We start from the raw sequence: 56,594 nt of genomic DNA on the forward strand, positions 1-56,594 counted from the left end.
CGGCAGCACGACGACCATGGCCAGCGCGAAGACCGGGTTGCCGAACGGCTTCCACAGCGCCGGCAGCTTCTCCACCCCGCTCCAGACCATGAAGTCGGGCAGGTCCCCGGCGGCGTCGTTGAGCTTGAGATACATGCCCATCGCGTAGCCGCCGAGGCCGAAGAACACCCCCTGCCCGAGCGTGAGCATGCCGCCCTGGCCCCACGCGAGGCCGATGCCGAGCGCCACGATCGCGTAGCAGAGATACTTGGCCAGCAGGCCGAGACGGAACGGCTCCAGCAGCAGCGGCGCCGCCACCAGGGCGAGCACCGCCACGGCCGAGAACACCGCCGCGAACGCCGCCGGGCCCTGCCACCGCCGTACGGACACCGCGGGGGCCGTCATGTCAGCGCCCGCGACCGGACGAAGAACAACCCCTGCGGCCGGACCTGCAGGAAGCCGATGATCGCCACGAAGACCACCACCTTGGCGAGGCTGGCGTCGCTCCAGAACTCGGCGTAGGAGTTCAGCAGGCCGAGGCCGGCCGCGGCCAGCACCGCGCCGCGAAGCTGGCCCAGGCCGCCCGCGACGACCACGAGGAACGCGTCCACGATGTAGTACGTCCCGAGCGTCGGGCCGACCGGCCCGATCAGCGTGAGGGCGACCCCCGCGACCCCGGCGAGGCCGGAGCCGATGAAGAACGTCCGCTGGTCGACCCGCCCGGTGTCGATACCGCTCGTGGCCGCGAGCCTCCTGTTCTGCATCACGGCCCGCATGCGCCGCCCCTGCCCGGTCCTGTTCATGTACGCCCAGATCGCGAGCACCGACGCCGCGGCGAGCGCCATGATGAACAGCCGGTTGTACGGCAGGATCCCGATGCCGCCGCGCAGCCAGGCGGGCGAGGCGACCTGCACGTTGGGCGCTCCGAACAGGTCCCTGGCCAGTTGCTGGAGCATCAGGCTGACGCCCCAGGTGAGCAGCAGCGTGTCGAGCGGGCGGCCGTAGAAGCGCCGGATCAGCGTGCGTTCCAGGACCAGGCCCATGAGCCCGGCGACCACGAACGCGGCCGGGAGGGCGATCAGGAAGCCCACGCCCTGGAGCAGGTAGGCCGTGTAGGCCCCCGCCATGATGAACTCGCCGTGGGCCATGTTGACCACGCCCATCTGCCCGAACGTGAACGTCAGGCCGAGAGCGATGAGCAGCAGGACCGCTCCGATCGACAGCCCGATCGGCAGCTGGTTGAGCACTCCCTCCATGTCGGCTCGTCAGACCAGGCCGCCGGCCCAGGAGTACGTCTTGAGGTAGGGATCCGGCTTGATCGGTTCGCCGGAGTTCCAGACCTCCTTGATCTGGCCGTCCGGCTGGACGACCCCGATGCGCGCGGTCTTGTAGACGTGCTGGTTGTCGCCGTCGATGGTGACCTTGCCTTCGGGCCGGTCGAGGGACACGCCGCCGGCGGCCTTCTTGACGGCCTCCACGTCGGTGGTCCCGGCCTTCTTGACGGCCTCGGCCCACAGGTAGACGGCGTTGTATCCGGCCTCCATCGGGTCGGAGGTCACCTTGTCGGCGCCGTACTTCGCCTTGAACGCGGCGACGAACTTCTCGTTCGCCGGGGTGTCGGTCGTCTGGTAGTAGTTCCAGGCCACGAGCTGCCCGGCGACGTTGTCGACCCCGATGCCCCTGACCTCCTCCTCGGCCACGGACACCGACATGACCGGCATCTGGCCGGCGCTGATCCCGGTGCTCTTGAGCTGCTTGAAGAACGCGACGTTGCTGTCGCCGTTCAGGGTGTTGAAGACCGCGTCCGGCTTCGCCTCGGTGATCTTGTTGACGAGCGTGCTGTACTCGGTGTGCCCGAGCGGGGTGTACTCCTCACCGAGGATCTCCATCCCGTTGGCCGCGGCGTACGCCTTGATGATTTTGTTCGCGGTTCTCGGGAAGACGTAGTCGCTGCCCACGAGGAAGAGCTTCTTCTTGCCCTTCTCCTTCAGATAGTCGAGTCCGGGGACGATCTGCTGGTTGGTCGTCGCGCCCGTGTAGAAGATGTACGGCGAGCTTTCCAGTCCCTCGTACTGGACCGGATACCACAGCAGCGCCTTGCGTTTTTCGAAGACGGGGAGCATCGCCTTGCGGCTCGCCGACGTCCAGCCGCCGAAGACGGTGGCGACCTTGTCCTGCGCGATCAGCTTGGTGGCCTTCTCGGCGAAGGTCGGCCAGTCGGAGGCGCCGTCCTCCACGACGGGCTCCAGCTTCTTGCCCAGCACGCCGCCCGCCGCGTTGATCTCGTCGATCGCGAGCAGTTCCGCGTCCCTGACCGTGACCTCGCTGATGGCCATCGTGCCGCTGAGCGAGTGGAGAATGCCCACTTTGATGGTGTCGGAGCCGCCGGACGAGGCGCCGGTGTCATTTGTGGACGATTGTCCGGCACAGGCCGCGAGCGTCACGGCCGCCAGCGTGAACACCGCTCCGGTGCGCCATAATGAGTTACGCAAATGCCTCTCCCTTGCCGCCGCGGTCCCCGCGCCGATCCGTCTGCCGTCAAGGTGAGCGCGCGGTATTTCCCGCCGGAATCCCGGCGGTTAACAACTCATTAGCGAGGGCTCACCGCCGTCCGGATACGCATACGAAATCAGCGGGTAACGCGGGGGAAACGGCGGGTACTTATCGTCCCGCCATGCGGCTCACTCCACACGAACAGGAACGGCTCCTCATCCACGTCGCCGCGGGCGTGGCCCGCGAGCGCAAGGAGCGCGGCCTTCGCCTCAACCATCCGGAGGCGACGGCCCTCATCGCGTCCTTCCTCCTGGAAGGCGCCCGCGACGGCCGCAGCGTCGCCGACCTGATGGACGCCGGCCGCAAGGTGCTGCGGCGCGAGGACGTCATGGAGGGCGTGCCCGAGATGCTGGAATCCGTCCAGATCGAGGCCACCTTCCCCGACGGCACCAAGCTCGTCACCGTCCACAACCCGATCGCATGAGCGAGCGAAGCGAGCGAACCGGTGAGCACGGCATCCCGGGCGAGATCGTATGCGGCGACGGCGACGTGCCGCTGAACCCCGGCAGGGAGCGGATCACCCTGAGAGTCGTCAACACGGCCGACCGACCGGTGCAGGTCGGGTCGCACTATCACTTCGCCGCCGCCAATCCCGGACTTGAGTTCGACCGGAAGGCGGCCTGGGGCACCCGCCTCGACATCCCGGCGGGCACCGCGGTCAGGTTCGAGCCCGGGGTGGAGCGCGACGTCACGCTGGTCCCGATCGCCGGCCACCGCGTCGTACCGGGCCTTCGTCCCGAGTGGGCCGGGCCCCTCGACGGGAGGACCGATGTCTAGCGTCGAACGCTCCCGCTACGCCGCCCTGTACGGCCCGACCACCGGCGACCGGGTGCGCCTGGCCGACACCGACCTGTACGTCGAGGTGACCGAGGACCTGTCGATGGGGCCCGCCGGGGCGGGCGACGAGGCGGTGTTCGGCGGCGGCAAGGTCATCCGCGAGTCGATGGGGCAGGCGCGCACCACGAGGGCCGAGGGCGCGGCCGACCTCGTCATCACCGGCGCGGTGATCCTCGACCACTGGGGCGTGGTCAAGGCCGACATCGGCGTGCGCGACGGCCGGATCGCCGCCATCGGCAAGGCCGGCAACCCCGACACCATGGACGGCGTCCACCCGGACCTCGTCATCGGGCCGTCCACCGAGATCCTCGCGGCCAACGGCAAGATCGTCACGGCGGGCGCCGTCGACTCCCACGTCCACCTGATCTGCCCGCAGATCCTCGACGAGGCGCTCGCCTCGGGCGTCACCACGGTCGTCGGCGGCGGCACCGGCCCCGCCGAGGGCACGAAGGCCACCACCGTGACCGGCACCTGGTATCTCGGCCGGATGCTGGAGTCGCTGGACGCCTACCCGGTCAACGTGGCCCTGCTCGGCAAGGGCAACACGGTCAGCGAGGAGGGACTGCTCGAACAGCTCAGGGCCGGGGCGTCGGGCTTCAAGCTGCACGAGGACTGGGGCACCACCCCGGCCGCCATCGACGCGTGCCTGCGGGTCTGCGACGCCACCGGGGTGCAGGTCGCCATCCACACCGACACGCTGAACGAGGCGGGGTTCGTGGAGTCGACCCTGCGGGCCATCGGCGGCCGGGCGATCCACGCCTACCACACCGAGGGCGCCGGAGGCGGCCACGCCCCGGACATCATCACCGTGGCCTCCCACGCCAACGTGCTGCCGTCCTCCACCAACCCGACCCGGCCGCACACCGTCAACACCCACCACGAGCACCTGGACATGCTCATGGTGTGCCACCACCTCAACCCCGCCATCCCGGAGGACCTGGCGTTCGCCGAGTCGCGGATCCGGCCGACGACGATGGCGGCCGAGGACGTCCTGCACGACATGGGCGCGATCTCGATGATCGGCTCCGACTCCCAGGCCATGGGCCGGGTCGGCGAGACGATCATCCGCACCTGGCAGACGGCGCACGTGATGAAGCGGCGCCGCGGCGCGCTGCCGGGCGACGGCCCGGCCGACAACCTCCGCGCCCGCCGCTACGTCGCCAAGTACACGATCAACCCGGCCATCGCCCACGGCCTGGACGCGGAGATCGGCTCGGTGGAGGCAGGCAAGCTCGCCGACCTCGTCCTGTGGAGCCCGGCCTTCTTCGGGGTCAAGCCGGACCTCGTCGTCAAGGGCGGCGTCATCGCGTACGCGCAGATGGGCGACGCGAACGCGTCCATCCCGACGCCGCAGCCCGTGCTCCCCCGGCCGATGTTCGGCGCGGCCCCGGCCACCGCCGCCGCGACCTCGCTGCACTTCGTCGCGCCGCTCGCGCTGGAGGACGGCCTGGCCGGCCGCCTGGCCGTCGGCAGGCGGCTGGTGCCCGTGGCCGACGTACGCGCCCGGCGCAAGGACGCGATGCCGCTCAACGACGCCCTGCCGGACATCCGGGTGGACCCCGACACCTTCGCCGTCCACGTGGACGGCGAGCTGATCGAGCCCGCCCCGGCCGAGTCGCTGCCGATGGCGCAGCGCTACTTCCTCTTCTGACATGGACGGGGACGCGGCGCTGCTGCTACTGGCCGACTCCCGGCTCCCGGCCGGCGGGCACGCCCACTCGGGCGGTGTGGAGGAGGCCGTACGGCGGGGCACGGTCACCGGCACCGGCGACCTGGCGCGGTTCCTGCGCGGCAGGCTCGCCACCGCCGGCCTCGTCACCGCCGCCCTCGCCGCCGCCGGGTGCGAACTGGCCGCTTCCGAGACGGCCGCGGAAACCGCCCCCGGCGGCGTCCCCGGAACCGCCGCGGACAGCGGCGGCGCAGACCGGGAGCTCGGCGCCACCCGTGACCCGGGCGCACCGCCCGCGGATGACGCGGCGCACCGCGTTCTACTGTGGCGGCGGCTGGACGCCGAGGCCGACGCCCGGACCGCCTCGCCCGCCCAGCGGGAGGCGGCCCGCACGCAGGGGCGGCTCCTGCTGCGCACGGCCCGCCGGATGTGGCCCTCGGCAGCCCTGGACACGCTCGCGCGGGCCGTTCCGGAGGGTCCGCACCACCCCGTCGCGCTCGGCGCGGCGGCGGCCTCGGCGGGCTGCGCGCCCCGCCAGGCCGCGCTGGCCGCCGCCTACACCTCGGTCACCGGCCCGGCCACGGCAGCCGTACGGCTCCTCGGCCTCGACCCGGTCACCGTCCACCGCCTGCTCGCCGACCTCGCCCCGGCGCTCGACGACGCGGCCCGCGCCGCCTGCGCGTCGCTCGACGACGCGGTCCCGGCGGACGAGGAGCCGGACGATTGCCGGGCGGAAGAGCACCCGGGACAGCAGCCCGGGCGGCCCCCCGGACGGCAGCCGGGAGGGCACGCGGCATGGCAGGCGCGATGGCGCGCGCTGCCGGGGCACAGCGCGCCCGCGCTCGACCTCCTGGCGGAGGGACACCTGACCAACCCGATGAAGCTGTTCGTCTCCTGACATCCGCACCCCGGCCACCGCACGAGAAAGAGCAGGTACCCCGACATGGGCGCTCACCACGACGACCTCCACGACGCGGCCGAGCCACACGGGCGGGCGCTCCGCCTCGGCATCGGCGGACCGGTCGGCAGCGGCAAGACCGCCCTGGTGGCGGCCCTGTGCCGCAGCCTCGGGCCGTCGCTGCGGCTCGGGGTCGTGACCAACGACATCTACACCACCGAGGACGCCGACTTCCTGCGCCGCGCGGGGGTCATCGACCCGGAGCGGATCCTCGCCGTGCAGACCGGCTGCTGCCCGCACACCGCCATCCGCGACGACATCGCGGCCAACCTGGACGCCGTCGAGACGCTGGAGGAGCGGTTCGGGCCGCTCGACCTCGTGATCGTCGAGAGCGGCGGCGACAACCTCACCGCCACGTTCAGCCGAGGCCTGGCCGACCGGCAGATCTTCGTGCTCGACGTGTCGGGCGGCGACAAGGTGCCGCGCAAGGGCGGGCCGGGGGTGACCTCGGCCGACCTGCTCGTCGTCAACAAGACCGACCTCGCGCCGATGGTCGGGGCCGACCTGACCGTGATGTCCCGCGACGCGGCGGCCGTACGGGACGGCAAGCCGGTGCTGTTCACGTCGATCAGGGAGGACAAGGGCGCTCACACTGTGACGGAGTGGGTGACGCACATGGTCGACGCCTGGCGGCGCGAGCACGGCGAGCCGCACCACCATGCCGTTCACGGTGCCGTTCACGGCGCCGTCCAGCAGGCTCCGGCGTCCTGACCGGCATGACGGTCGTCACCGCGCGTGCGCTGATCAGGACGGAGGCCGCGGGCGGAGGCCGGACCCGGCTGGAGACGCTGCGGTCCGACCCGCCGCTCACGCTGCGGCAGACCGGCCCGCGGCGGGTCCATCTCGTCTCGACGGGCGCAGGCCCGCTGCGCGGGGACCACCTCGAACTCGGCGTGGACGTCGCCCCCGGCACCTCGCTGGAGGTCCGATCGGTGGGCGCCACGCTGGTGCTGCCGGGTCTCGCGGACACCCCCTCGATCATGGTCGTGCGGGCGCGGGTCGGCGCGGGCGCCACCCTGCACTTCTCCCCCGAGCCGACCGTCCTCGCCGCCGGATGCGCTCACCGCCTCGTCGTACGGCTCTCGCTCGCCGAGGACGCCACGGTCTTCTGGCGGGAGGAGATCGTCTTCGGGCGGCACGGCGAACGGCCGGGACGCGGCCACGCGCGGTTCGACGCGACCGTGGCCGGACGGCCCCTGCTCCGCCAGGACCTCCTGGTGGGCGAGGAGGCGGTGGACGGCGGCCCCGCCGTCTACGGGGACGCCCGGTGCGTCGGCTCGACCCTGATCGCGGGACCCGCCTGGGCTCCGCCCTCCGTGCCGGACGTCAAGCGGGAGCGGCGGGCCGTGCTGGGGGACGGCTGGGCGGCGCTGCCCCTGGCCGGCCCCGGGGTGCAGGTGTGCGCGCTCGGCGCGGACGCGGTCCAGCTCAGGGAGCGGCTGCGGCGCGGCGAGGAGGCCGCGGCCGCCGCCCCGCCACCACCCGGACCAGAGGCCGCCGCAGCACCGATGCCACCGGCCACCCCAGGTGCCGCCTCGGCGCGCGCCTCACGTGCCCGTCCATCCGGCGTCCCGTCAACCGGCGATTTCAGGGCTGAAACCGGCCGCCGCGCCCCGTAGCCTGGTGATCGTGTCGGAATCCACGCAGTATCCCGGCAGACCGAGGCGAGGCACCAGCGTGGCGGGCGTCCTGCGGGCCGCCGGCGTGTTCGTCGCGGGGTTCGCGCTGGCCGTGACCGCGCTGCTCCCGTGGGCGGGCCTCACCGCCGAGTTCGGCATCCTCGACGCGTCGCTCACGCACGCGGTGCGCGGCGTGGACGCGGGACCCGGCTGGTTCGTGCTGGGCGCCGGGATCACGGCGATGCTGCTCGGCGTGCTCGGCGCGACGCGAAGCTGGCTGTTCACCGGGCTGGCGATCCTGCCCGGCGCGGTGGCCGCCTTCGCGCTGGCCATGTTCCTCGCCGACCCGCGCGACCTCGTGGGCCGGCTCGACTTCCAGGTCTCCGGGCTGCTGCGGGTGCACCCGACGATCCAGTACGGCTGGTTCGCCGGCCTGCTGGCCTCGGTCGCGCTGGCCGTGCTGGCCGCCGCCGCGCTGCTGCGCCGCCGGTGACGGCCGTCAGTCGTAGAAGCCGAGACGCCGCAGCTGCTTGGGGTCGCGCTGCCACTCCTTGGCGACCTTGACCCGCAGGTCGAGGTAGACGCGGGTGCCGAGCAGCGCCTCGATCTGCTGCCGGGCGCGGGTGCCCACGTCCTTGAGCCTCGTGCCACCCGGGCCGATCACGATCGCCTTCTGCGAGGGGCGCTCGACGAACATGTGCGCGTACACGTCGAGGAGGTCGTCGCGCCCCTCCCGGGGGTGCATCTCCTCCACGACCACCGCGATCGAGTGGGGCAGCTCGTCGCGCACGCCCTCCAGCGCGGCCTCCCGGATCAGCTCGGCGACCAGCACCTGCTCCGGCTCGTCGGTCAGCTCCCCGCCGGCGTACAGCGGGGGCGACTCCGGCAGCCGCTTGACGAGCACGTCGGCGAGGACGTCGAGCTGCTCGCCGCCCTGCGCCGACACCGGGACGATCTCCGCGAACTCGGCCAGCGCGGACACCGCGAGAAGCTGGTGCGCGACCTGCTCGCGGGTGGCGAGGTCGCACTTGGTGACGACCGCCACGACCGGGGTCTTCTTGACCGCGGCGAGCTTGTCGACGATGAACCGGTCGCCCTTGCCGATCGGCTCGTTGGCCGGGACGCAGAACCCGATGACGTCGACCTCGGTGAGCGTGGACAGCACCAGGCTGTCGAGCCGCTCCCCCAGGAGCGTGCGGGGACGGTGGAATCCGGGTGTGTCCACGATCACCAGCTGGGCGTCCGGCCGGTGGACGATGCCGCGGATGGCCCGCCGCGTGGTCTGCGGCTTGGACGAGGTGATCGCCACCTTGGTGCCGACCAGGGCGTTCATCAGCGTGGACTTGCCGACGTTGGGCCTGCCGACGAAGCAGGCGAAGCCCGCACGGAAACCGCTCGATTCGGCGTCCACGTCAGATGTACCGGCCCTTCAGCGAACCGTCGGGGGCGGCCAGGAACAGCGTGCCGTTGCCCATGTCCTCGACGACGGCCAGGTCCTGCTCCGCCGGGTCGTCGGCCTCGGTGACGATCGCCGCCGCCTCCAGGGCCTTCGCCCCGCTGGACACGGCCATGGCCACGGCCGCCTGGAGGGCCGAGAGCCGGAGCGAGGGCAGCGCCACGGTGGTCGCGGCGTACGTCCGGCCGGTCTCGTCGCGCACCGCGGCGCCCTCGGGGGTGCCGCCGCGCGCCCGCGCCGACCGGGCCAGCGTGATGATCTTGTTGTCCTCGGGGTCCAGCGTCTGTGTCACGCGTCAAGCGTACCGACCTCGCGGACGAGCAGCCGTGTCAGTTCGGCCGTACGGGCCGGGTCGGGCGGGGTCAGGCCCGCGTGCACGAGCGCGATCAGCGTGTGGCCGGAGCGGGCGACGACCACGTGCATCCGGTAGGGGTAACCGCCCACCTTCCCGGACAGGGCCCGGCCCGCCGCGTCTGGTCCGCCGATGCCGGGCAGCGGCGTCCGCGCGGCCGTCAGGCGGTCGTACGGCGTTCCGCCGTCGGCCGTCGCGCAGTGGGAGAGGGCGTCACGGAGCGCGTCGAGATGCCCGGCCGCCTCGCCGCCGTCGTAGACGGCGACGCCGACCCCGGCGAGCTCGCCCGCGTGCGCGCCCTCATAGGTGGCGGCGGTCGTGCCGCTGAGCCCTTCGTGCGGGGGCCTGCCGGAGGCCGCGTCGAACAGCAGACGGCACGCGCGGGCGCGAGGACGGAACGGCGGACGCCAGGGCGCCCGCGGGTGGCTGAAGAACTCCTCGGGAAGACCGTCCATCCTGCCGAGCATCGCCCGCGGACGGTTCGCGTCCGCCGCCTTGCCGGGCGCCCGGACGGCGGCGTACGTGACCGCGCCCGTGCCGCAGGCACCGGTGGCCAGGACCAGGCAGCCCGCGACGGCCGCGTGGACGATGCGCATACCCGCCTCCCCGCTTTGCCGGAGGTTTTCCTTCCCCGGACCGCGAGCGGGTAATCACATTGTGTAATCAATACGGGGCTCCCACCCGAACCGGGTGAGAGCCCCGCACCGATTACGGATCCCCCATGGGAGGCTCCGGTGCGCCGCGAACCCCCTCCCGGCGCGCCGGACTCCCCAACGAGGCGCCCCGAACCCCTTCTGAGCGCCTGGGACAACAATGGCCGGGCGCGCTTGCAGCTCGGTTGAAAGACGCTTGCAGTCCGGACGGCGACGGGTCACTCGTGGTCGGCGCCGGCGGCCACGACCTCGTCGCCTGTCGCCGGCTCCTCCCGGCGCACGACGACCGTGCTGATCCGGTTGCGGCGTCCCGCCAGGTTCTCGGCCGTCAGGCGCAGGCCGCCGACCACCGCCTCCGAGCCCGCGATCGGCACCCGGCCCAGGGCGTGCGCCAGCAGGCCGCCGACCGTGTCGACGTCCTCGACCTCGATCTCGGTGTCGAACAGCTCGCCGAGCTCGTCGACCGGGAGCCGCGCGGTCACCCGCACCGCCCCGTCGTCCAGCCACTCGACCCGCGGGGCCTCCTGGTCGTACTCGTCGGCGATCTCCCCGACGATCTCCTCGATGACGTCCTCGATGGTGACGAGGCCGGCGGTGCCGCCGTACTCGTCGATGACGATGGCGAGGTGGATCTGCCGCGCCTGCATCTCGCGCAGCAGTTCGTCGATGGGCTTGCTCTCCGGCACGTACGTCGCGGGGCGCATGAGTTCGTCCACGCGCACGCCGCCGTCGCCGGTGTCCTGGATGCGGCGGACGATGTCCTTGAGGTAGGCGATGCCCACCACGTCGTCCTCGTTCTCCCCCACCACCGGGATGCGGGAGAACCCGCTGCGCAGGGCCAGCGAGAGCGCCTGGTTCAGCGTCTTGCCGCGCTCGATGAAGACCATGTCGGTGCGCGGCACCATGACCTCGCGCACCAGCGTGTCGCCGAGCTCGAAGACCGAGTGGATCATCTCGCGCTCGTCGGGCTCGATGACCCTGCGCTGCTCGGCCAGGTCGACGAGGTCGCGCAGCTCGGCCTCCGAGGTGAACGGGCCCTCGCGGAAGCCCTTGCCCGGGGTGAGCGCGTTGCCCAGCAGGATCAGCAGCTCGGGCAGCGGGCCGAAGATCCGGGTCAGGCCGTACACGATGGGCGCGCTCGCCAGCGCCACCGGCTCGGCGTGCTGGCGGCCGAGCGTACGCGGCATGACCCCGACGATGACGTAGCTCACCAGGATCATCACCACGGCCGCCAGGGCGTACGCCTGCCCGCGATCGCCGAGCCAGTCGATGAACAGCAGCGTCGTGATCACCGTGGCGACGAGCTCACAGCTCAGGCGCAGCAGGAGCACCAGGTTGAGGTAGCGCGGCGGGTCGGCGACGATCGCCTGCAGCCGCACCGCACCGCGCCGCATCTCCTTGACGAACTCCTCCGCGCGCACCCTTGAGATGCGGGTCAGCGCCGTCTCCGCGCTCGCCAGCAGGCCGCCGGCCACGATCAGGAAGACGGCGGACAGCAGCCAGCCGTTGCTCACGGCTTACGCCGCACCTCCCGCCAGGCGCCGAGCAGTTCGTCCTGCAGCCCGAACATCTCGGCGTGCTCCTCGGGCTCGGCGTGGTCGTAGCCGAGCAGGTGCAGGATGCCGTGCGTGCACAGCAGCTCCAGCTCGTCCTGCGCGCTGTGCCCCGCCTCGGCGGCCTGCTTGGCCGCCACCTGGGGGCACAGCACCACGTCGCCGAGCAGCGCCGGGTCGGGGGACGCGTCCTCGTCCCGGCCGCCCACGTTGGGCCGCAGCTCGTCCATGGGGAAGGCCAGCACGTCGGTCGGGCCGGGCTCCCCCATCCACTGCTCGTGCAACTCGGCCATCGCCGCCTCGTCGATCACCAGGATCGACAGCTCGGCCAGCGGGTTGATCCCCATCCGGCCAAGGACGTGCCCGGCCAGCTCGACCAGCGCCGACTCGTCGACCTCGACGCCGGACTCGTTGGCCACCTCGATGCTCACGGGGTCTCCTCACCCGTCATGGTCGTGCTCACCGCCGGTTGTTCCGCGGTCGCTTGTTGATCGCGCGCGGCTCCGACGCCATCGCGGCGTCGTAACGGCCGTAGGCGTCGACGATGTCGCTCACCAGCTTGTGCCGTACGACGTCGGCGCTGGTCAGCCTGCTGAAATGGATGTCCTCGATGCCCTCGAGGATCTGCTGGACGACCTTCAGGCCGCTCTCCTGGCCGCCGGGCAGGTCGATCTGGGTCACGTCGCCGGTGACCACGATCTTCGAGTTGAACCCGAGCCGGGTCAGGAACATCTTCATCTGCTCGGGCGAGGTGTTCTGCGCCTCGTCCAGGATGATGAAGGCATCGTTGAGCGTCCGGCCGCGCATGTAGGCGAGCGGCGCGACCTCGATCGTCCCGGCCGACATCAGTCGGGGGATCGAGTCGGGGTCGAGCATGTCGTGCAGCGCGTCGTACAGCGGCCGCAGGTACGGGTCGATCTTCTCGTAGAGCGTGCCGGGCAGGAAGCCGAGCCGCTCCCCCGCCTCGACGGCGGGGCGGGTGAGGATGATCCGGTTGACCCGCTTGTTCTGCAGGGCCTTGACGGCCTTCGCCATCGCCAGGTACGTCTTGCCGGTGCCGGCGGGGCCGATGCCGAAGACGACGGTGTGCCTGTCGATCGCGTCGACGTACCGCTTCTGGTTGACCGTCTTCGGGCGGATGGTGCGGCCCCGTGCGGACAGGATGTCCAGGGACAGGACCTCGGCCGGACGGTCGGTGGCCTGCCGCAGCATGTGGATGCTGCGCTCGACCGCGTCGGGGGACAACTCGGCACCCGACCCGACCAACTCCACCAGCTCCTCGAAGAGGCGCACGACGACGCCGCTCTCCTCGGGACTGCCGGTGATCGTGATCTCGTTGCCCCGCACGTGGATGTCGGCGCTGAAGGCGCCCTCGATGACCCGCAGCAGCTCGTCACCCGACCCGAGGAGGCTGACCATCGGCTGCCCCTCGGGGATGACTACCTTGGCCTGGGTCTTGTGGATGTGCTGTGACTCGGACATGGGCGGCCCTTGCGGCCCTGATCGCCTCCCTAGTTCCTTCTCATGCTAGCCGCTCAGCCGGGGGGCCAGGTGAGGCCTCGGCCGCCGAGGACGTGCGCGTGGACGTGGAAGACCGTCTGCCCGGCCCCCTGCCCGGTGTTGAACACGATCCGGTAACCGGTCTCGGCCACGCCCTCCTGTACGGCCACCGCGTGGCAGGCCTTGAGCAGGTCGTCGGCGAGGCCGTCGTCGGCCGCCGCCAGCGCGGCGGCGTTCTCGTGGTGGGCCTTGGGCACGACGAGGACGTGGGTGGGGGCCTGCGGGTTGATGTCGCGGAAGGCCAGCGCCCGCCCGGCCTCCAGGACGATGTCCGCCGGGACCTCCTTGGCCACGATCTTGCAGAAGAGGCAGTCGCTCACGCGCGAAAGCCTAGCCGTTGACGGTAGTTGATGACCGCAATGATCCCCCGGGCTAGTGTGAGTGTGCGAGACTGCACCAGAAAACCCCCCTAGTGTCGGGCGAGGACACCGCTGGGCCATGCCCCCTCATGATTCGGAAGAACGTAAACCCCCCGGGGATGACGAGCGTCCTATCGATGTGACCACCGAGACCCTCGTGGCCGACAGGTCGTTGGGGACGGTGCCCGTCGGGTGGGATGCCGACATGGCCGTGACGGCGCTCTACAGCGCTCACTATCGGTCACTGGTGCGTCTCGCCGTGCTGCTGGTGCGTGACGTGGCCAGCGCGGAAGAGGTCGTTCAGGATGCGTTCGTCGCCCTTCACGGCGCCTGGCGCAGACTGAGAGACACCGACAAGGCACTGGCCTACCTTCGTCAATCGGTCGTGAACCGATCGCGTTCCGTCCTGCGGCACCGCGCGGTCGTCGAGAAGTACGCGCCCAAGGGGCTGCCGGACGCGCCGAGCGCGGAGAACGGCGCGATCGGCGAACTGGAGCGCTCGGCCGTCATCGAGGCGCTCCGGGGCTTACCGACCCGCCAGCGCGAGGCGCTGGTGCTGCGATACTACGGCGACCTGTCGGAGGCCGAGATCGCACATGCGATGGGGATCAGCAAGGGCGCGGTGAAGAGTCACACGGCCCGCGGCATGGCCGCACTACGGATGGCACTGGAGCAGTTCTCATGACCTTCCCGCCCGACGACGAGTACGGCGAGTTGCTCCGCCGTGCCCTGCGCGCGGAGGCGGACTCGGTCGTGCCGTCTCCCGAAGGACTCGAGATCATCCGCGGGCGGATCGGCCGGCGCGGTCTGCGCGGCCTGCGGAACATGCTGTGGTGGCGCGTCGGAGCGGCCGCCGCGGGGGCCGTGCTCGTGGCGGGCGCGGTCGTGATGGTCGTCCCCGGCCTGCGCGACCAGGTGGCGCAGTCCACGGGCATCGCCCCCGCCGGCGACGAGCGCGAGGACAAGACGGACACCTCGTCGGTGAGCCGGCCGCCCAACCTGGCGCCCTCACGTCCGGTCGTGATCGTGCCCGTCACCCCGAGCCCGTCCCGCGGACGGCCCGCCCCGTCGCCCACGCACAGGGTGGGCGCGACCACCAGGCCGTCGCCGTCGCCGTCCGATCCCTGCGTCACGCCCACCCCCCAGTCCGGGGTGATCGAGCCCGACGCGGCCCTCCCGCCGACGTGCTCGCCGACGTCGGTGACGCAGCCGCCCACGGTGACGCCCTCGGCCTCGCGCCGTCCCTCGACGGCTCCGCCCACGACGTCCGCGCCCACGGTCACCCCGAGCACGACGCCCACGGAGACGGCCACACTCGACTCGGCGACCGAGACGCCCACTCCTTGACCCGGCCCGCCCGTCATCCCCGGGTATGACGAGGCGCTCGCCCGATCACCGGGGGTCGCACCGGGAGATCGTCACGCGGCCGGAGGGCGTCGCGCCTCCTCGTTGAAATCCTGATCACGCAACTGACAGAGATCAGGATCGAAAGAGGCGAGACATGCCCGAAGTGTGGCGGAAGCGAGTGGGCGCGCTCGGGGCGGCCGTGGCCCTCACCCTGGTGGCCGCGGTCCCGGCGTCCGCGGCGCCGGCGGTTGTGACGACGATGCCGGGGGTTTCGACGGCACCGGGAATTTCGACAGCACCGGGAATTTCGAGGGTCACCGGGATCCGGCTCTCCCTGCCCGCCCCGTCGGGGCCGCTGCCGGTCGGCACGGTCTCCGTACGCCTGGTGGACCGGTCGCGTCCCGACCCCTGGGTGACGGGACGGCCCTACCGGGAGCTGATGGTGAGCGTGTGGTATCCCGCCGCCCGCGCACAGGGGCGCCCGGTGTCCCCTCACCTGCCGCCGCTGGTCGCCGCCGACCTCGACGCCACGTCGGCGCCCGCCCTCCTCGGCGTACGGCCCGGCCAGGTGGACTGGGCGGCGACCCGCACGCACGCCCGCACGGACGCGCCCGCACGGCCGAGGGCCGGCGGCTACCCGGTGGTGCTCTACTCCCCCGGCTACATGGTGCCGCGCTCGCTGGGCACGCTCGCGGCGGAGGACCTGGCCTCGCGGGGCTACGTGGTCGTCACGGTCGACCACACCTACGAAGCGTCCGCCGTCGAGTTCCCCGGCGGGCGGCTGGAGCGTGCCAGGGTGCGGGCGGACAGCACGGCCGACGCGATGAAGGCCCTCGACGTCAGGGTGGCGGACCTGCGGTTCGTCCTCGACGTGGTCACCGCCCGGCACACCGGGCCGCCCTCCTGGCTGCCTTCCTGGCTGGCCGGGGCGCTGGACACCACTCGCATGGCGGCCATGGGCTTCTCGATGGGCGGCGCGGCGACGGCGCGGCTGATGTACGCCGACCACCGGGTCAAGGCGGGTGTGAACCTCGACGGCTCGCTCTTCGGCGAGGTGACCGAGCGCGGCCTCGACGGCCCGTTCCTCCAACTGGCCGCGGACAGGGACGACGACCCTTCCTGGGAGACGTTCAGGAAGCAGCGCCGGGGCTGGAAGCGCGACCTGCGGCTCGCGGGAGCGGAGCACTACTCCTTCACCGACCTGCAGGCGCTGGTCCCGCGGATCTCGAGCAGCCTGGGCACGCCGTCCGAGATCGTCGGCACCGTCGACCCGGTCCGCTCGATCGCGGCCCAGCGCGCCTACGTGGCCGCGTTCCTCGACCTGCACCTGAAGGGCCGCAAGACCCGCCTGTTCGACCGGCCGAGTCCGGCGTTCCCCGAGGTCGGCTTCCTCGCCTGACCCTCACCAGCGGCCGCAGCGGGACAGCAGGACGGCCGCCGCGGCCACGCCCGCCGTCGAGGTGCGCAGCACCGTCGGCCCCAGCAGGGCCGGTACGGCTCCCGCCGCCCGCAACGTGGCGATCTCCTCCTCGGTGACGCCGCCCTCCGGGCCGACGACCATCACGATGTCGCCCGGCTCCTCCGGCAGGGGCAGGCGGCTCAGCGGCTCGGCGGCCTCCTCGTGCAGCACGACCGCGAGCGCCGCCGTGGAGACGAGCGAGCCGACCGCCGCGGTCGTGGCCTGCTCGGTCACCTCGGGCAGGTGGAAGCGCCGGGCCTGCTTGGCCGCCTCGCGGGCCGTGCCGCGCCAGCGGGCGAGGGCCTTGGCGGCCCGGTCGCCCTTCCACTGGGTGACGCAGCGGGCGGCGGCCCAGGGGACGATCACGTCGACCCCGGCCTCGGTCATCATCTCGACCGCGAGCTCGCCCCTGTCGCCCTTGGGCAGGCCCTGGACGACCACCAGCCTCGGCCGGGGCGGCGGCACCTCGAACCGGCGCAGCACCTCGGCGGTCAGCGAGTCCTTCCCGGCCGCCGTGACCGTGCACTCGGCCACCCGCCCCGCGCCGTCGGTCAGGTCGATCCGCTCCCCCGGGCGCAGGCGGCGTACGGCGGCGGCGTGCCGCCCCTCCGGCCCGTCGAGCACGATCGTGTCCGTCGCCTGGCCGGCCGCGTCCGACAGGAACACGGGAACTGTCATGCGATCAGCTCAGCGGCCGTTGAAGGCGTCCCGCAGGCGGGAGAAGAAGCCCTGCTGACCCGGGGAGAACTTGCCGGGCGGCCGCTCCTCTCCGCGCAGTTTCGACAGCTCGCGCAGCAGTTCCTCCTGCTGCGGGTCGAGCTTGGTCGGCGTCTCGACGTTCACGTGGATCAGCAGGTCGCCCCTGCCGGTCTCGTTGAGCCGCTGGACGCCCTTGCCGTACAGGGGAATGACCTGGCCGGCCTGGGTGCCGGGCCGTACGTCGATCTCCTCCGCGCCGTCGAGGGTCTCGATCGTGATCGAGGTGCCGAGCGCGGCGGCGGTCATCGGGATGTGGACCGTGCAGTGCAGGTCGTCACCGCGCCGTTCGAAGATCTGGTGCGGCCGCTCGACGATCTCCAGGAACAGGTCGCCGGGAGGCCCGCCGCCGGGGCCGACCTCGCCCTCGCCTGCGAGCTGGATGTGCGTGCCGTCCTCGACGCCGGCCGGGATCCTGACCTTGATCGTGCGCCGGGTCCTGACCCGTCCCTCGCCCGAGCACTCCATGCAGGGGTGCCGGATGACGCTGCCGTACCCGCCGCACTGGGGGCAGGGACGGGAGGTCATGACCTGGCCGAGGAACGAACGGGTCACCTGCGAGACCTCGCCGCGCCCGTGGCACATGTCGCAGGTGTCGGGGTGCGTGCCGGCCGCCGCCCCGGAGCCCTGGCAGACCTCGCAGACCACGGCCGTGTCGACCACGATCTCGCGGGTCGTGCCGAAGGCCGACTCCGCCAGGTCGAGCTCGACCCGGATGGTGGCGTTGCGGCCCCGGCGGGCGCGGGAGCGGGGCCCCCGCGCGGCGCCCGCCGAGCCGAAGAAGGCGTCCATGATGTCGCTGAACGGGAAGCCCGCGCCGAAACCCCCGGCCCCGGCTCCCGCGCCGCCGCCGAACGGGTCGGCGCCCATGTCGTACATGCGGCGCTTGCCGGCGTCGGACAGCACCTCGTACGCCTGGTTGATCTCCTTGAACCGCTCCTGGGTCTCCGGATCGGGGTTGACGTCCGGGTGCAGTTCACGGGCGAGACGGCGGTACGCCTTCTTGATCTCTTCCTGGCTGGCGTCGCGCCGTACGCCAAGGGTCGCGTAGTAGTCGTTGGACACTTATGACCCCGCCAGGATCTGGCCGACGTAACGCGCCACCGCGCGCACCGCACCCATCGTCACCGGATAGTCCATTCGTGTCGGGCCCAGCACTCCGAGCCGGGCCAGTTCTCTGTCACCCGAACCGTATCCGGCGGCCACGATAGAGGTGCCGCGCAGCCCGCTGTAGGGGTTCTCGGATCCGATCCGGACGGTCAGTTCGGACAGCCCGCCGGTCTCCCCCAGCAGGCGGATGAGGACGACCTGTTCCTCCAGCGCCTCCAGCACGTCCCGCAGGCCGATGCTGAGGTCGGCGGCGGCGAGGTTGGCCGTGCCGCCGAAGACGATCTTCTCCTCGTGCCGCTCGACGAGCGTCTCGAGGAGCACGGACAGGATCGTGGCCGCCACCGGCCTGTCCTCGGGAGGCAGGCGGTCGGGGACGTCGGCCACGGTCTCCGGCACCCGGGACAGGCCACAGCCGTCCAGGCACGCGTTGAGCACGGCGCGCAGGTTCGCGATCCTGTCGTCGGCGATGGCCTCGGGCAGGTCGACCACCCGCTGCTCGACCCGCCCGGTGTTCGTGATCAGCACCAGCATGACCCGGCGCTCCGCGATCGGGACGATCTCCACGTGGCGCACCGACGACCTGGTGAGCGAGGGGTACTGGACCACCGCGACCTGCCGGGTGAGCTGCGCGAGCAACCGGACCGTGCGCATGACGATCTCGTCGAGGTCCACGGCCCCGGCGAGGAAGGTCTCGATGGCCCTGCGCTCCGCGCCGGACAGCGGCTTGATCTGCGACAGCCGGTCGACGAACAGGCGATATCCCTTGTCCGTCGGCACCCTGCCGGCACTGGTGTGCGGCTGGGTGATGTATCCCTGCTCCTCCAGCGCCGCCATGTCGTTGCGGATCGTCGCCGGGGAGACGCCGAGGTTGTGCCTGTCCGCCAGGGCCTTCGACCCCACCGGCTCGTTGGTGGACACGTAGTCCTCGACGATGGCGCGCAGGACGGCGAGCTTGCGGTCGTCGAGCAATGTGTCACCTCCCTGTGCCTGGAAACACCGACTCTGGCACTCTGTGTTCCCGAGTGCCAAGTGTACGGCTACCACCCCACGTGGTGCGATAACGCGGAGGGCACCAGGACAAGCGAGCTCCAAATCGGCCGCAAGTCACATGGTCGACTCTTCACCCTATGCACGAGATTCAGACCCCCGATGTGACCATGCGGGTGCCCCGCCCCATGCCGCAGGCCGACGTGACCTTGCGGATGCCGCACCCCTTCCCCCCGCCGTACGCCGGTCCCCGGCCGATCCGGCCCCGGCTGCTGTGGATCTTCCTCTCCTGGGTGCTCTTCGTCGTCCTGCTGGTGGCGGGCGTCGGCGGGTTCGCCGGCGGCCTGTTCTCCACGATCGGCGACGCCGCGCCCACGACGACCTTCTCCGGCGGGCAGTCGGTGAACGTCGCGCTCGACCCCGCGGACAAGCCGGCGATCTACGCGGCCGTCGACCAGCCCACGGACGTCCGCTGTCAGCTCGGCGACGGCGCCGACCCGCGGGTGCGGCTGACCCGGCCTGCCGTCTCCCAGACCGTCACGCTCAACGGCACGACCTGGGAGCTGCTGTTCGAGGCCGGCGTGCCGAAGGCGGGCGCCTACCAGCTCGCGTGCGAGGGCGACGGAGTCCGGTTCGGCGTCGGCAAGCAGCTCGCCGGCGGGGCCGGCATGCTGGTGGGCGGCGCGATCGCACTGCTGGCTCTGCCCACCGTCGGCTTCCTGGCCGCGCTGATCGTGACCATCGTCGTGCTCGCGCGCCGCTCCGCCGCCCGCCGTCGCATGGCGTGATTTGCTAGCGTTCCCCGCATGTACGGGCGGGACGTGCTTTCCGGAGACTGGCGGCGGCCACGGCGGGGGCAGATCCCCGAGATCCCGGCCGAGCCCGACCTCGTGGTCGAGGACGCCGAGGGCCGATTCTGCGGCGCCGTGGTGGCCTGCGACAAGGAGGCCGTGACGCTGGAGGACCGGTTCGGCCGCCGGCGGGTGTTCCCGCTGACGCCCGCCGGCTTCCTCCTCGAAGGCAAACCTGTGACGCTGGTGCGCCCCCAGGCCGGTCCGAAGGGGCCGCTGCGGAGCGCCTCGGGGTCGATCGCGGTCGAGGGCCTGCGCGCACAGGTCGCCAGGGAGAGCCGCATCTACGTCGAGGGCGTCCACGACGCCTCGCTGGTGGAGAAGATCTGGGGGCACGACCTGCGGGTCGAGGGGGTCGTCGTCGAATACCTGGAGGGCGTGGACGACCTCCCGGCCATCGTCGAGGAGTTCGGCCCCGAGCCGGGCAGGCGGCTCGGCGTGCTCGTGGACCACCTGGTGCCCGGCTCGAAGGAGAGCCGCATCGCCGCCCGGGTGTCCGGGGACGACGTGCTCATCGTCGGGCATCCGTTCGTGGACATCTGGCAGGCGGTCAAGCCCCGGGCGCTCGGCATCCCCGCCTGGCCGGACGTGCCGCGCGGCGTGCCCTGGAAGGAGGGCGTGATCGACGCCCTCGGCTGGCGGATGGACCCTCAGGAGGCGTGGCGGCACATCCTGGGCCGGGTCACGACCTACGCCGACCTGGAGCCCGAACTGCTCGGCCGTGTGGAAGAACTGATCGACTTTGTCACGGCTCAGGATTAGGGGGTCAGGTCCCGCACCACGGCGTCGGCGAGTAGCCTGCCGCGCAGCGTGAGCACGGCCCGGCCCGCCTTGAACGCCTCCACCTCCAGCAGCCCCTCCGCCAGCGCCCGCGCGCACGCCGTACGCGTCTGGGGGGCGAGGTCGGCGAGCGGGAAGCCCGAGGCGAGGCGCAGCTCCAGCATGACCCGCTCGACGGCCCTGTCCTCCGCCGACAGCTCCTCCCGGGCGTGCGCGGGCGAGGTGCAGGCCGCCAGGCGGGCGGCGTACGCCGCGGGATGTTTGACGTTCCACCAGCGGGTGCCGCCGACGTGGCTGTGCGCCCCCGGCCCGGCCCCCCACCAGTCGCCGCCGGTCCAGTACAGCAGGTTGTGGCGGCAGCGGGCCTCGTCGCCCGCCGCCCAGTTGGAGATCTCGTACCAGCTCAGGCCGGCGGCCGTCAGCATCTCCTCGGCGATCAGGTAACGGTCGGCCGCCACGTCGTCGTCCGGCATCGGCAGCTCGCCGCGCCGGATCCGGGCGGCGAGCCGGGTGCCGTCCTCGACGATCAGGGAGTACGCCGAGACGTGGTCGGGCCCGGCGGCCAGCGCGGCCTCCAGGGAGGCCCGCCAGTCGTCGTCGCTCTCCCCCGGCGTGCCGTAGATCAGGTCGAGGTTGACGTGCTCGAACCCGGCCGCGCGGGCCTCCCGTACGGCCTCGGCGGGCCGGCCGGGGGTGTGCCGCCGGTCGAGCACGGCAAGGACGTGCTCGCCCGCGCTCTGCATGCCGAAGCTCACCCGGGTGAACCCGCCCGCCCGCAGTTCCTTCAGGTAGGTCTCGTCCACCGATTCCGGGTTGGCCTCGGTCGTCACCTCGGCGTCCGGCCGCAGGCCGAACTCCTCGCCGATGGCGCCGAGGATCCGTGCGAGGTCGGCGGCGGGCAACAGGGTCGGCGTGCCGCCGCCGAAGAAGACGGTCTCCACGGGCGGCGCGGCGTCCCCCAGCACGCGCCGGGCCAGCCGTATCTCCTCCACCACGGTGGCGGCGTAGTCGCGCTGCGCGGCGCCGGGGCCCAGCTCGGCCGCGGTGTAGGTGTTGAAGTCGCAGTAGCCGCAGCGCGTCGCGCAGAACGGCACGTGGACGTAGAAGCCGAACGGACGGGAGCCGAGCCCGTCGAGGGCCCCGGACGGCAGCTCGCCGCTCGCGGGGACGGGATCGCCGTCGGGAAGCACAGAAGGCACGCTCTCCAGTCTGCCGCCACTCACGCCCTGCCATTGACGCCCTGATCACAGCGGTCTACGATCGCGGCAATTTACAGGAAACTTTCCTATAAAAAGCGCTCGGGAGGCCGGCGTGCTCATGAGAAGGACCCTCGCCGTGGCGGCCGCCGCCACCCTGGCGGCCGGACTGGTGCCGTCGGCGGCCCAGGCCACCACCGGCGGCGACCGCTACAAGCGGGTCGCCTACTTCATCCAGTGGGGGATCTACGGACGGAACTTCCATGTGAAGGACGTGGACGCCAGCGGCGCCGCCGCCAAACTGACCCACCTCAACTACGCCTTCGGGTTCGTCGGCCCCGAGGGCACCTGCTACTCCGCCGACCCCTGGGCCGACTGGCAGCGCCCCGTGCCCGCCGAGCAGAGCGTCGACGGCGTCGCCGACACCGACGACCAGCCACTCAAGGGCAACCTCGGCCAGCTCAAGAAGCTCAAGGCCCGCCACCCCGGCCTCAAGGTCCTGATCTCCCTCGGCGGCTGGACCGGCTCCAAATACTTCTCCGACGCCGTCCTCACCCCCGAATCCCGCGCCAAGCTCGCCGCCTCCTGCGTCGACCTGTGGCTCAAGGGCGACCTGCCCGGCCTGCCCCCCGGCGCCGCCGCCGGCGTGTTCGACGGCATCGACCTCGACTGGGAATGGCCCGGCTCCGCCGGCAACGACGGCAACGTCATCCGCCCCGAGGACAAGCAGAACTTCACCCTGTTCCTCGCCGAACTGCGCCGCCAGATGAAGGCCCACGACCGGCGCGACGAGCTCACCGCCTTCCTCCCCGCCGCCGCCGCGAAGATCGACGCCGGCTTCGAGGTGCGCAAGGTCTTCGACCAGCTCGACTTCGCCACCGTCCAGGGCTACGACCTGCACGGCCCCTGGGAGAACCGCACCGGCCACCAGGCCAACCTGCTCACCGACCGGCGCGACCCCAACGACGTGAAGTTCAGCGTCGACCAGACCGTACGCGACTACGTCGGACGCGGCGCACCCAAGCAGAAGATCGTCATCGGCGTCCCCGCCTACGGCCAGGGCTGGACCGGCGTCACCTCCGGCGGCGACGGCCGCTACGCCACGGCCACCGGCCCCGCCCCCGGCACCTGGGCCGCCGGCAGCGACGACTACAAGAACCTCGTCAACAAGCCCGGCAAGCGCTACCGCGACCTGCTTACCGGCACCCTGTGGCTCTACGACGGCAACGAGTTCTGGTCCTACGACGACCCCGCCGTCATGCTGCAGAAGGCCGCCTACATCCGCCTCAAGGGCCTCGGCGGCTCCATGCTCTGGTCCATCGACCAGGACGACGCCAAAGCCTCCCTCACCACCGCCCTCTACTCCGTCCTACGCTGACACCTCGGCCCGGGGGAGGGCCCGTACGATTCCCCTCCCCCGGTCGTACCTCATAAAGGAAGCGATTCGTCGGCGACGTACGAGAGCGAAAGAAGAAAGAGCTCGCACCCCAGAAGCAGTGGATCGATGAACTACGGCGCGAGAGCAGGCGCACAGGGTGGACAAGGAGCGCAAGCAGGCTCGGCGCATCGTTGACGCGGCGGACCTGCGGCGGCGCTGGTATCTGCCCGACGACCAGGGCGGCCTCTCGATGGGCACCAAGCGCGCGATGGTCATGGAGGCGTCCCACGCCGTGATCATCCACCCGCGGGCAAGGGCATGGGCTCGTTGGGGCAACTCCCGACCCGAACGCGCTCGAACCCATCTGGCGCGAGGACTGATGGAACTCCGCCCACTGGTGTCCGCGTTTATCCTTTTGTGAGTCTTCCTTCGGTCACAGCCGTGACGTTCGGCGTGTTCTCGCTCCTTTTCCTGGCACTCACCGTTTTCTCGGTCCTCGAGATGAACCAGACGAGAACGATTCTGGCGCGAGGGGTTCGGGCCGAGGCAACGATCGCCGACGCACAGCATTACCGATATAGGGGAGATCTCGTGGTAGTGAAGTTCTCCACTCCCACCGGAGAACACGTCACAACCGACGTGTCGGATTCGATCGATGCTTCAGAGATTCATCCTGGCGACTCCATGGACATCGTCTATGATCAGGTCCATCCTGAGCGCGTCATCAGCGCAGGGATTACCAGCATCTCCCACTATTACGCACTCATCCCTCTGTTGATCATTGGGGTGATCGCAATGGCATGGTTATGCATACGATCCTGGGCCCTGCCATTGTCGCGGGCATGACCGGACATCTCCGATCGACAGCGTGAGCGCACCGACGCTCGACACGTGCGCCTGCGGGTGAGACAGCGCATGGCCGCACCAGCGCATGATCTACGCCTGCTTTGCGCTGAACGATCCGGCCTACCAGCTGATCCGGCTGCGGCAGTGGGCGCACATGCTCGGCTACCGGGGCCACTTCTCGACCAAGAGCCGCCACTACTCGACCACACTCGGCGCGCTGCGCCAGGTGCGGGCCGATCACCAAGCCGAGCGGGCTCGGGAACGACGCGGCCTGCCTGATCCCGCCGAGCAGGAGACGGTGACGGTCGGCCAGTGGCGCTTCGCCGGGAGCGGCTACCGGCACGGCGAACACCTGTGGGCCGAGATGATCCGGCAACGCATCGCCACCGCCCGCCGGATCGCTCGCGAACAGGGAGAATCAGCCTGACCTTGCCGGATGTGTGTGCGGGAGTAGTGAGCCGCCGCCTTCAGCAAGGAACCGGAGGCGCTTCAGGCTCAGAAGGACTCCGGTCTCCCCCTGCCGTCGACTTTTCAGCGCTTCACGGACGCGACCGTCACCTGCTATCGGGACACCCAAGGCTGAATGATGCACGACGAGGGGCCGGGGCCGCGAGGCGGCTCTGTCCCCTCACTGGGTTTCTGGACGGCACCGTTTGAGACCGGATCACTTACCGGGGCAAGCGTTCTGCGGAACCTTGGTGTTGTCCGGCCCGAACGGAGACCCGTCGAGTCCGAGGCCCGTCCAGTAGACGCCGAAGGCCGCCAGGGGCGCCTCGTTTCCAGGGCGGACCGCGAAGAACTCCGACACGTACGGCTGGCCGTCCATAGTCCGGCCGTGCAGTTCCAGCAGCCATCCGCCTTCCGAGCGATCTTTCGGCGGGATGCGCGCCGCTCGTTTCACTTCGGGCTTGCCACCGGGCAGCAGGCACGAACGGAGAGCGCCGTCGAGAAGCGTCGCGCAGGTCTCGGTGCCGCGCACATGCCGCGAGCAGAACCCGGCGACACCGTTCTCCGCCACGCCGCTCACGATCTTGGCGAGCGTCGACTCGGCCATGTCCTGCGTGAACTCGACCGGTGGAGGTTCCGCCTCACCCGGCGCGGCCGTACAGCCCGCCGCGCACGACACGAGGGCGGCTGCGGCGATCAGTCGTGCGGTCAAGGACATGAGGGCGCCTCACGCGGCTGGGGATCGGCCCGTCATTCTACGGAAGTCCCGTGCACTGGGCGATCACGGCGTACGGCCGAGGTAGGCGAGCAGTCGCCCGGCGCGCCGAGCGAGATGTGCGTGCGGTCGAGCGCTCCTTACGCTCGAACGGCTCCTCGCCCGGTTCGCCTGATCAGGAAGGGCAGTACTTCGTCCGTCCTTGCCGGTCGAACTCGGCCTGCGGGATCAGCACGTCGACGACCTTGTCCGTCCCTTCGTCGTACTCGTTCACGAGCACGCTGCCCGGTTTCCGCCTGAGCTTGTCCGCGTCGCCGAGCTGGAACTCGACATGCACGGTCGAATAACTGTTGTCCAACGTCCCGCCGTACGCCTTGTAGGTGATGGCCGGGTCGAACGACGGGATCTCCTGCTCGGCCCGCCAGCCGTTCCCGGGAGCGTCGAGCCGGAAGGACGCCGTCTCGCCCGCCACCCGGGGAGCCAGGTAGAAGGCGTCGTCGATGGAGGGATTGGGCGGCCCGCTCGCGTCGGGGTCGTACGTCGCGGGAGTGGGGTCCTCCGCGTACCGGTGGTGGTAGACGGTCACGCCGTCCGGTTGCCGCCCGCACCAGGCCAGGACGATGACGAGGTTCCCGTCCCGGTCGACGCTGACGCCGGTGATCCCGTTGATGGGAACCGTGCAGCCGGTCGCCCCGAAGGCGATCAACCCGAGCGCGAGCAGACCCGTGAGCCGTCTCATACGGCCACGGTAGATCGCTCCACAGCCGGAACCGAGGGCCGTGGGCAATTCGTGATCAGGACGGGACCACGTCGGTCCGGGTCCCGAGCACGCGCTCGGCGATCCGGTCCCACTTGTCGCTGTGGCCGGGGAGGGCGAGGATCCGCAGCAACAGGTCCCGGTCACCGTGGTAGGCCCGGAACGACTCGGCGATCGTCACGCTGTCCGAGGGCCGGTCGAGCACCTCGATCTCGTCGCCGGCGCCGAGCTCGCCCTGCTCGATCACCCGGAAGTACGCCCCGGTGCGGTTCGCGTCGGTGAAACGCTTCACCCATCCGCGCTCGTCCAGCCAGTTGCGGAACACCACGCAGGGGACGCGGGGGGCGGCGACCTCCAGGACGGCCGTGCCGACCCGCCACCGCTCCCCGAGGACCGCGCCGGTCACGTCGGCCCCGACCGTCGTGAGGTTCTCCCCGAACTGGCCGTCGCGCAGGTCGCGGCCCATCCGGGGCTCCCACCAGTCGTAGTCCTCCCGCGCGTAGGCGTACACCGCCTGGTCCGGGTGGCCGTGGTTGGCGACATCGGCGCGCTCGTCACCCGCCAGGCCGTTCTCGCGCACGGAGACCCGGCCCTCGATCTTCCGCTTGTCGATGGCGGTGCGCCGCAGGTTGCCGGCCCAGTCGGCGTCCACGGCCCGGCCCACGTTCACAGAGAGGATCCGCATGACCAAACGTTAACCGATGGTCATATTTTTCCGCGATCCCAATTAAGTTCTGGTCAAACCAGGGACGCCTACTTCTTGTTCTTGTCCGGGGCCTCGGAGGAGAGGGCGGCGACGAAGGCCTCCTGGGGGACCTCCACCCGGCCGACCATCTTCATCCGCTTCTTGCCTTCCTTCTGCTTCTCCAGCAGCTTGCGCTTACGGCTGATGTCACCGCCGTAGCACTTGGCGAGGACGTCCTTGCGCATGGCGCGGATGTTCTCCCGGGCGATGACGCGGGCGCCGATCGCGGCCTGGATGGGCACCTCGAACTGCTGCCGCGGGATGAGCTCCTTGAGCTTCTTGGCCATCTCCACGCCGTAGGCGTACGCCTTCTCGCGGTGGACGATCGCGCTGAACGCGTCCACGGTCTCGCCCTGCAGCAGGATGTCCACCTTGACCAGGTCGGCCTCCTGCTCGCCGGACGGCTCGTAGTCGAGCGAGGCGTACCCGCGGGTCTTCGACTTCAGCTGGTCGAAGAAGTCGAAGATGATCTCGCCGAGCGGGAGCGTGTAGCGGATCTCGACCCGGTCCTCCGACAGGTAGTCCATGCCCTGGAGCTGCCCGCGGCGGCCCTGGCACAGCTCCATGATCGCGCCGATGAACTCGGAAGGCGCGAGCACGGTGGCCTTCACCACCGGCTCGAAGATCTGGCCGATCTTCCCGGCCGGGAACTCCGACGGGTTGGTGACGACGTGCTCCTTGCCGTCCTCCATGATCACCCGGTAGATGACGTTGGGCGAGGTCGAGATCAGCGACAGGTTGAACTCGCGCTCCAGCCGCTCACGGACGATCTCCATGTGCAGCAGGCCGAGGAACCCGCAGCGGAAGCCGAAGCCGAGCGCCGCCGACGTCTCCGGCTCGTAGACGAGCGCGGCGTCGTTCAGCCGCAGCTTGTCGAGGGCCTCGCGCAGCTCGGGGTAGTCGTCGCCGTCGATCGGATAGAGCCCCGAGTAGACCATCGGCTTGGGGTGCTCGTATCCGCCGAGGGCCTCCGCGGCGGGCTTGGTCGCGTTGGTGACCGTGTCGCCGACACGCGACTGGCGCACGTCCTTCACGCCGGTGATCAGGTAGCCCACCTCGCCGACGCCGAGGCCCCGGTCGGACGGCATCGGCTCGGGCGAGATGACGCCGATCTCCAGCAGTTCGTGCTGCGCGCCGGTGGACATCATCAGCACGCGCTCGCGCTTGGACAGGTGGCCGTCGACCACCCTGACGTACGTCACGACGCCCCGGTAGGTGTCGTACACCGAGTCGAAGATCAGCGCCCGGGCGGGGACGTCGGCGTTCCCGACGGGCGCCGGAACGTTCTCCACGACGTGGTCGAGCAGTTCCTTGACCCCCACGCCGGTCTTGCCGGACACGCGCAGCACGTCGGCGGGGTCGCAGCCGATGAGGCCCGCGATCTCCTCCGCGTACTTGTCCGGCTGCGCGGCGGGCAGGTCGATCTTGTTGAGCACCGGGATGATGTGGAGGTCGGCGTTCATGGCCAGGTAGAGGTTGGCCAGCGTCTGCGCCTCGATGCCCTGGGCGGCGTCGACGAGCAGGATCGCGCCCTCGCACGCCTCGAGCGACCGGGACACCTCGTAGGTGAAGTCCACGTGGCCCGGCGTGTCGATCATGTTGAGGACGTGGCCGTTCCACGGGAGCCGCACGGCCTGCGACTTGATGGTGATGCCCCGCTCCCGCTCGATGTCCATGCGGTCGAGGTACTGCGCGCGCATCGACCTGTCGTCCACCACGCCGGTGAGCTGCAGCATGCGGTCGGCGAGGGTCGACTTGCCATGGTCGATGTGCGCGATGATGCAGAAGTTGCGGATCAACGCGGGGTCGGTCTGGCCAGGCTGAGTGCGCACCGAGGTCCGTTTCGACAAGATGATTGACTGCTGATCGGGCGGGCCGTCCGCCTCGCCTCGCGCTCGGCGGGCCCTCCCGAGGCTGGCGGACCAGCCACCCTCCATGGTGGCATGTCCGGATGCTTGCCTTGACCACCAGACGTGTTCTGCGATTAACCGCCGTCGTCGTGGCCGTACCGCTCGCGCTCGCCCTGGCCGGCGCCGCCGCGCTGCGTCTGCAGTTCGCCGGCACGCCCGCCGGATGGGCCGGGACCACCGGCCACGACGCCCTGTGGATGGGCCACGCGTGGGTGGACGGCCGCCGCACCGAGGCCGACGTGCGGGCCCTCGCCGTACGGCTGCGCGCGAGCGGGATCAGGGACGTGTACGTCCACAGCGGGCCGTTCAAGTACGACGGGACCCTGCCGCCCGACCGCTACGCCAACGCCGGAAATTTCCTGAAATGGTGGCGGAAGAACGTGCCCGGCGTCCGGGTGTCGGCCTGGCTCGGCCAGACGGTCAACGACAACGGCAAGCCCCACCTGAGCCTGGCCGACACGGCGACGCGGGCCCGCGTCGTGGCGGGCGCCCGTGACCTGGTCACCCTCGGGTTCGACGGGATCCACTACGACTTCGAACCGGTCTCCGACGGGGACGGGCCGTTCCTCAGCGTCCTGCGCGAGACGCGGCAGGCCATCGGCGCCCGGCCGCTGTCGGTCGCCACCCAGCAGATCGAGCCGCTGACCGGCCTGCGCGCCCCCACCGCCCTGGCCATCGGCCACGACAAGTACTGGACGCCGGACTACTTCCGCCAGGTCGTCGGTCTCACCGACCAGGTGGCGATCATGACGTACGACTCCGGGACGCCCCTGCCGTCCCTGTACGGCGGCTACGTCGCACGGCAGACCTCGCTCGCCCTCGACCTGGTGCCCGAGGACAAGACCCTCCTCATCGGGGCTCCCGCGTACCACGATCACGGGGTGGCGTACCTCGACTACGCCGAGAGCGTCGAGGCCGCCGCCGAGGGTGCGCGGCTCGCGCTCAGCGAGCACGGTCCGCGCACCGAGTTCGGCCTGGCCCTGTACGTCGACTTCGCGGCCACGGAGGAGGACTGGAGGGAGTACGAGCGGGCCTGGGTACGCGGCGGCGCCGGAGGGGCCGTCGAGTCGTCGGGCGGACGGGCCGAGGTGCGGACCACGGCGGCCGCGTCGCGATAGCATGAGCGGGGCGGCCCATCGTCGTTGATTTGAGCGGCGACCCGGGCTGTTGGTATCCTGTCCAACTGCGTGTGGCGCGCCCTCTCACCAGCCCGCGCGCCCCATCCGACCAAGACTTAACACTGAGGCTTTCTTCGTGGCGAACATCAAGTCCCAGATCAAGCGCAACCGGCAGAACGAGAAGCGCCGGCTGCGCAACAAGGCCGTCAAGTCGTCCCTGAAGACCGCGGTCCGCAAGTTCCGCGAGGCCGCCGACCAGGGCAACGTCGACGACGCCCTCGTCGCGCTCAAGGCCGCGTCCCGGCAGCTCGACAAGGCCGTCAGCAAGGGCGTCATTCACAAGAACCAGGCCGCCAACCGGAAGTCGGCGATCGCCAAGCGCGCCGCCGCCCTGCAGGCCGCCAAGTAGCTCCACCGAGCGCACGCCGCATCTCCCCTCGCGGGGGATGCGGCGTTTTCGCGTACCCGCCGCCGGACGTCAGGCGGGCACGGGCGACTGCGCCGCCTCCTCCGTCGTACGCCGCCGGACCTCGGGCAGGGCGAGCACGGCCAGGTTGACCACGGCCACCAGCGCCGCCGCCGTGAGCAGCGGAGCCGCGGCGCCGGCCCAGGCCGCGACCGGCGCGGCCGCGGCGAGCCCGAGGGGCCGCGCCGCGTAGGAGATGAGCGCGTCGAACGAGTCCACCCGGCCGAGGGCCTGAGGCTCCACACGCTGCTGCACCACCGTCTCCCACAGCGGCGTCAGCATCCCCACGCCCAGCATGGCGACGACGTACGCGGCGGTGACGACCACGGCCGGCGCGGGGAACGCCGTGGGGAACGCGAAGGCGACGAGCGGGCACGCGTAGGCCGCGGCCCCGGCCGCGGCCACGGCGAGGGGCCGCCGGATCGGCAGCCTGGGGGCCACGAAGACGCCGAGCACCGCCGCCACCGTTCCCGCCTGCGCGACGACCACCCAGACCGGCTCCCCGCCCAGGCTGCGTACGGCGATGACCGGGCCGAGGGTCAGCAGGACACCCGCCCCGAGGTGCCAGACGCCGTGCCCGGCCACGCTGATCAGGAACCAGCGGTGCCGCCGCGCCTCGCGCCACCCTTCCCGCAGGTCGCCGAGGAAGTGATCGCGTTCGGCCGCCGGCCGGGGAGCCGTGACCAGGCCGCCCAGCGTGACCGCGGACCCGGCGAACAGGACGCCGGTCAGCAGGAAGGACCAGCCCGGCCCGAGCCACAGGGTCAGTCCTCCGGCGAGCGCGGGGCCGGCGATCTGGGCGAGGCCGCCGGCCACTCCGATGTGGGCGTTCACCCGCAGCCTGCGCTCCGCCGGCACCACTCCGACGACCAGCGGCGACACCGCCGGTACGCCGAAGGCCACCGCGGCTCCGGTGAGCGCCGCGAGCCCCGCCATCACGGCGATACCGGGACGGCCGAGGAGGAGCAGCGACCCCAGTGTCACCTGGGCTGCGCAGCGGACCAGGTCGGCCACGAGGATCACCCGCCTCGGCGGGAAACGGTCCGCGATCACTCCGCCGACCGGGAGCAGCAGGAGCATGGGCAGCATCTCGGCGGCGAGGACGACACCGAGATCGAGGGCGGAGCCGGTCACCCTGATGACGGCGAGGGTGAGCCCGGTGGGGATGAGGGCGGTGGCGAGCGCCGCGACCGTCCGCCCGGCGACCAGACGTGCAATCATGCGCAGGAAGGTATTTCGCCAGCGAAGCTTTCGTCAACGTATTTTTACCTGGCGTAGGATTGTTCCGTGGACGACTCGGTGGACCGGCACATCGCGCGGTGGCGTGGGAAGGCGCCCTTCGACGAACGCGTGGAGGCGATCGTCACCCGCATGCAGTTCCTGGTGAAGCACCTGGCCCAGGCGAAGGACAGCGCGCTGGCCGCGGTGGGCCTGCAGGACTTCGAGTACGAGACCCTTCATTGGCTCGGCGCCCGGGGGGAAGGCGGCCGGGCCACACCGTCGGAGCTCGCCGCCGAGTTGAAGGTCTCCCCCGCCGGCATGACGGGCCGCCTGGACACCCTGGAGAAGGCGGGGCTCGTCCGGCGCATCCGCAGTGCGGAGGACCGCCGCCGGGTGGACGTGGAGCTGACGAGCGAGGGCCGCGCGATCTGGCTCAAGGCGATGGACCTGCGCGGCGAGGTCGAGGACGCGATGGTGAGCGTCCTGGGGCCGGACGACCAGGACGTCCTCGCGGCGCTGCTCAAGCGGATGCTGCTCCGCATGGAGAACCCCGGCCGCGCCTGAGCCGACAGGCGGGGACAGCGAGCCGCGTGAACCAGCCTTCGCGACCGGCTCCGGACGGGCGCCACGGCACCCTCGGACACGGCCCCGGGCCGATGGCGGAAGTCAGCGCTTGTTCCGGCTGGCCACGATCGTGTGGACGGCCTTCTCCAACGCGTACGCCGGGTCGGTGCCGCCGCCCTTGACCTGCTCGTCGGTGGTGGCCACGGCCTGCAGGGCGGCGGAGATCCCCTCCGGCCCCCAGCCGGCCAGCTGGCGCTTCACCCGGTCGACCTTCCAGGGCGGCATGCCCACATGGCTCGCGAGCTGCCCGCCGCGCAGGTTGCGGGGCGCCCCGCCCACCTTGGCGAGCGAGCGCAGGCCTCCCGCAAGGGCGCTGACGATCAGCACCGGCGCCACGCCCGTTGCGAGGGCCCATCGGACCTGTTCCAACGCCTCTCCCAGGCGGCCCTCGATCGCCAGGTCGGCGATGGTGAAGCCGCTGACCTCGGCGCGTCCCCGGTAGTACTTCGCGACCGCAGCCTCGTCGATGTTCTTGCCCTCGGTGTCGAAGGCGAGCTGGTTGCAGGCGGCCGCCAGTTCGCGCAGGTCGCTGCCCACGGCGTCGAGCAACGCCTGGGCGGCGGCGGGCGAGATCGAACGGCCCTCCCTGCGGACCTCGGCCTTGATGAAGTCGAGCCGCTCTCCCGCCTTCGTCGGCTTGGCCACGGTGACGACGTCGGCGCCCGCCTTCTTCACGCCGTCCACCAGGGCCTTACCCTTGACTCCGCCGGGGTGGGCCAGCACCAGGACCGTGTCGTCGGCGGGATGAGCGGTGTATTTCACGATCTCGGCGATGACGTCCTTCGAGAGGTCCTGTGCCCCGCGGATCACGATGACCGACCGGTCACCGAACAACGAGGGGGAGGCGAGCCCGGTCAGCTCCCCCGGCTCCACCTTGCTCCCCTGAAGATCGTGCAGCTCAGCCCCCGGGTCCTCGGCGCGTACCGCCGCCACGACGGAGCCGATGGCGCGATCGGCCAGGAACTCCTCGTCGCCGACGACCAGGGTCACGGGTGCTGGGTTCGCCATTTTCTCTCCGGGGTCATCGCGAGTTCCTTTCACTGGTGGATCAGATAGCCGGTGCTTTCATGGTGATCGTGTGACTCGTCAGGTGCGCGCCTCCCCGGTGTGATGATCTGATTACTGAACGTAGGACTGAACGGGGAGGTGGGTGTGCGCCGGTCGTTCAAGTTCCTGCTGCGCCCCACCAGCAAGCAGGCCGCCTCGCTCAGCACGCTAGGTCCGCGCGTATGACGTGATCGTGCACGAGGACCTGCGGATCGCGAACATAACCCGCAGCGCGTCCGGCACAATCGAACAACCCGGGCGGAACGTCGCCGCCAAGTCCGGGCTGAACCGGAGCATCCTGGACGCGAGTTGGGGGGTGTTCCTGCGTGTGCTCGCGCACAAGGCTGAAAGCGCCGGTCGCGAACTGATCGCAGTCAACCCCGCCGGCACCTCCCGCACCTGCGCCCGCTGCGGGCACTGCGCGAAGGACAACCGCCTCAGCCAAGCCGCGTTCGCCTGTAGGGCGTGTGGGCATGCCGCGCACGCCGACGTGAACGCGGCGATCAACATTCTCAGGGCAGGGCTTGCCCTTCGCGACGCTGCGGAAGCGGCCTAGCGAGAAGCCGCTCCCTTCAGGGAGCGGAGGAGTCACGTCACGCAGCATGCCACGCCCACGCTGCCGGGGGCACATCCGCCGCCGGCGACAAGCGATGGACACACGCATGACGAAGAAACCGGCAGCCTCTTCGCGGGCCGCGCCGCCCGCTTCCCTTACCTGGCCCGCGCTCATTTGCCCCGTACGACGACGGCGAGGCCGTTGTGGGCGGCGACGACGGCGATGTCCCCCGACAGGTCGGTACGGTAGGGCCGCATGCCGAGCCAGCGCAGGCGCCGCAGCGTCAGCGGGGCGGGATGCCCGTAGTCGTTGACCGCGCCGACGCTGATGAGGGCGGCCCGCGCCCCCGTGGCGGCGAGGAAGGCCGGCGCCTGCCGGGACGACCCGTGATGGGGCACTTTCAGCACGTCGACCCGTGGCAGCCCGCGCCGCACCAGGGCTTCCTGCGCCTCCGTCTCCAGGTCCCCCGCGAGCAGGGCCGCCCCCAGAATCGATCCCGACGCTGGTGGTGCGCCGGGCCCTTCCGCCGCCCCGGGCACCCCAGTCGCTCCGGGCACCCCAGTCGCTCCGGGCACCCGAGGCACTGTGGGCACCGCGGCTGCGCCCTGCACTGCGGCTGCGTCGTGCGCTGCGGGCGGGTCGCGTGGTGCCGGCGGGTCCCGTGGTGCCGTGGGCGGTCCGGACCAGCGGACCAGCAGCACGACGCTGGCGTTGTTGGCCGTCGCCCCCTCGCCGGTGCCCTGCGGCGCCACACCGGGCTCGGGGGCGAGCACGGTGATCTCGCTCGGCCCGAGTCGCCACCGCATCCCGGGGACCGCCTGCCATTCCGGGATCCGGGCCGTCCTGAGTTGCGCGGAGACGCGATCGGCCTCGCCCTCCGGCACGCGGCCCGGGCTCACCACCACCGCCCCCACCGCGCGGCGGCGCAGCACGCCCGGCAGCCCGCCGACGTGGTCGAGGTGGGGGTGGGTGAGGACCACGAGCGGCACCTGCCGCACTCCGAGAGCGCGCAGACACCGGTCGGCGGGGCCCGGCTGCGGCCCGGCGTCGACCACCACCGCCCGGCCGGGACCGGCCGCCAGCACCAGGGCGTCCCCCTGGCCGACGTCGCAGACGACCAGCAGCCATCCCGGCGGCGGCCAGGGCGAGACCACCGGCATGGCCACGAGGGCGGCGAGCAACGCTCCGGCAGCAAGCGCCGCCACCAGGCGCCTGCGCGCACGGCCCCGCAGGACGAGCCATCCCGCGACGGCCGCCACCGCGAGCGCGGCGACTCCCGGCACTCCCCCGAGCCACTCCGCCGAGGCGAACGGAAGGTCCGCCGCGCGCTGCGCCACCGCGATGATCCAGCCCACGGCCCACCCGGCGGGGCGCACCAGCAGCCGGGCCAGGTCCATGCTCACCGGGGCGATCACGGCGGCCCCGAACCCCAGCACCGTCGCGGGCGCCACCGCGGGCTCGGCGAGCAGGTTGGCCGGGATCGCGGCCAGGTCGAGGCGCCCGGACATCAGCACCAGCAGGGGCGTGACGGCCGTCTGCGCCGCGGCGGTCACGGCCAGGGCCTCGGCGAGCAGGCGGGGCATCCGGCGCGCCGTCAGACGGTCGCGCCACCGGGGCGCGATGACCAGGATGCCGCCGGTCGCGAACACCGACAGCGCGAAGCCCCACTGCCGGGCCAGCCCGGGATCGAACACGACCAGTCCCAGCACGGTCGCCGACAGGGCGGCCACGCCGTCCCGGGTGCGGCCGGTGCCGAGTGCCACGGCGGCGACGGTTCCCATGACAAGGGCTCGCAGCACGCTCGGCGACGGCCTCGCCACGACCGAGAACGCGATCATCGCGACGACCGCGACCACGGCCCGGAGGGCGAGTGGCAGGCCGGCGAAGCGCCCGAGCATCAGCACGGCGCCCGCCACGATCGCGAGGTTGGTGCCGGATACAGCGGTGAGGTGGCCGAGCCCCGCCGTCGCCAGGTCGAGCCGGACCTCCTCGGCGAGGCGCGACACGTCGCCGACGACCAGACCGGGCAACAGACCGCGCTGGTCGTCCGGCAGCACGCCGCTCGCCTCGCGCAGCCCCGCGCGCAGCACTCCGGCCGCACGCTGCACGGCCGAGGGCGCGCCGATCGGCTCGGGCGGCCCCCGGACGAGCATCACGGCCGCGACCGGCTCACCCGGCTCGGCCGGGCCCAACCTCCCGCGCACCCTGACCCGCTGGCTCGGCAGCAGCGGACGCCACCCGTCTGCGGAACCGAGCAGCACGACGGGCACGTCAACGACGAACCGCTCCCGGGCGGCCGACACCAGCAGCATCCGGGCCCGGACGACCGCCGTCTCCCGCCGGGACACCCCGCCCTGGTGCGGCCGGATACGCGGATCGTCGGTGATCTCGGCCTCTGCGGTCACCATGGCGTCCCGGCGGGCCAGCTCCGGCACCGGCCCGGTCGTCACCCCGTGGACCGTGAACGCCGTCACCGCGGCCGTAACGGCTACGGACGCGAGCACGGCGAGCGCGATCCTGGCGGCGGCCCCGGGCGTTCCCGTCGGGCCGGCGGATCCCCCGCCGGCGCGCAATCCTGCCTCGGCGACGCCACCCCGGCCATGCTCTCCTGCCGGAGCTCCGGTGGGGTCCATGTGGTCGCGGCTCCGCACCACCGCCCAGATGACGGCGCCCGTGACAGCCGCGCCCAGCGCCACGGCGGCACCGGCGACGGCGGGACAGCCGAGCAGCACCAGTGCCGTGAGCCAGGAGGCCGCCGCTGGAGCGACCAGCGCCGCCGGACCGGAGACCCTCCTTCCGGCCCCAGGCTGATCACGGCGCGGCTGATCGCGGCCCGATTCATCACGTCCCTGCTCATCCTGCCCCGGCTCGTCGCGGCCCTCGGGGAGGTCGTGGGGGCGGCCGACGGCGGTCACACGGAGACCTTGTCGCGCATCTCGGCGAACTTCCTGTCTCCGATGCCCGGGACGTCCTTCAACTGGTCGACGCTCTGGAAACCCCCGTGCGCGTCCCGGTAGTCGACGATCCGCTGCGCGATCACGCCGCCGATCCCGGGCAGCGCGTCGAGTTGCTCGGCGGTGGCGGTATTGAGGTTCACCACCCCGGCCCCAGACGGCCCCACCACGCCCAGATCAGGGCCGGAAGCGGGTCCCGCACCGGCCGTCGCCGGGCTTCCGGCGACGATCTGCTCACCGTCCACCAGACGCCGGGCCAGGTTGATCCCACCCGGGTTCGCGCCCTTCCGCAGACCTCCCGCCGCCTCGACAGCGTCGGCGACCCGCGAGCCCGACACGAGGACGAACACCCCCGGGTTGCGGACCTTGCCCGTCACGTAGACCACGACTCGCGACGATGGACCGGGGGTGGCGGCAACGGCGCCACCGGCGCCCGCGACGTAGGCGGTCGCGCCAGGCCCTGCTCCGGCTCCGATTCCGCGGGCCGGGGCCGGACGCGAGGTCGCGCCTGCTGCCGCCCCGGGGTCCGCAGCAGGGCTGAGGTCGCGAACCGCGGCGGCCGGGAGCGGCGGGGCGATGGGCTCGGCCACCGGCCTCGACCGCCAGGCCAGGACCCCGGTGACGACGGCGGCGAGCAGCCCGGCGGCCGCCAGCACCCGCAGCCCGGGCATGCCCGGGTCGAGCCGTGGCAGGGCGCGGCCGAGTGCCGCCCGTCCGCGCGTTCGCAGGTCCCGCACGGACGTCCCCGGCCCCTCCGCGCGTTCTTCCCGCCGATCGGCGACCTCCTCGGGCATCCCAAAGGTTTCCCCCCGGTAAGGAGCGTCCTCGACCTCCATCGGATGCTCCGGCACGTACGTCTCCGTACGGACGATGTGGGGAGCGCCGAACGACGGCGGCGGCCCGGGCGGGGACGGCGTCGACCGCAGGCGGGCGGACGGGGGAACCGGATCGAGCGGACGCAACAGCCCGCGCAGGCGGGACTCGCCGGCGACGCCACGTGCGGCCCCGCGAAACTCCTTGCTTCGCACGCCATGGACCGTAGGCATGTGCCAGGGCCCCGACCGGCGCCGAACGCGATTCTGTGGACAACCCCGCGAACCCCGGAGTGTCCGCCGGGCGAGGGGCGGGAGGTCCGGACGCACCACTCGGCCAAGCACGCCCGGGTCCAGGGCGCGGCACGGACACGTGTGCTTCAGCCCGCGCTGCAGGACAGCCTGGCACGGCGGACCGACGCCCCGGACGGCCGCGCCGTCCGGGGCGCCGGCGTTTCGGCGAGCGGCAGGACAGCCTGGCACGAAAACGCCCACGTACCTCCGGCACGGCCGGGGCCACCGTGCCGGCTGCCGAGGGGTTCAGTCCGCGGCGGCGGGGGCGACGGTGACGCCCAGCATGCCGGGGCCCACGTGGGCGCCGAGGACCGGCCCGATCTCGGCCACCCACATCCGTACGAGCCTGGGCAGTCGTGCCGTCAGCCCCTTGGTGAGCGCCTCGGCCCGCTCGGCCGCCATCAGGTGCTGCACGGCCACGTCGACCGGCCGGTCCCCGGCCACCTCGACGGCCAGGTCCTCCAGGCGGGCGAGGGCACGGCTCGCGGTGCGGACCTTCTCCAGCACGCCGATCTCGCCGTCGGCCATGCGCAGCAGCGGCTTGATCGACAGCGCCGACCCCAGGAGGTTGGTCACCCGGCCGATGCGGCCGCCGTGCCGCAGGTAGTCGAGCGTCTCGACGTAGAAGAACGTGCTCGTGGCCGCGGCCCGCCGCCGGGCCACATCAGCCACCTCGGCGGCCGGGGCTCCCGCCACGGCCGCGCGCGCGGCGGCCAGGACCGCGAAGCCGAGGCCCATGGCGATCGACCCGCTGTCGACGACCTCGACCGGCACGGGGGCTTCACGCGCGGCCAGACGGGCGGAGTCGGCGGTCCCGGACAGCGCGCCGGACAGGTGGACGGAGACGATCTCGGCGGCGCCGTTCGCGGCGGCCCTGCGGTAGGCGTCCGCGAAGCGCTCGGGGGCCGGGCGTGAGGTGACGATCGGCGAGCGGCCCTTGAGTGCGTGCGTGAGAAGACCGGCGTCGAACGGGGTCACGTCGTCGATCCCGCGATCGCCCAGGAGCACCTGAACCGGTACGACGGTGATGTTCCATCTGCCGGTCGCCTCGGCGCCGAGGTACGCCGTGGAATCGGTGACGACAGCGACAGGTGGTGACATATCGCGAGATTACCCAGCGGTGATCGCCCGGCAACCCCTTCGTGAACGTTCAGGCCACCGATTACTGGACCGGTACGCCGCCCCGCCAGACGCGGCGCGGCTTGAGGCCGAACGACCAGGCGAACGCGCCCTCGTGGTCGGCGTCCCACTGGACGATGTCGGCGAGGCGGCCGGGGGCGAGGATGCCGCGGTCGGGAGCGCCGAGGACCTGCGCGCCGCCAAGAGTGGCGGCCCGCAGGGCGTCTCCGACGCTCATCCCGAACGCCGCCACCGCGAGGCTGATGACCAGGGACATCGAGGTGATGCCGCAGTGGCCGGGGTTGTGGTCGCTGCCGAGCGCCACGGGGACGCCCTGGGCCAGCATCCGGCGCACCGGCGGGAGGTGGCCCACCTGCAGGGCCGCGCCCGGGCAGACGACGGCGGGCACGCCGTACCTCGCCATCAGGGCGACGTCCTCGTCGGAGGCGTGGTGGAGCAGGTCGGCGGAGGCGCAGCCCATCTCGGCCGCGAGCTGGACGGCGCCGCGCCGGTTGTAGGCACCCGCGTGGATGCGGGGCAGCAGCCCGACGTTGCGGCCGGAGGCCAGCACCCAGCGGGCCTCCTCCGCGGTGAAGTGGCCGTCGTCGCAGTAGACGTCCACGCTGTCGGCCCCGGCGCCGGCGGCGTCCGCGCACCACGAGGCCACGGCCTCGACATAGTCGCGCTGGCGGCCGAAGTATTCCGGCGGCACCACATGGGCGGCCATGAACGTGACGTGGACCCGCGGCATCATCGGCTCTTTCTCGAGCTCGCGCAGCAGCCGCACGTCGGCCAGCTCGCCGTCGCGGGTCAGGTGGTAACCGGTCTTGGCCTCGACGGTCGTGGTGCCGCTCAGCAGCCACTCGCGCAGCCGCTCGCGGACGCCGTTGCACAGCGTCCAGGGGTCGGTGCCGCGCGTCACGGTGACGGTCGAGCCGATGCCGCCGCCCGCCGCCGCGATGGCCGAGGCACTGGATCCCCCGGAACGCATCGCCATCTCGGCGTAGCGGTTGCCGGCGTACACCGGGTGGGTGTGCGCGTCGATGAGGCCGGGCGTGACGAGCGCGCCGCCGAGGTTCTCCACGTGGTCGACGTCGACGATGTCGTCCACGACTCCGGGAACGCTCTGTGGGAGGTCGGCGGCGCGGCCGACCCACGCGATCCGGTCGTTGTGCACCAGGATCGCGGCGTTGCTGCACACATCGTGCCCGGTCCAGAGCCGGCCGATGTTGGTGAGAAGGCGAACGGTCATCCGACCACCTGCCAAACACCCCGGGACGACGAACGGCCCCCGCCTGCGGGCGCCTGGCCCGCCGGGTCCGCTTCGTGTCCGGACGTCATTGGGGGGTCTCCTGCCTCATCGCGCACCGATGTTGTGCGATGACCCTACCGCCGGGATCTCGAACCCGGGCGATTCAGTTCAGTTACGGTATTTCACTGGTGGGCTTGATGTACAGGGTTAGCGACAGAAACGTACGCCGGTCTCATGCGCATCGACGCGCATCAGCCGTCTCACACGCTGCGGCGAGATCAGGGTCGACGCGACCGATCCGATGTCCGCGAACGCCTTGGAAAGGGTGACCACACTGCCTGGTGTCATGTTGTTACCCACGCCATAAGGTCCCATTAGGCTTTCCTTATCGTAGCAAGGGCAATCGCCGGCGGGCCACCGACACGCGGAGGTGACCCGCCGATGAGAGGCGTCAGACGGTCTCGACGGGCTTGGCCACCCGGTCCAGCTCCGCGTACAGGTCGGCGAAGACCCGGGCGTGCAGGATCGTGCCGTCGCCGGTGTGCTCCAGCGACAGGACCTCGCCCTCGCTGTGCGCCCGCGCGATCAGGTCGCCCCTGTCGTACGGCACCAGCAGCCTGACCTCGTGGTCGAGGCGAGGAAGCTCCCGCTCGATCATGGACATCAGCTCGCCGATCCCGGCCCCGGTGCGGGCGGAGACGACGAGGCTGTGCCGCTCCTTCATCGTCAGCCGGGTCAGCACGACGGGGTCGGCGGCGTCGGCCTTGTTGACGACCACGATCTCCGGGATGTCCCGCGCGCCCTCGATCTCGGCCAGCACCTCGCGGACGGCCGCGATCTGCGACTCGGGGTCGGGGTGCGACCCGTCCACCACGTGGAGGATCAGGTCGGCGTCCGCCACCTCCTCCAGCGTCGAGCGGAACGCCTCGACGAGCTGGTGGGGCAGGTGCCGTACGAAACCGACCGTGTCGGCCAGCGTGAACAGGCGGCCCTCGGGCGTGCGCGCCTTGCGGACGGTGGGGTCGAGGGTCGCGAACAGCGCGTCCTCGACCAGCACGCCCGCGCCGGTCAGCCGGTTGAGCAGCGACGACTTGCCGGCGTTGGTGTATCCGGCGATCGCCACGGCCGGCACCTCGCGGGCCTGCCGCCGGTGCCGCATGGTCTGCCGGGCGGTCGACATCTCCTTGATCTGCCGCCGCAGCTTGGCCATCCGCTCGCGGATCCGCCGCCGGTCCAGCTCGATCTTGGTCTCACCGGGGCCGCGGCCACCGATGCCGACGCCGCCGGCGGCGCGACCGCCGACCTGGCGGGACAGGTTGCCACCCCAGCCTCGCAGGCGGGGCAGCAGGTATTGCAGCTGCGCCAGCTCGACCTGCGCCTTGCCCTCGCGGCTCTTGGCGTGCTGCGCGAAGATGTCGAGGATCAGCGCGGTCCGGTCGATGACCTTGACCTTCACGACCTCTTCGAGCTGGCGAAGCTGGCCGGGGGTCAGCTCGCCGTCGCAGATCACGGTGTCGGCGCCGCTGGCGGCCACGATGTCCCGCAGCTCGACCGCCTTGCCCGATCCGATGTAGGTGGCGGGGTCGGGCCGGTCGCGACGCTGGATCAGACCCTCGAGCACCTGCGAACCGGCGGTCTCGGCCAGCAGCTTCAGCTCCTGCAGCGAGTTCTCCGCGTCCAGTGCGGTGCCGCCCGCCCAGACGCCGACCAGGACGACGCGCTCCAGCCGGAGCTGCCGGTACTCGACTTCGGTGATGTCTTCGAGCTCTGTCGACAGACCCGCTACGCGGCGGAGCGCCTGGCGCTCTTCCAGTTCGTAATCGCCCACGGCGAGGTCTTCGGGCTCGTTTCGCATATATGTCATCTCTACTAGACAGAACAGTCGGACACCCCGATGCCTTCCCGGCCCCGGGTGCCTCCCGTCGATGGTGACACGGCCCCCGGGACGTGCGCACTCCCTTATGCGCGCAGTTCTCTTGCGGGCCCGGTTCTCATGGGCGCAGTTCGGCGAGGAGTCGCGCGCTCTGCTCCGCCCAGTGGTCCAGCCCCAGACGGAGATGGATCTCGTGGGCCCGGCGGGCGTGGTCGAGGGCCCGTTCCCGGTCGCCCATCGCCGCCGACAGCATCGCCAGCGCCTGGTGGATGGAGCCCCAGCCGGCCGTGCCGCTGCCGTGCAGGGCCAGCCGATCCGCGTACGGCGCCAGCCTGGCGTACAGGCCCGACGGATCGGGAACGCCGAGCTGAGCCGCCACGTACGACCAGATGACGGCGACGAACTCCCCCGACCAGTCGTCGGGGATCGTCGTGCCCCATCGGGCGATCAGGTTCCCGGCCAGCTCGCGATCACCCACGTCGAGCGCCGCGAGCACGGCTATGGGACGTAGCGGGTCGTTGTGCGGCTGCGACGCCGCCGTGATGACCTCCTCGAGGATTTCGGCGACCCTGCCCTGTCCCCGCCGGCAGGCGTAGAGCATGGTCGGCCGGACGACGCCCAGGCCCCACATGCTGCTCTCGCCGAAGACCTCGCCGAGCTCTCCGGCGAGGCGCTCGACCTCGTCCCAGCGGCCCTCCACGGTCAGCCGCGCGGCCTGGGCGATGCGCACCATGGCCGTCAGCTCGGATCTTCTGACCTCCTGCAGCAGATGCTCGGCGCGGGCCAGATCCCGGTCCCATTCGGCCAGCTCTCCCGCCCTGAACAGGCACGCCATCCGATGCACCCGGCCCACGATCTCAGCCGCGGCGGGAAGATCGGGCACCGCGAGCATCTCCTCGGCGGCGCGGCGGCGCTCGTTCTCCCGCTCCGGCACCCACGAGGCGATCATGTAGTTGTTGAGCACCTGGAGGAGCAAGGCGGGGTCGCCTATCCTCCGGGCGATCTCCACGGCCTCCGCCACCATCGCCTCGCCCTCCGCCCGGCGAGGCCCGTAGTTGAGCTCGATGCCGAGAGTGCCGAGCAGCGCCGCCCGATGGGCGTCGTCCAGCGGGCCCGCCAGCAGGTTTTCGAGGAGGGCGATCGTGTGGTCGTCGACCACTCCGTACGACCGCCAGTTCCAGACGCTGAGAGTGCCGAACACCGCCACGGCTTCCACCAGGGCCACCCGGTCGCCCGTGTCCTCCGCCAGCCCGATGGCCTCCTCCAGTGCCGCCCGTGCCCGTGCGGCGTCCCCGGTGACGCGCAGCGACCGGCCCAGCTCGATCAGCAGGCGGCACCGCCTGGCCGGGTCGCGCGCGCCGAGGGCGAGCAGCGCCTTGTCCCACAGCTCGACCGCCTCGTCGTACGCGCGCTGCGCGGTCGCCTGCCTGGCCGCGCCGGCGGCGTAGCCGACGGCCTTGTCCGCTCCCCCGACCCGCGCGGCCATGGCGAAGTGGTGGGCGAGGACGGGCAGGCGCGCCGTCCCGTCGCCACCGGGGAGCGACGCGGCCAGCGCCGTCGGCAGGGACTCCAGGGCCTCCGCCACGCTCAGGTGGAGCCTGGCCTTCTCCAGGCGCCCGAGGCCGGCGTAGAGCGCGTCACGCACCAGGGCGTGCGAGAAGCGGTAGTCGAAGCCGCCGGGCGCCTCGGCGAGGATGCCGACGGCGACGGCGGGCTCCAGCAGCGACATCACCTCCTCGGCGGGGGTCTCCGTGAGGGCCTCCAGCACGTCGAGGCTGACGTCGCGGCCCAGGACGGCGGCGCGGCGCAGCAGGTCCCTGGTGGGGTCGGGCAGCCGCGCGACCCTCCGCTCGATGACCTCCAGGACGCCTTCCGGCACGCCCAGCGACGCGGCGCCGAGCCGTTGCTCACTGCCGAGCAGCCGCAGCAGCTCGCCGAGGTAGAAGGGGTTGCCGCCGGTGCGCCGGTAGAGCACCTCGGCGAGCGCCGGGTCGGTCAGGTCGTGCCGCCGCAGGAACGCGCCGACCTCCTCCGCGGTGAACGGCGCGAGGGCGAGGCGCTCGGTGCCGGGCTCCCGGGTGAGGGCGGCGAGGGTGTCGCGCAGCCGCTCGGGTTCCCTGCCCGGCTCCGGCCGCACGGTGGCCAGCACCAGCACGGGCCTGCGGTGCAGCTCGGCCGCGAGGAAGGCCAGCAGCCGCAGGGAGGCGGCGTCCGCCGCGTGGAGGTCGTCCAGCACCACCAGCGTCGGCGTGCCGGACCGGGCGAGCGCGGCCAGCACGCCCTCGTACAGCTCGAAGAGCGCGGCCTCCGGATCGGCGGCGGCGCCGCCCTCGCCCGCGAGGAGCCGGGCCGCGGCCCTGCCCCGGTCGCCCAGCTCGCGCAGCGCCTGCAGCCAGGGCCAGAACGGCGGGGCCGCCTCGGCCTCCACGCAGCGGCCCCACACGACCGCGACACCGCGCGCCTCGGCCTCCTCGGCGGCGAGCTGGGCCAGCCTGGTCTTGCCGATCCCCGCCTCGCCGGTCACCAGCAGCACCCCGCCGCGGCCCCGTCGTACGGCGCCGAGCCGTTCGCCGAGACGGACGAGCTCGTTCTCGCGCGCGACGAGGGCCGCGGACGGCGGCGGCTCGGCCGCCGGGAGGGACGGCGTCGTCTCCTCCGGCGCGTCCGTCTGCGGCGCGGCGGCCGGCCGCGCGACGACGGGCGCCTCCAGGGGCGCGGGCGCGTCCAGGGCCGGCGACTGCTCCAGCACGGCCTGCTCCAGCCGCCGCAGCTCCGGGCCGGGCTGCAGGCCCATCTCCTCGTCGAGCAGGGCGCGCACCCGGCGCAGCGCACCGAGCGCGTCGGTCTGCCTGCCCGACCGGTAGAGGGCGAGGACGAGCAGGCTCCACAGCCGCTCGCGGTACGGGTACGCCTCGACCAGCCGCTCCAGGTCGGCCACGCACGAGGGCCCGTCGCCCATGGCGAGCCTGGCCTCGAACCGGTCCTCGACGGCCACCGCCCTCAGCTCGGCCAGGCGCGCGATGACGGGCTGGGCGAACTCGTAGGCCGCGAACTCGGCGAGCGGCTCGCCCCGCCACGTCTCCAGCGCGCGGTCGATCAGCTTGAGCACCTCGGCGTACTCCCGGCGGGCGAGCGCCCTGCGGCCGTCCTCCACCCAGGAGACGAAGCGCGCGAGGTCGACCTGGCCGGGCGCGACGGACAGCAGGTAGCCCGGCTCGCGGGTGAGCAGCACGGCCGGGGGCGTGCGCGGCCGCCGTCCCGGTTCCAGCACCTTGCGGAGGTTGGAGACGTACGACTGCAGCGTCGCGGTGGCGCTGGAGGGCGGCTCGTCCGCCCACAGCTCGTCGATCAGCCGGTCGAGGGAGACGATCCTGCCGGGTTCCAGGGCGAGGACGGCGAGCACCGCCCGCTGCTTGCGCGGGCCGAGGTCGATGACGCGGCCGTCGCCGCCGGTGACCTCGAAAGGGCCGAGCAGCCGGAAGGACAGCGAATTCATGACCAAAACCCCTCTGATCGCTCCGGCAAGCGTAGAGCCGGGACGACCCCCGCCGGAACGGTCCACTTGGGGGCGACTTGGACGGTCTCCAAGCCGCGCCCATGCCCGCTCCGATCCCCGTGCTCCACGGTGGGTCCACACGAGGAACCCACGATGGGGAGGAGAAGAGATGGACCAGGTGAAGGCGCTCGGCGCCGATCTCCGCCGGGTGGTGCGCGGCCGGGTGCTGGTGCGCGGCGACGAGGGCTTCGACGAGAGCCGTAGCCCCTGGGACCTGGCCGTCGACCAGCGGGTCGCGGCGGTCGTCGAGGCGCGGGACGCGCACGACGTCGCGGCCGTGGTCGGCTACGCGGGCCTCGCCGGGCTGCGCGTCGCCACCCAGCCGAACGGGCACGCCCCGGCCGCCTTCGACGACGCGATCCTGCTGCGCACCACGGCGTTGCGCGGCCTGACCGTACGGCCGGCGGAGCGGGTGGCCCGGGTGGAGGCCGGCGTCTCGTGGGGCGAGGTGCTCACGGCGGCGGGCGAGCACGGGCTCACGCCCCTGGCGGGCAGCACGGGGGTCGTCAGCGCCACCGGCTTCACCCTGGGCGGGGGCCTGAGCTGGTTCGGGCGCAGGTACGGCTTCGCCGCCGACAGCGTGCGCGCGTTCGAGGTCGTGAACGCCTCAGGCGAGCACGCGACCGTCACGGCCGGCAGCGACCCCGAGCTGTTCTGGGCGCTGCGCGGCGGCGGTGGCGACTTCGCGGTGGTGACCGCGATGGAGATCGACCTGCACCCGGCGCCGGTGCTGTACGGCGGGCGGATCCTGTGGCCGGCCAAGCGGGCCGCGGAGGTGCTGGCCGCCTTCCGCGCCACCACGGCCGAGGCGCCCGAGGAGCTGACGGTCTGGTTCCACCTGCTGCAGTTCCCGCCGCTGCCCGAGCTGCCCGAGCCACTGCGCGGCCTGTCGGCCGTGACGATCGACGTCACCTACCTCGGCGACCCGGACGAGGCGCGGGCGCTGCTGCACCGGTTCGACCGGATTCCCGAGCCCGTCTTCGACACGCGCGGCCCGATGCCGGTGGCGAACCTCGCGGACATCTGCGCGGAGCCGACCGACCCCACGCCCGCGCTGCTGCGTTCCGAGCTGCTCACCGGGCTCGGCGACGCCGAGGCGGCGACGCTGCTGGCCGCGGCCGGGCCCGGCAGCATCGCGCCGCTCGCCTACGTGCAGATCCGCCACCTCGGCGGTGCGCTCGCCCGGGTGGACGAGAAGGGCGGGGCTTGCGGCCACATCGCGGAGCCCTACCTGCTGAGCACGCTCGGCGTGCTCGCGGCGCCCGGCATGGCGGAGGCGATCCGGCGGCGGCAGTCGGCCGTCGCCGACGCGGTGGCGGGGGTGGCGAGCGGCCGCACGCCCTTCACCTTCCTCGGCCACGGAGAGGCGGCGGCGTCCGCCTTCCCGGCCGAGATCCTGGCCCGCCTGCGCGAGATCAAGCGCCGCCGCGACCCACACGGCGTGATCCTCGGCAACCACCCCGTCCTCGGATGACGGCGGCTCATCCCTCCAGTTCCGCCAGGAGCCGCGTGCTCTCCCCCGCCCAGTGGTCAAGTCCCAGGCGCAGGTGGGTCTCGTGGGCCCGGCGCGCGTGGCGCAGGGCGAGGCCGCGCTCGCCCGTGGCGTCCGCCAGCCCGGCCAGGACCAGGTGGGTGGAGCCCCAGCCTGCGCCGCCCATGCCGCTGACCACGAGCCGCTCCCCGTACGGCGCGAGCCTGCGGTAGAGGGCGGCGGGGTCGGGCACGCCGAGCCGGGCGGCGACGTGGCCCCACACGACGACGATGAACTCGGCGGTCCAGTCGTCGCGGATCTCGCCGCTCCAGCGCTCCGCCAGCCGCCGGGCGAGCGCGGTGTCGCCCGCGTCGAGGGCGGCCAGCGCGGCGACCGGGCGCAGCGGCACCATGTCGGGATCGTGCGCCCGGGACACGAGCCGGTCGGCGATCTCGTCCACTCGGCCCTGCCCCCGCCGGCAGGTGTAGAGGGTGATCAGGCCGGGGTAGTCGAGGCCCCACATGCTGAACCCGGCGATCAGCGCGGTGAACTCCTCGGCGAGGCGTTCGGCCTCCGCCCAGTCGCCGCGCATCGTCCGGCCGGCGGCCTCGGCGATCCGCACCATCCCGGTCATCTCGGGACGCCTGATCTCGTCGGCCAGCCGCGTGCAGCGGGCCAGGTCGCGGTCCCACTCCGCGAGCTCGCCCGCCCGCAGCAGGTGCGCCATGCGGAAGACGCGGGCGACGGCCTCCGCCGGCGCGTCCAGGGGAAGGGCGAGCATCTCCTCGACCGCCCGGCGGCGCTCGTCCTCCCGCTCGGAGACCCAGGCGGCCATCACGTAGTTGTTGAGCGAGCGGGCCAGCAGGCGGGGGTCGCCGGTGCGCCGGGCCAGCCGCACGCCGTCGGCCGCCAGCCGCTCCCCCTCGGCCCTGCGCGGCGAGTAGTACAGCTCCAAGCCCAGGGTGCCCAGCAGGGTGGCCCGCTCCGCGTCGCCGAGCGGCTCCTTCAGCAGGCCCTCGAGCAGGGCGACCGACTCGTCGTCCACGACGCCGTAGTGGCGCCAGTTCCACACCGACATGCCGCCGAACACGGTGACGGCCTCGATCAGGGTGGCGCGTTCGCCGATCCCGGCGGCGAGGCCGATCGCCTCCTCCAGGGCCGACCTCGCCCCGGCGACGTCGCCGACCGCGCGCAGCGCCTCGCCGCGGCGCACCAGCAGCGCGCAGCGCCGGGCGGGGTCCGCCGGTCCGAGGGCGGCGAGGGCTCTGCCCCACCAGTCCACCGCCTCGTCGTACGCACAGCCGGCGGCGGCCTGCCGGGCGGCCAGGGCCGCGTACTCCACCGCCTTGGCGGCGCCGCCCGCCCGGGCGGCCGCCACGAAGTGGTGGGCGAGCACGGACGCCTCGACCCCCGCAAGCGTCTCCAGCGCCTCCCCCGCGCGCAGGTGCAGCCGCGCCGCGCGCACCCGGCCGAGACCGGCGTAGAGGGCGTCGCGGACGAGGGCGTGCGAGAACCGGTAATCGAAGCCGGGCGCCTCGACGAGCAGCCCCGTCGCCACGGCCGGTTCGAGCCGTGGCATCACCTCCTCCGCGCCCACGCCGCAGGCGGCCTCCAGCGCGTCCAGGCTCACCTCGCGGCCGAGTACGGCGGCCGCCTCCAGCAGCGCACGGGTCTCCTCCGGCAGCCGTGCGACGCGGCGGCCGATGACCTCCCGCACCCCCTCGGGCACGCCGACCGAGGCGGCGTCGAGCCGGTGCTCGCTGCCCAGCAGCCGGATCAGCTCGCCCAGATAGAAGGGGTTGCCCCCGGTGCGCTCGTGCAGCAGCGCGGCGAGCCGCGTGTCCGGCAGGTCGCGTCCGGCCAGGTAGGCGGCCACGTCCTCAGGGGTGAACGGCGGCAGCGTGAGGCGCTCCGCGCCGCGTTCGCGGGCGAGCGCGGCCAGCGTGTCGCGCAGTTGCTCGGGGTCGCCGCCCGGCTCCGGACGGAGCGTCGCCAGCACCAGCACCTGCGACCGGTGCAGCTCTCCGGCCGCGAACGCGAGCAGGCGCAGGGACGACGCGTCGGCCCAGTGCAGGTCGTCGAGGACGACGAGCGCCGGCCCCGCCGCCCGCAGGGCGGCGGCCACCCGCTCGTGCAGCTCGAACAGCGCGGCGCCGGGGTCGCCGCCGGGTGCCTGTCCCGGCGTGCCCCCGGACAGGGCGGCCAGCGCGTCCGCCGCGTCCGGGCCGAGGTCGCGCAGCACCCGCAGCCAGGGCCAGAAGGCGGGAGCGCCGGTGTCCTCGGCGCAGCGGCCCCAGGCGACCGCCATCCCCAGGGCGGCCGCCTCGTCGGCCGCCGCCTCCGCCAGGCGGGTCTTGCCGATGCCCGCCTCCCCGGCGACCAGCAGCACGCCGCCCCGGCCGCGCCGGGCCTCCGCCAGGCGGGCGGCCACGCGTCCGAGTTGCTCGCGCCGGGCGACGAGCCCGTCGTGGACGACCGGTCCCGGCGCGGTCCCGGGCGGAACGGCCGCCACCGGCGCGGCGGCGGGGGCGAGCAGGACGAGCCCGGGGCCATCGAGGTCCGGCGACTGGCCGAAGACGGCCTGCTCGAGCCGCCGCAGCTCGGGGCCGGGTTCCAGGCCGAGTTCCCCGGCGAGCAGCGCCCTGACCCTGCGCAGCGCGGCGAGGGCGTCGGCCTGCCGTCCGGACCGGTAGAGGGCGAGCACGAGCAGGCTCCACAGCCGCTCCCGGTAGGGGTGGTCCTCCACCAGGCGTTCGAGGTCGGGCACGCACGATCCCGCGTCGCCGAGCGCCAGCCGGGCCTCGAACCAGTGTTCCGTGGCCGTGGCGCGCAGCTCGGTCAGCCGCGCCACGACCGGCTGGGCGAACTCGTACGCGGTGAACTCGGCGAGCGGCTCGCCCCGCCACGTCTCCAGCGCGGCGCGCAGCGACTCGGCCGCGGCGGCGTGCTCGCCCCGGGCGAGCACGCCGCCGCCCACCTCGGCCAGCGCGGTGAAGCGGACCACGGCCACCTGGCCGGGCGCCACCGCCAGCAGGTAGCCGGGCTCGCGGGTGACCAGCACCTTCGGCGGCGTGCGCGGCGGCCGGTCCGGTTCGAGCGCCCGGCGGAGCTGGGAGACGTACCCCTGCAGGGTCCCGGTCGCGCTCGACGGCGCCTCGCCCGACCACAACTCGTCGATGAGACGGTCGAGGGAGACCACGCGGCCCGGCTCCAGCGCGAGCACGGCCAGCACGGCCCGCTGCTTGGGCGTGCCCAAATCGACGGCCCGGCCGGTGGCGTCGGTGACCTCGAGCGAGCCGAACAGGCGAAAGTCCATCGTTCCCCATCGCGAGACATGTACCGGAAATCGGATTCCTACCGTAGGGCCAGACGGTTCCGAGCCGATTCCTAATCATCGCCAAACGGGATGTAGCAGGGTTGATCGCGAGCGGGGCCGACCGGCGCCGCCGGACGCAGCAGGAGGAGAGCGTGACAACCCTGGGAATCGACCTTCGCCGTACGGTACGCGGGCAGGTCCTCGTCCCCGGCGACGACGGATTCGAGGCCGCGCGGCTGCCGTGGAACCGGGCGGTCGACCAGCGGGTGGCCGCGGTCGTGGAGGTCGAGGACGCCGCCGACGCCGCCGCCGTGGTCCGCTGCGCGAGGCTGGCCGGCCTCGCCGTCGCGGCGCAGCCGAGCGGGCACGGCGCCACGACCCGCCTCGACGGGGCGATCCTGGTGCGCACCGGACGACTGCGCGGCGTGGAGGTCCTGCCGGAGCGGCGGACCGCCCGCGTCGAGGCGGGCGTGCAGTGGGGCGAGTTGCTGACCGCGACCGGCAAGCACGGGCTGACCGGCCTGCCGGGCAGCTCCCCCGTCGTGAGCGTCACCGGCTACACCCTCGGCGGCGGGCTCGGGTGGTTCGCCCGCAGGCACGGCTGGGCGGCCGGCGCCGTACGCGCCTTCGAGGTGGTCGGCGCCGACGGCACGCAGGCCCGCGTGACGGCCGACTCCGACCCCGACCTGTTCTGGGCGCTGCGCGGCGGCGGGGGCGACTTCGCGCTGGTGACGGCGATGGAGCTGGACCTGCACCCGGCGCCGCTGCTGTACGGCGGGCGGATGCTGTGGCCCGCCGAGCGGGCGCCCGAGGTGCTCGCCGCCTATCGCGAGGTGACGGCGACGGCGCCCGCGGAGCTGACCGTCTGGTTCGCGATGGTGAAGTTCCCGCCGGTGCCCCAGGTGCCCGAGCCGCTTCGCGGGCTCGCCGCGGTCGCGGTGGACTCGACGTTCCTGGGCGGCGAGGAGGAGGGGCGCGACCTGCTGCGGCGGTTCGAGGACATCCCCGGCCTGATGCGCGACACCCGCGCGGCCATGCCGCTCGACGCCCTGGGCGGCATCTGCGCCGAGCCGACGCAGCCGGTGCCCGGCGCGGGCCGCGGCGAACTGCTGACCGGGCTCGGCGACGCCGTGGCGGACGACCTCCTCGCGGCCGTGGGCGACGTCGCCCCCTTGGCCACGGTGCAGGTGCGCCACCTGGGCGGCGCGCTGAGCCGGCCCGCCGACGGCGGCGGGGCGTGCGGGCACATCGCCGAGCCGTACCTGCTGAGCATGATCGGCCCGGTCCTGTCTCCGGAGGTCGGGCAGGCGGTCAAGGCGCGGCTGGCGGAGATCGCGCGGGCGATGGCGCCGCACACGACCGGCCGCAAGCCGTTCACCTATCTGGGCGGCGACGAGAAGGCCGCCTCGGCGTTCGACGCGGACACGCTGGCCCGGCTGCGCGAGATCAAGCGCCGCCGCGACCCCGCCGGGGTCCTCCGCAGCAACCAGCCGTTGCTCGGGTAGTCACAGCCTGTTGACCTCGGCGTCGCCCGCTCCCGTCTTCACGACGATCGTGCGCGGCGCCGAGGGATCGACGGGAACCCTGACCTTGCCGTCCCCGATGCCGGTCTCGACGGTCACGTTGTAGGTCGACTCCGGCACCCACAGATGGGCGTCGCCCGCACCGGTCTCCGCGCGCACAGAATCGGGCACGGCGGTGAACCGGAGCTTGACGTTGCCCGCCCCGGTGTTCACCGACACCTGCTTGCCGGCCAGGCCGCGGCTGTCGACATCGCCGGCACCCGTGGTCACCTCCACCGGGCCGGTGGCGTCGCGCAGGGTGACGTCCCCCGACCCGCTGTCGAGCTTGAGCCTGACGCCGCGCGGCACCTCGACCCGGTAGTCGACCCAGCAGTTGTCGCACTTGTAGGCCAGCGTGAGCGTGCCACCGCTCACGCCGTGGCCGTCGCCGGGCTTGTCGCCCCGCCAGTGCCGGGTCTCGGTGACGTGGACGCCGGTCCTGCCGGTCTCGGTCACCACGATGTCGCCCGCCCCCGTGTGGGCGTCGATGGCCGTGACCGCGTCCTTGACGTCGTAGGACATCGTGTCCTGCTGCCCGCCGCCGATGTTCAGCCTCACGTCGCAGGCGGCCACGGCGAGGCTCATTCCCAGGACGGCCCCCGCGACGGCCATCGTCTTCTGTCTCATGCCCCGATCTTCGGCCATGAGTGCGCCGTCTCCCATCGGGGAATCCCCGGACCGCCCCCTGAGGAACTCCCTGGCGTTGACCCCCGGCCCTACCCTGAAGTAGCGTCGATTCCACGATTCAGAACTAGTTTTCCGGAAGGTGGAAAATGACGGAAGGCGTCGAGATCACAGGCCCTCTGCTGGACCGGTTCGACGAGATCCTCACTCCCGAGGCCCTCGGCTTCGTGGCCACCTTGCAGCGCGAGTTCGACCCCAGGCGCGGGGAACTGCTCGCGGCGCGTCAGGCGCGGCAGGAGGAGCTGTCCGCGGGCGGCATGCTCGATTTCCTTGCCGAGACCGCCCAGGTCCGGGAGTCCGAGTGGCGGGTCGCCCCGCCGGCTCCGGGGCTGGAGGACCGCCGGGTCGAGATCACCGGTCCTGTCGACCGCAAGATGACGATCAACGCGCTCAACTCCGGCGCCAAGGTCTGGCTGGCCGACTTCGAGGACGCCAACTCCCCGACCTGGGAGAACACGATCAACGGGCAGCTCAACCTGCGCGACGCCCTCGACCGTACGATCGACTTCGAGTCCGGCGGCAAGACGTACGCGCTGCGGCCGGACGAGGAGCTGGCCACGATCGTGGTCCGCCCGCGCGGCTGGCACCTGCCGGAAAAACACATCCTGGTGGACGGCGCGCCGATGTCCGGGTCGCTGCTCGACTTCGGCCTCTACTTCTTCCACTGCGCGCGGCGGCAGATCGGCAAGGGCCGGGGGCCGTACTTCTACCTGCCGAAGATGGAGTCGCACCTGGAGGCGCGGCTCTGGAACGACGTGTTCGTCCGGGCCCAGGAGCTGCTCGGCATCCCCAGGGGGACGATCCGGGCGACCGTGCTCATCGAGACCTACCCGGCCGCGTTCGAGATGGAGGAGATCCTCTACGAGCTGCGCGAGCACTCCGCGGGCCTCAACGCCGGCCGCTGGGACTACCTGTTCAGCGTCATCAAGAAGTTCCGCACCCGGGGGCGGGAGTTCCTGCTGCCCGAGCGCAACGCGGTGACGATGACCGCGCCGTTCATGCGGGCCTACACCGAACTGCTGGTGCGCACCTGTCACAAGCGCGGCGCGCACGCGATCGGCGGCATGGCGGCCTTCATCCCCTCCCGCCGCGACCCGGAGGTCAACAAGGTCGCGCTGGAGAAGGTGCGGGCCGACAAGACCCGCGAGTCGGGCGACGGCTTCGACGGCTCCTGGGTCGCCCACCCCGACCTCGTGCCGATCTGCCGCGAGGTCTTCGACGGCGTGCTCGGCGACCGGCCCAACCAGCTCGACCGGCTGCGCGAGGACGTCCACGTCACGGCCGAGGACCTGTTGTCGGTGTCCAAGACCCCCGGCGAGATCACCGAGGCCGGGCTGCGCAACAACGTGGACGTCGGCCTGCGCTACCTGGCGGCGTGGATGGGAGGCAACGGCGCCGCGGCGATCCACAACCTGATGGAGGACGCGGCGACCGCCGAGATCTCCCGCTCGCAGGTCTGGCAGTGGATCCACAACGACATCACGCTGGCCGACACCGGCGCGGTGGTGACACGGGAGCTCGTCGAGCGGATCATCGAGGAGGAGCTGGCCGGGATCGCCGCCGGACCGGGCTACGACGAGAAGCTCTACGCGCAGGCAACGGCGCTGTTCAAGGAGGTCGCCCTTGACGACGACTTCGCGGAGTTCCTTACGCTTCCGGCGTACGAGCGAATGCCGTGACGATGTGAGGGGAAGCGGGAGCCGATGTCCGAGCTCGAACGGCTGACGGCACGGCTGGCGGCCGTGCTCCCGCCGGACGCCGTCATCACCGACCCCGTACGGCTGCGCACCTACGAGTGCGACGGGCTGACCCACCACCGGGCGACCCCCGGGGTGGTCGTGCTTCCCGAAACGGCGGAGCAGGTCGCCGCGGTCGTACGGCTGTGCGGCGAGCACGGCGTGCCGTTCGTCGCCCGGGGGTCGGGCACCGGCCTGTCGGGCGGCGCCCTCCCCCGCACGGACGGCGTGCTGATCGTCACCTCCCGCATGCGGCGGATCGTCGAGATCGACATCCCGAACCGCCGGGCCGTGGTGGAGCCCGGGGTGACGAACCTGGCGATCACCGAGGCGGTACGCGACCGGGGGTACTACTACGCCCCCGACCCCTCCAGCCAGCAGGTCTGCTCGATCGGCGGCAACGTGGCGGAGAACTCGGGCGGCGCGCACTGCCTCAAGTACGGCTTCACGGTCAACCACGTGCTCGCCGCCGAGATCGTCACACCGGACGGGGAGATCGTGGAGCTGTCGGCCCAGGACCCGGGCTACGACCTGCTCGGCGCGTTCATCGGATCGGAGGGCACGCTCGGCATCGCCACCAAGATCACCGTACGGCTGTCGCGGGCGCCCGAGACGGTCACGACCCTGCTCGCCGCCTTCACCGGCATCGAGGCCGGCGGGCACGCGGTGTCGGCGATCATCGCGGCGGGCGTCGTGCCCGCCGCCATCGAGATGATGGACGCGCTGGCGATCGAGGCGGCCGAGGCCGCCGTCCACTGCCGCTACCCCGCCGGGGCGGGAGCCGTACTGGTGGTGGAGCTGGACGGCCCGCGCGCCGAGGTGGAGCACCAGTTCGCGGCCGTCGAACGGATCTGCCGCGACAGCGGCGCCTTCGAGATCCGGGTGGCCGCCTCCGCCGAGGAGCGGGCGGCCATCTGGAAGGGCCGCAAGTCGGCGTTCGCCGCCGTGGGCCGGATCAGCCCGGCGTACATCGTGCAGGACGGCGTGGTGCCGCGGACCGCGCTGCCGCGCGTGCTCGCGGGGATCGACCGGCTGCAGGAGGAGTACGGCATCCGCGTGGCCAACGTCTTCCACGCGGGCGACGGCAACCTCCATCCCCTCGTGCTGTTCGACGACTCCGTTCCCGGCGAGGCCGAGCGCGCCGAGGCCGTGAGCGGGCGCATCCTCGACCTGTGCGTCGAGCACGGCGGGTCGATCACCGGGGAGCACGGCGTCGGCGTGGACAAGGCCCGCTACATGCCCCGGATGTTCACCGAGGACGACCTCGACACCATGCAACTCGTGCGGTGCGCGTTCGATCCCCGGGGGCTCGCCAACCCCGGCAAGATCTTCCCCACCCCACGCCTGTGCGGGGAGGCGCCGGGAGTGCGCAAGGGCGCTCATCCCCTGGTCGACGCCGGTCTGGCGGAGCAGTTCTGATGGACGCGCGGGACGTCCGGGACGCGCTGGAGGCGACCGGTGTGGCCGTACGCGTGGCCGGCGACGGAGACGAGGTCGCGGGCGTGCGGCCGCGCTGGGTGGCGCTGCCCGAGTCGGCCGAGGAGATCGCGGCCGTGATGCGGGTCTGCGCCGCGCACGACCTGGCCGTCGTCGCGACGGGCGGCGGGACCAAGCTGCACTGGGGCGCGCCGCCCAAACGCTGCGACGTGCTCGTGGACCTGTGCTGCATGAACCGGGTCCTGGAGCACGCGGCGGGCGACCTGGTCGTCCGCGCACAGGCCGGGGTGACGGTCGAGGCGCTGGCGCGCGCTCTCGCCGAGGAAGGTCAGGAGCTCGCGCTCGACGTGCCGGTGCCCGGCACCACGGTCGGCGGGCTGCTGGCGACGGGCATCGCCGGACCGCGCAGGTTCCGGTACGGCACGGCCCGCGACCTGCTCATCGGCGTCACGGTCGTGCTCGCCGACGGCACCATCGCCAGGTCGGGCGGGAAGGTGGTCAAGAACGTCGCCGGATATGACCTCGGCAAGCTGTTCACCGGTTCGTACGGCACGCTCGGGATCATCGCGGACGCGACGTTCCGCCTGCATCCCCTGCCCGCCGCCCGCGCCTGGGTGACGACCACCGTCGAGCGTCCGGTGACGGAGATCGTCGAGCCCTACGT

The 56,594-nt window shown here is 72.4% G+C and carries 52 protein-coding genes and 1 pseudogene (2 of these 53 running past the window's edge); 25 read left to right on the forward strand and 28 right to left on the reverse strand.

From position 1 onward, the window contains the following. The 3 genes in view from urtC to urtA are tightly spaced (at most 9 nt apart) and all read right to left on the reverse strand, a layout consistent with a single transcriptional unit that may run on beyond the window. Positions 1–384 carry the 5' end (the start) of an urea ABC transporter permease subunit UrtC gene (urtC, locus tag IL992_RS12650; RefSeq protein WP_193203542.1) on the reverse strand. 681 nt of this gene lie to the left of the window's left edge, so only the first 384 of its 1,065 coding nucleotides appear in the window; the start codon lies at positions 382–384; its stop codon lies beyond the left edge, outside the window. Then, a complete protein-coding gene (urtB, locus tag IL992_RS12655) occupies positions 381–1,235 on the reverse strand; it encodes an urea ABC transporter permease subunit UrtB (RefSeq protein WP_193203543.1) in 855 nt (284 codons plus the stop codon). The genes urtC and urtB overlap by 4 nt, the downstream gene beginning before the upstream one ends. 9 nt (positions 1,236–1,244) lie before the next feature. Further along, entirely contained in the window at positions 1,245–2,471 is a 1,227-nt protein-coding gene (gene urtA / locus IL992_RS12660) for an urea ABC transporter substrate-binding protein (RefSeq protein WP_226872849.1), read from the reverse strand. Positions 2,472–2,653: 182 nt separating this feature from the next. On the opposite strand from urtA, the gene IL992_RS12665 reads away from it, so the two are divergent. Genes IL992_RS12665 through IL992_RS12695 form a run of 7 tightly spaced genes read left to right on the forward strand, consistent with a single transcriptional unit; the run spans position 2,654 to position 8,108 of the window. Continuing rightward, the gene (locus IL992_RS12665; protein WP_030506285.1) at positions 2,654–2,956 is read left to right on the forward strand and encodes an urease subunit gamma; all 303 of its coding nucleotides are present in this window, start codon (positions 2,654–2,656) and stop codon (positions 2,954–2,956) included. Continuing rightward, positions 2,953–3,309, forward strand: coding sequence for an urease subunit beta (locus tag IL992_RS12670; RefSeq protein WP_193203544.1), 357 nt, complete (start codon positions 2,953–2,955; stop codon positions 3,307–3,309). The genes IL992_RS12665 and IL992_RS12670 overlap by 4 nt, the downstream gene beginning before the upstream one ends. Then, positions 3,302–5,020: an urease subunit alpha gene (locus tag IL992_RS12675; protein WP_193203545.1), complete on the forward strand. Its 1,719-nt coding sequence runs from the start codon at positions 3,302–3,304 to the stop codon at positions 5,018–5,020. Before IL992_RS12670 ends, IL992_RS12675 begins: the two co-directional genes overlap by 8 nt. 1 nt (position 5,021) lies before the next feature. Continuing rightward, positions 5,022–5,936, forward strand: coding sequence for an urease accessory protein UreF (locus tag IL992_RS12680; protein WP_193203546.1), 915 nt, complete (start codon positions 5,022–5,024; stop codon positions 5,934–5,936). A gap of 45 nt (positions 5,937–5,981) precedes the next feature. Further along, positions 5,982–6,707 carry an urease accessory protein UreG gene (ureG, locus tag IL992_RS12685; RefSeq protein WP_193203547.1) on the forward strand — a complete coding sequence of 242 codons (726 nt, stop codon included), beginning with the start codon at positions 5,982–5,984 and terminating at the stop codon, positions 6,705–6,707. Between the two features lie 5 nt (positions 6,708–6,712). After that, positions 6,713–7,615: an urease accessory protein UreD gene (locus tag IL992_RS12690; protein WP_193203548.1), complete on the forward strand. Its 903-nt coding sequence runs from the start codon at positions 6,713–6,715 to the stop codon at positions 7,613–7,615. Between the two features lie 10 nt (positions 7,616–7,625). After that, positions 7,626–8,108 (forward strand): hypothetical protein, encoded by a 483-nt coding sequence (locus IL992_RS12695; RefSeq protein WP_193203549.1) that lies wholly within the window; start codon positions 7,626–7,628, stop codon positions 8,106–8,108. Between the two features lie 6 nt (positions 8,109–8,114). Here IL992_RS12695 and era read toward each other — a convergent pair whose 3' ends face one another. The 7 genes from era to IL992_RS46135 form a co-directional block, all read right to left on the reverse strand. Continuing rightward, positions 8,115–9,026 carry a GTPase Era gene (era, locus tag IL992_RS12700; protein ID WP_079312178.1) on the reverse strand — a complete coding sequence of 304 codons (912 nt, stop codon included), beginning with the start codon at positions 9,024–9,026 and terminating at the stop codon, positions 8,115–8,117. Position 9,027: 1 nt separating this feature from the next. Then, on the reverse strand, positions 9,028–9,363 hold the full coding sequence (locus tag IL992_RS12705) for a cytidine deaminase (RefSeq protein WP_193203550.1): 336 nt from the start codon (positions 9,361–9,363) through the stop codon (positions 9,028–9,030). Further along, entirely contained in the window at positions 9,360–10,019 is a 660-nt protein-coding gene (locus IL992_RS12710) for a hypothetical protein (RefSeq protein WP_193203551.1), read from the reverse strand. Before IL992_RS12710 ends, IL992_RS12705 begins: the two co-directional genes overlap by 4 nt. Positions 10,020–10,294: 275 nt before the next feature. Beyond that, positions 10,295–11,590, reverse strand: coding sequence for a hemolysin family protein (locus IL992_RS12715; RefSeq protein ID WP_193203552.1), 1,296 nt, complete (start codon positions 11,588–11,590; stop codon positions 10,295–10,297). Continuing rightward, on the reverse strand, positions 11,587–12,060 hold the full coding sequence (gene ybeY / locus IL992_RS12720; protein WP_079312172.1) for an rRNA maturation RNase YbeY: 474 nt from the start codon (positions 12,058–12,060) through the stop codon (positions 11,587–11,589). The genes IL992_RS12715 and ybeY overlap by 4 nt, the downstream gene beginning before the upstream one ends. 28 nt (positions 12,061–12,088) lie before the next feature. Then, the gene (locus IL992_RS12725) at positions 12,089–13,111 is read right to left on the reverse strand and encodes a PhoH family protein (protein WP_079312170.1); all 1,023 of its coding nucleotides are present in this window, start codon (positions 13,109–13,111) and stop codon (positions 12,089–12,091) included. Positions 13,112–13,164: 53 nt separating this feature from the next. Next, a complete protein-coding gene (locus tag IL992_RS46135) occupies positions 13,165–13,509 on the reverse strand; it encodes a histidine triad nucleotide-binding protein (RefSeq protein WP_319018515.1) in 345 nt (114 codons plus the stop codon). Positions 13,510–13,753: 244 nt separating this feature from the next. Between IL992_RS46135 and IL992_RS12735 the strand changes: the two genes are divergently transcribed. From IL992_RS12735 to IL992_RS12745, 3 genes are all read left to right on the forward strand, one after another. Next, positions 13,754–14,233, forward strand: coding sequence for a SigE family RNA polymerase sigma factor (locus IL992_RS12735; protein WP_111697223.1), 480 nt, complete (start codon positions 13,754–13,756; stop codon positions 14,231–14,233). Further along, positions 14,230–14,895: a hypothetical protein gene (locus IL992_RS12740; RefSeq protein ID WP_193203554.1), complete on the forward strand. Its 666-nt coding sequence runs from the start codon at positions 14,230–14,232 to the stop codon at positions 14,893–14,895. The genes IL992_RS12735 and IL992_RS12740 overlap by 4 nt, the downstream gene beginning before the upstream one ends. 154 nt (positions 14,896–15,049) lie before the next feature. Next, a complete protein-coding gene (locus IL992_RS12745) occupies positions 15,050–16,294 on the forward strand; it encodes an alpha/beta hydrolase family protein (protein ID WP_226872850.1) in 1,245 nt (414 codons plus the stop codon). 3 nt (positions 16,295–16,297) lie between these two features. Here the strand turns inward: IL992_RS12745 and IL992_RS12750 are convergent, their stop codons facing one another. The 3 genes from IL992_RS12750 to hrcA are packed head-to-tail and all read right to left on the reverse strand — an operon-like array spanning position 16,298 to position 19,189. After that, a complete protein-coding gene (locus IL992_RS12750; RefSeq protein WP_193203555.1) occupies positions 16,298–17,032 on the reverse strand; it encodes a 16S rRNA (uracil(1498)-N(3))-methyltransferase in 735 nt (244 codons plus the stop codon). A gap of 9 nt (positions 17,033–17,041) precedes the next feature. After that, positions 17,042–18,175 (reverse strand): molecular chaperone DnaJ, encoded by a 1,134-nt coding sequence (dnaJ, locus tag IL992_RS12755; protein ID WP_193203556.1) that lies wholly within the window; start codon positions 18,173–18,175, stop codon positions 17,042–17,044. Then, complete coding sequence (gene hrcA, locus IL992_RS12760) at positions 18,176–19,189, reverse strand: heat-inducible transcriptional repressor HrcA (RefSeq protein ID WP_193203557.1); 1,014 nt, start codon at positions 19,187–19,189, stop codon at positions 18,176–18,178. Between the two features lie 158 nt (positions 19,190–19,347). Between hrcA and IL992_RS12765 the strand changes: the two genes are divergently transcribed. Together IL992_RS12765 and IL992_RS12770 are read left to right on the forward strand one after the other, a co-directional pair. Beyond that, positions 19,348–19,995 carry a hypothetical protein gene (locus IL992_RS12765; protein ID WP_193203558.1) on the forward strand — a complete coding sequence of 216 codons (648 nt, stop codon included), beginning with the start codon at positions 19,348–19,350 and terminating at the stop codon, positions 19,993–19,995. A gap of 18 nt (positions 19,996–20,013) precedes the next feature. After that, positions 20,014–20,820, forward strand: a complete 807-nt coding sequence (locus IL992_RS12770; protein WP_193203559.1) for a DUF3097 domain-containing protein — start codon at positions 20,014–20,016, stop codon at positions 20,818–20,820. On the opposite strand, the gene hemW is transcribed toward IL992_RS12770, so the two are convergent. After that, entirely contained in the window at positions 20,817–22,037 is a 1,221-nt protein-coding gene (gene hemW / locus IL992_RS12775) for a radical SAM family heme chaperone HemW (protein WP_193203560.1), read from the reverse strand. The two genes, IL992_RS12770 and hemW, sit on opposite strands and share 4 nt — an antisense overlap. Before the next feature lie 118 nt (positions 22,038–22,155). Between hemW and IL992_RS12780 the strand changes: the two genes are divergently transcribed. From IL992_RS12780 to IL992_RS12795, 4 genes are all read left to right on the forward strand, one after another. Then, entirely contained in the window at positions 22,156–23,412 is a 1,257-nt protein-coding gene (locus tag IL992_RS12780) for a glycoside hydrolase family 18 protein (protein ID WP_193203784.1), read from the forward strand. A 157-nt stretch (positions 23,413–23,569) separates the two neighbouring features. Beyond that, positions 23,570–23,833 carry a hypothetical protein gene (locus tag IL992_RS12785; protein ID WP_193203561.1) on the forward strand — a complete coding sequence of 88 codons (264 nt, stop codon included), beginning with the start codon at positions 23,570–23,572 and terminating at the stop codon, positions 23,831–23,833. 20 nt (positions 23,834–23,853) lie between these two features. After that, positions 23,854–24,258 (forward strand): DUF3592 domain-containing protein, encoded by a 405-nt coding sequence (locus IL992_RS12790; protein WP_193203562.1) that lies wholly within the window; start codon positions 23,854–23,856, stop codon positions 24,256–24,258. A gap of 85 nt (positions 24,259–24,343) precedes the next feature. Continuing rightward, positions 24,344–24,685, forward strand: a complete 342-nt coding sequence (locus IL992_RS12795; RefSeq protein WP_193203563.1) for a replication initiator — start codon at positions 24,344–24,346, stop codon at positions 24,683–24,685. A 237-nt stretch (positions 24,686–24,922) separates the two neighbouring features. Here IL992_RS12795 and IL992_RS12800 read toward each other — a convergent pair whose 3' ends face one another. From IL992_RS12800 to lepA, 4 genes are all read right to left on the reverse strand, one after another. Further along, the gene (locus IL992_RS12800) at positions 24,923–25,423 is read right to left on the reverse strand and encodes a hypothetical protein (protein WP_193203564.1); all 501 of its coding nucleotides are present in this window, start codon (positions 25,421–25,423) and stop codon (positions 24,923–24,925) included. Between the two features lie 172 nt (positions 25,424–25,595). Then, positions 25,596–26,159 carry a hypothetical protein gene (locus IL992_RS12805; RefSeq protein WP_193203565.1) on the reverse strand — a complete coding sequence of 188 codons (564 nt, stop codon included), beginning with the start codon at positions 26,157–26,159 and terminating at the stop codon, positions 25,596–25,598. A gap of 55 nt (positions 26,160–26,214) precedes the next feature. Next, positions 26,215–26,862: an MOSC domain-containing protein gene (locus IL992_RS12810; RefSeq protein WP_193203566.1), complete on the reverse strand. Its 648-nt coding sequence runs from the start codon at positions 26,860–26,862 to the stop codon at positions 26,215–26,217. A gap of 68 nt (positions 26,863–26,930) precedes the next feature. Beyond that, positions 26,931–28,754: a translation elongation factor 4 gene (gene lepA / locus IL992_RS12815; protein WP_319018516.1), complete on the reverse strand. Its 1,824-nt coding sequence runs from the start codon at positions 28,752–28,754 to the stop codon at positions 26,931–26,933. 119 nt (positions 28,755–28,873) lie between these two features. On the opposite strand from lepA, the gene IL992_RS12820 reads away from it, so the two are divergent. Both IL992_RS12820 and rpsT read left to right on the forward strand, forming a co-directional pair. Then, positions 28,874–29,950 (forward strand): glycoside hydrolase family 18 protein, encoded by a 1,077-nt coding sequence (locus tag IL992_RS12820; protein WP_226872851.1) that lies wholly within the window; start codon positions 28,874–28,876, stop codon positions 29,948–29,950. A gap of 136 nt (positions 29,951–30,086) precedes the next feature. Then, positions 30,087–30,359 (forward strand): 30S ribosomal protein S20, encoded by a 273-nt coding sequence (rpsT, locus tag IL992_RS12825; RefSeq protein WP_079312124.1) that lies wholly within the window; start codon positions 30,087–30,089, stop codon positions 30,357–30,359. Between the two features lie 69 nt (positions 30,360–30,428). On the opposite strand, the gene IL992_RS12830 is transcribed toward rpsT, so the two are convergent. Further along, complete coding sequence (locus IL992_RS12830; RefSeq protein WP_193203569.1) at positions 30,429–31,637, reverse strand: MFS transporter; 1,209 nt, start codon at positions 31,635–31,637, stop codon at positions 30,429–30,431. 66 nt (positions 31,638–31,703) lie between these two features. Between IL992_RS12830 and IL992_RS12835 the strand changes: the two genes are divergently transcribed. Beyond that, complete coding sequence (locus tag IL992_RS12835; protein ID WP_319018517.1) at positions 31,704–32,201, forward strand: MarR family winged helix-turn-helix transcriptional regulator; 498 nt, start codon at positions 31,704–31,706, stop codon at positions 32,199–32,201. 102 nt (positions 32,202–32,303) lie between these two features. Here the strand turns inward: IL992_RS12835 and holA are convergent, their stop codons facing one another. Then, entirely contained in the window at positions 32,304–33,269 is a 966-nt protein-coding gene (gene holA, locus IL992_RS12840; protein WP_193203570.1) for a DNA polymerase III subunit delta, read from the reverse strand. A gap of 223 nt (positions 33,270–33,492) precedes the next feature. Between holA and IL992_RS47580 the strand changes: the two are divergent. After that, a pseudogene (locus tag IL992_RS47580) lies at positions 33,493–33,864 on the forward strand (RNA-guided endonuclease InsQ/TnpB family protein); the annotation flags it as partial. Between the two features lie 170 nt (positions 33,865–34,034). Here the strand turns inward: IL992_RS47580 and IL992_RS12850 are convergent. The 6 genes from IL992_RS12850 to IL992_RS12875 all read right to left on the reverse strand — a co-directional run bounded on the left by IL992_RS12850 (position 34,035) and on the right by IL992_RS12875 (position 45,664). After that, positions 34,035–36,779, reverse strand: a complete 2,745-nt coding sequence (locus IL992_RS12850) for a ComEC/Rec2 family competence protein (protein ID WP_319018518.1) — start codon at positions 36,777–36,779, stop codon at positions 34,035–34,037. Then, positions 36,776–37,846 carry a ComEA family DNA-binding protein gene (locus IL992_RS12855; protein ID WP_319018519.1) on the reverse strand — a complete coding sequence of 357 codons (1,071 nt, stop codon included), beginning with the start codon at positions 37,844–37,846 and terminating at the stop codon, positions 36,776–36,778. The genes IL992_RS12850 and IL992_RS12855 overlap by 4 nt, the downstream gene beginning before the upstream one ends. Positions 37,847–38,170: 324 nt before the next feature. Beyond that, positions 38,171–39,025 carry a DegV family protein gene (locus tag IL992_RS12860; RefSeq protein WP_193203571.1) on the reverse strand — a complete coding sequence of 285 codons (855 nt, stop codon included), beginning with the start codon at positions 39,023–39,025 and terminating at the stop codon, positions 38,171–38,173. Positions 39,026–39,086: 61 nt separating this feature from the next. Continuing rightward, the gene (gene hutI, locus IL992_RS12865) at positions 39,087–40,295 is read right to left on the reverse strand and encodes an imidazolonepropionase (protein ID WP_193203572.1); all 1,209 of its coding nucleotides are present in this window, start codon (positions 40,293–40,295) and stop codon (positions 39,087–39,089) included. 451 nt (positions 40,296–40,746) lie between these two features. Then, positions 40,747–42,150 carry a GTPase HflX gene (gene hflX, locus IL992_RS12870; protein WP_226872852.1) on the reverse strand — a complete coding sequence of 468 codons (1,404 nt, stop codon included), beginning with the start codon at positions 42,148–42,150 and terminating at the stop codon, positions 40,747–40,749. Between the two features lie 136 nt (positions 42,151–42,286). After that, the gene (locus tag IL992_RS12875) at positions 42,287–45,664 is read right to left on the reverse strand and encodes a BTAD domain-containing putative transcriptional regulator (protein ID WP_193203574.1); all 3,378 of its coding nucleotides are present in this window, start codon (positions 45,662–45,664) and stop codon (positions 42,287–42,289) included. A 169-nt stretch (positions 45,665–45,833) separates the two neighbouring features. Between IL992_RS12875 and IL992_RS12880 the strand changes: the two genes are divergently transcribed. Continuing rightward, positions 45,834–47,198 carry an FAD-binding oxidoreductase gene (locus IL992_RS12880; protein WP_193203575.1) on the forward strand — a complete coding sequence of 455 codons (1,365 nt, stop codon included), beginning with the start codon at positions 45,834–45,836 and terminating at the stop codon, positions 47,196–47,198. Between the two features lie 7 nt (positions 47,199–47,205). Here the strand turns inward: IL992_RS12880 and IL992_RS12885 are convergent, their stop codons facing one another. After that, positions 47,206–50,511: a BTAD domain-containing putative transcriptional regulator gene (locus IL992_RS12885; RefSeq protein WP_193203576.1), complete on the reverse strand. Its 3,306-nt coding sequence runs from the start codon at positions 50,509–50,511 to the stop codon at positions 47,206–47,208. A 152-nt stretch (positions 50,512–50,663) separates the two neighbouring features. Here IL992_RS12885 and IL992_RS12890 point away from each other — a divergent pair, with 152 nt between their 5' ends. Beyond that, a complete protein-coding gene (locus IL992_RS12890; protein ID WP_319018520.1) occupies positions 50,664–52,016 on the forward strand; it encodes an FAD-binding oxidoreductase in 1,353 nt (450 codons plus the stop codon). Here IL992_RS12890 and IL992_RS12895 read toward each other — a convergent pair whose 3' ends face one another. Beyond that, entirely contained in the window at positions 52,017–52,700 is a 684-nt protein-coding gene (locus tag IL992_RS12895; protein WP_193203577.1) for a DUF4097 family beta strand repeat-containing protein, read from the reverse strand. 146 nt (positions 52,701–52,846) lie between these two features. Here IL992_RS12895 and aceB point away from each other — a divergent pair, with 146 nt between their 5' ends. The 3 genes in view from aceB to IL992_RS12910 are tightly spaced (at most 24 nt apart) and all read left to right on the forward strand, a layout consistent with a single transcriptional unit that may run on beyond the window. Continuing rightward, a complete protein-coding gene (aceB, locus tag IL992_RS12900; RefSeq protein WP_193203578.1) occupies positions 52,847–54,436 on the forward strand; it encodes a malate synthase A in 1,590 nt (529 codons plus the stop codon). A 24-nt stretch (positions 54,437–54,460) separates the two neighbouring features. After that, the gene (locus tag IL992_RS12905) at positions 54,461–55,912 is read left to right on the forward strand and encodes an FAD-linked oxidase C-terminal domain-containing protein (protein WP_193203579.1); all 1,452 of its coding nucleotides are present in this window, start codon (positions 54,461–54,463) and stop codon (positions 55,910–55,912) included. Then, a protein-coding gene (locus IL992_RS12910; RefSeq protein WP_193203580.1) for an FAD-binding oxidoreductase crosses the window boundary here: on the forward strand, positions 55,912–56,594 show its beginning. 688 nt of this gene lie beyond the right edge of the window; only the first 683 of its 1,371 coding nucleotides appear in the window; the start codon lies at positions 55,912–55,914; its stop codon lies beyond the right edge, outside the window. The genes IL992_RS12905 and IL992_RS12910 overlap by 1 nt, the downstream gene beginning before the upstream one ends.

Origin of the sequence: Microbispora sitophila, from assembly GCF_014892245.1 — a bacterium.
Lineage (GTDB): Bacteria > Actinomycetota > Actinomycetes > Streptosporangiales > Streptosporangiaceae > Microbispora > Microbispora siamensis.

Excerpts from the sequence above, each read along its gene's own strand:
- IL992_RS12750 (WP_193203555.1), bottom strand. The coding sequence starts at position 17,032 with ATGACAGTTCCCGTGTTCCTGTCGGACGCGGCCGGCCAGGCGACGGAC.
- IL992_RS12820 (WP_226872851.1), top strand. The coding sequence starts at position 28,874 with ATGCTTGCCTTGACCACCAGACGTGTTCTGCGATTAACCGCCGTCGTC.
- hflX (WP_226872852.1), bottom strand. The coding sequence starts at position 42,150 with ATGCGAAACGAGCCCGAAGACCTCGCCGTGGGCGATTACGAACTGGAA.
- IL992_RS12905 (WP_193203579.1), top strand. The coding sequence starts at position 54,461 with ATGTCCGAGCTCGAACGGCTGACGGCACGGCTGGCGGCCGTGCTCCCG.
- IL992_RS12680 (WP_193203546.1), top strand. The coding sequence starts at position 5,022 with ATGGACGGGGACGCGGCGCTGCTGCTACTGGCCGACTCCCGGCTCCCG.
- aceB (WP_193203578.1), top strand. The coding sequence starts at position 52,847 with ATGACGGAAGGCGTCGAGATCACAGGCCCTCTGCTGGACCGGTTCGAC.
- IL992_RS12860 (WP_193203571.1), bottom strand. The coding sequence starts at position 39,025 with ATGTCACCACCTGTCGCTGTCGTCACCGATTCCACGGCGTACCTCGGC.
- IL992_RS12795 (WP_193203563.1), top strand. The coding sequence starts at position 24,344 with ATGATCTACGCCTGCTTTGCGCTGAACGATCCGGCCTACCAGCTGATC.
- IL992_RS12880 (WP_193203575.1), top strand. The coding sequence starts at position 45,834 with ATGGACCAGGTGAAGGCGCTCGGCGCCGATCTCCGCCGGGTGGTGCGC.
- IL992_RS12675 (WP_193203545.1), top strand. The coding sequence starts at position 3,302 with ATGTCTAGCGTCGAACGCTCCCGCTACGCCGCCCTGTACGGCCCGACC.
- IL992_RS12765 (WP_193203558.1), top strand. The coding sequence starts at position 19,348 with ATGCACGAGATTCAGACCCCCGATGTGACCATGCGGGTGCCCCGCCCC.
- IL992_RS12735 (WP_111697223.1), top strand. The coding sequence starts at position 13,754 with ATGGCCGTGACGGCGCTCTACAGCGCTCACTATCGGTCACTGGTGCGT.
- IL992_RS12810 (WP_193203566.1), bottom strand. The coding sequence starts at position 26,862 with ATGCGGATCCTCTCTGTGAACGTGGGCCGGGCCGTGGACGCCGACTGG.
- IL992_RS12745 (WP_226872850.1), top strand. The coding sequence starts at position 15,050 with ATGCCCGAAGTGTGGCGGAAGCGAGTGGGCGCGCTCGGGGCGGCCGTG.
- IL992_RS12830 (WP_193203569.1), bottom strand. The coding sequence starts at position 31,637 with ATGATTGCACGTCTGGTCGCCGGGCGGACGGTCGCGGCGCTCGCCACC.
- holA (WP_193203570.1), bottom strand. The coding sequence starts at position 33,269 with ATGGCGAACCCAGCACCCGTGACCCTGGTCGTCGGCGACGAGGAGTTC.
- IL992_RS12710 (WP_193203551.1), bottom strand. The coding sequence starts at position 10,019 with ATGCGCATCGTCCACGCGGCCGTCGCGGGCTGCCTGGTCCTGGCCACC.
- IL992_RS12800 (WP_193203564.1), bottom strand. The coding sequence starts at position 25,423 with ATGTCCTTGACCGCACGACTGATCGCCGCAGCCGCCCTCGTGTCGTGC.
- IL992_RS12885 (WP_193203576.1), bottom strand. The coding sequence starts at position 50,511 with ATGGACTTTCGCCTGTTCGGCTCGCTCGAGGTCACCGACGCCACCGGC.
- IL992_RS12670 (WP_193203544.1), top strand. The coding sequence starts at position 2,953 with ATGAGCGAGCGAAGCGAGCGAACCGGTGAGCACGGCATCCCGGGCGAG.
- urtB (WP_193203543.1), bottom strand. The coding sequence starts at position 1,235 with ATGGAGGGAGTGCTCAACCAGCTGCCGATCGGGCTGTCGATCGGAGCG.
- hutI (WP_193203572.1), bottom strand. The coding sequence starts at position 40,295 with ATGACCGTTCGCCTTCTCACCAACATCGGCCGGCTCTGGACCGGGCAC.
- IL992_RS12780 (WP_193203784.1), top strand. The coding sequence starts at position 22,156 with ATGAGAAGGACCCTCGCCGTGGCGGCCGCCGCCACCCTGGCGGCCGGA.
- IL992_RS12875 (WP_193203574.1), bottom strand. The coding sequence starts at position 45,664 with ATGAATTCGCTGTCCTTCCGGCTGCTCGGCCCTTTCGAGGTCACCGGC.
- IL992_RS12770 (WP_193203559.1), top strand. The coding sequence starts at position 20,014 with ATGTACGGGCGGGACGTGCTTTCCGGAGACTGGCGGCGGCCACGGCGG.
- IL992_RS12690 (WP_193203548.1), top strand. The coding sequence starts at position 6,713 with ATGACGGTCGTCACCGCGCGTGCGCTGATCAGGACGGAGGCCGCGGGC.
- IL992_RS12740 (WP_193203554.1), top strand. The coding sequence starts at position 14,230 with ATGACCTTCCCGCCCGACGACGAGTACGGCGAGTTGCTCCGCCGTGCC.
- IL992_RS12665 (WP_030506285.1), top strand. The coding sequence starts at position 2,654 with ATGCGGCTCACTCCACACGAACAGGAACGGCTCCTCATCCACGTCGCC.
- IL992_RS12725 (WP_079312170.1), bottom strand. The coding sequence starts at position 13,111 with ATGTCCGAGTCACAGCACATCCACAAGACCCAGGCCAAGGTAGTCATC.
- IL992_RS12805 (WP_193203565.1), bottom strand. The coding sequence starts at position 26,159 with ATGAGACGGCTCACGGGTCTGCTCGCGCTCGGGTTGATCGCCTTCGGG.
- IL992_RS12895 (WP_193203577.1), bottom strand. The coding sequence starts at position 52,700 with ATGAGACAGAAGACGATGGCCGTCGCGGGGGCCGTCCTGGGAATGAGC.
- ureG (WP_193203547.1), top strand. The coding sequence starts at position 5,982 with ATGGGCGCTCACCACGACGACCTCCACGACGCGGCCGAGCCACACGGG.